25 protein-coding genes and 1 pseudogene (1 of these 26 running past the window's edge) are annotated in these 57,671 nt (G+C 68.3%); 15 read left to right on the top strand and 11 right to left on the bottom strand.

Annotated elements, in window-relative coordinates:
- Positions 1 to 613, bottom strand: the beginning of a protein-coding gene (ccoN, locus tag ACIP21_RS22585) for a cytochrome-c oxidase, cbb3-type subunit I (protein WP_400692321.1). The gene continues 812 nt to the left of window position 1, outside the view; 613 of the gene's 1,425 nt are visible here — the first part of the coding sequence; it begins with the start codon at positions 611 to 613; the stop codon falls past the left edge of the window.
- 51 nt (positions 614 to 664) lie between these two features.
- Between ccoN and ACIP21_RS22580 the strand changes: the two genes are divergently transcribed.
- Positions 665 to 1,357: an alpha/beta family hydrolase gene (locus ACIP21_RS22580; protein WP_400692318.1), complete on the top strand. Its 693-nt coding sequence runs from the start codon at positions 665 to 667 to the stop codon at positions 1,355 to 1,357.
- Between the two features lie 51 nt (positions 1,358 to 1,408).
- Here ACIP21_RS22580 and ACIP21_RS22575 read toward each other — a convergent pair whose 3' ends face one another.
- A complete protein-coding gene (locus ACIP21_RS22575; RefSeq protein ID WP_013973489.1) occupies positions 1,409 to 1,693 on the bottom strand; it encodes a pyrimidine/purine nucleoside phosphorylase in 285 nt (94 codons plus the stop codon).
- Positions 1,694 to 1,766: 73 nt separating this feature from the next.
- Positions 1,767 to 2,318 carry an exonuclease domain-containing protein gene (locus ACIP21_RS22570; protein ID WP_400692315.1) on the bottom strand — a complete coding sequence of 184 codons (552 nt, stop codon included), beginning with the start codon at positions 2,316 to 2,318 and terminating at the stop codon, positions 1,767 to 1,769.
- 162 nt (positions 2,319 to 2,480) lie between these two features.
- Here ACIP21_RS22570 and ACIP21_RS22565 point away from each other — a divergent pair, with 162 nt between their 5' ends.
- Together ACIP21_RS22565 and ACIP21_RS22560 are read left to right on the top strand one after the other, a co-directional pair.
- Positions 2,481 to 3,281 (top strand): substrate-binding periplasmic protein, encoded by an 801-nt coding sequence (locus ACIP21_RS22565; protein ID WP_400692312.1) that lies wholly within the window; start codon positions 2,481 to 2,483, stop codon positions 3,279 to 3,281.
- A gap of 62 nt (positions 3,282 to 3,343) precedes the next feature.
- Positions 3,344 to 4,357 carry a GNAT family N-acetyltransferase gene (locus ACIP21_RS22560; RefSeq protein ID WP_400692309.1) on the top strand — a complete coding sequence of 338 codons (1,014 nt, stop codon included), beginning with the start codon at positions 3,344 to 3,346 and terminating at the stop codon, positions 4,355 to 4,357.
- A gap of 101 nt (positions 4,358 to 4,458) precedes the next feature.
- Here ACIP21_RS22560 and ACIP21_RS22555 read toward each other — a convergent pair whose 3' ends face one another.
- Positions 4,459 to 4,989 carry an RNA polymerase factor sigma-70 gene (locus ACIP21_RS22555; protein WP_400692306.1) on the bottom strand — a complete coding sequence of 177 codons (531 nt, stop codon included), beginning with the start codon at positions 4,987 to 4,989 and terminating at the stop codon, positions 4,459 to 4,461.
- A 306-nt stretch (positions 4,990 to 5,295) separates the two neighbouring features.
- Between ACIP21_RS22555 and ACIP21_RS22550 the strand changes: the two genes are divergently transcribed.
- Positions 5,296 to 18,237: a non-ribosomal peptide synthetase gene (locus tag ACIP21_RS22550; protein ID WP_400692304.1), complete on the top strand. Its 12,942-nt coding sequence runs from the start codon at positions 5,296 to 5,298 to the stop codon at positions 18,235 to 18,237.
- Between the two features lie 106 nt (positions 18,238 to 18,343).
- Here the strand turns inward: ACIP21_RS22550 and dsbG are convergent, their stop codons facing one another.
- The 3 genes from dsbG to dsbD are packed head-to-tail and all read right to left on the bottom strand — an operon-like array spanning position 18,344 to position 21,661.
- Complete coding sequence (dsbG, locus tag ACIP21_RS22545; protein ID WP_400692303.1) at positions 18,344 to 19,102, bottom strand: thiol:disulfide interchange protein DsbG; 759 nt, start codon at positions 19,100 to 19,102, stop codon at positions 18,344 to 18,346.
- A 1-nt stretch (position 19,103) separates the two neighbouring features.
- Positions 19,104 to 19,940: a prolipoprotein diacylglyceryl transferase family protein gene (locus ACIP21_RS22540; protein ID WP_400692300.1), complete on the bottom strand. Its 837-nt coding sequence runs from the start codon at positions 19,938 to 19,940 to the stop codon at positions 19,104 to 19,106.
- Entirely contained in the window at positions 19,940 to 21,661 is a 1,722-nt protein-coding gene (dsbD, locus tag ACIP21_RS22535; protein ID WP_400692297.1) for a protein-disulfide reductase DsbD, read from the bottom strand. The genes ACIP21_RS22540 and dsbD overlap by 1 nt, the downstream gene beginning before the upstream one ends.
- Positions 21,662 to 22,253: 592 nt before the next feature.
- Between dsbD and ACIP21_RS22530 the strand changes: the two genes are divergently transcribed.
- The 8 genes from ACIP21_RS22530 to ACIP21_RS22495 all read left to right on the top strand — a co-directional run bounded on the left by ACIP21_RS22530 (position 22,254) and on the right by ACIP21_RS22495 (position 32,185).
- The gene (locus ACIP21_RS22530; protein WP_400692294.1) at positions 22,254 to 25,085 is read left to right on the top strand and encodes a xanthine dehydrogenase family protein molybdopterin-binding subunit; all 2,832 of its coding nucleotides are present in this window, start codon (positions 22,254 to 22,256) and stop codon (positions 25,083 to 25,085) included.
- A complete protein-coding gene (locus ACIP21_RS22525; RefSeq protein WP_400692291.1) occupies positions 25,078 to 25,614 on the top strand; it encodes a (2Fe-2S)-binding protein in 537 nt (178 codons plus the stop codon). Before ACIP21_RS22530 ends, ACIP21_RS22525 begins: the two co-directional genes overlap by 8 nt.
- A gap of 2 nt (positions 25,615 to 25,616) precedes the next feature.
- Positions 25,617 to 26,825, top strand: coding sequence for a cytochrome c (locus tag ACIP21_RS22520; RefSeq protein ID WP_400692288.1), 1,209 nt, complete (start codon positions 25,617 to 25,619; stop codon positions 26,823 to 26,825).
- A gap of 3 nt (positions 26,826 to 26,828) precedes the next feature.
- Positions 26,829 to 27,800, top strand: a complete 972-nt coding sequence (locus ACIP21_RS22515; RefSeq protein ID WP_400692286.1) for an XdhC family protein — start codon at positions 26,829 to 26,831, stop codon at positions 27,798 to 27,800.
- Positions 27,797 to 28,363 carry an NTP transferase domain-containing protein gene (locus ACIP21_RS22510; RefSeq protein WP_400692283.1) on the top strand — a complete coding sequence of 189 codons (567 nt, stop codon included), beginning with the start codon at positions 27,797 to 27,799 and terminating at the stop codon, positions 28,361 to 28,363. Before ACIP21_RS22515 ends, ACIP21_RS22510 begins: the two co-directional genes overlap by 4 nt.
- Positions 28,364 to 28,546: 183 nt before the next feature.
- Positions 28,547 to 29,230, top strand: a complete 684-nt coding sequence (locus ACIP21_RS22505) for a response regulator (protein ID WP_400692280.1) — start codon at positions 28,547 to 28,549, stop codon at positions 29,228 to 29,230.
- Complete coding sequence (locus tag ACIP21_RS22500; RefSeq protein WP_400692278.1) at positions 29,227 to 30,549, top strand: ATP-binding protein; 1,323 nt, start codon at positions 29,227 to 29,229, stop codon at positions 30,547 to 30,549. Before ACIP21_RS22505 ends, ACIP21_RS22500 begins: the two co-directional genes overlap by 4 nt.
- Positions 30,550 to 30,793: 244 nt before the next feature.
- The gene (locus ACIP21_RS22495; RefSeq protein ID WP_400692275.1) at positions 30,794 to 32,185 is read left to right on the top strand and encodes an aspartate aminotransferase family protein; all 1,392 of its coding nucleotides are present in this window, start codon (positions 30,794 to 30,796) and stop codon (positions 32,183 to 32,185) included.
- Positions 32,186 to 32,257: 72 nt separating this feature from the next.
- Here ACIP21_RS22495 and ACIP21_RS22490 read toward each other — a convergent pair whose 3' ends face one another.
- Both ACIP21_RS22490 and ACIP21_RS22485 read right to left on the bottom strand, forming a co-directional pair.
- Positions 32,258 to 33,223, bottom strand: a complete 966-nt coding sequence (locus tag ACIP21_RS22490; RefSeq protein ID WP_400692272.1) for a siderophore-interacting protein — start codon at positions 33,221 to 33,223, stop codon at positions 32,258 to 32,260.
- Between the two features lie 69 nt (positions 33,224 to 33,292).
- Positions 33,293 to 34,423: a cupin-like domain-containing protein gene (locus tag ACIP21_RS22485; RefSeq protein ID WP_400692269.1), complete on the bottom strand. Its 1,131-nt coding sequence runs from the start codon at positions 34,421 to 34,423 to the stop codon at positions 33,293 to 33,295.
- Positions 34,424 to 34,586: 163 nt separating this feature from the next.
- On the opposite strand from ACIP21_RS22485, the pseudogene ACIP21_RS22480 reads away from it, so the two are divergent.
- The 3 genes and pseudogenes from ACIP21_RS22480 to ACIP21_RS22470 all read left to right on the top strand — a co-directional run.
- Positions 34,587 to 44,786, top strand: a pseudogene (locus ACIP21_RS22480) (amino acid adenylation domain-containing protein); the annotation flags it as partial.
- The gene (locus ACIP21_RS22475; RefSeq protein ID WP_400692266.1) at positions 44,783 to 47,866 is read left to right on the top strand and encodes an AMP-binding protein; all 3,084 of its coding nucleotides are present in this window, start codon (positions 44,783 to 44,785) and stop codon (positions 47,864 to 47,866) included. The pseudogene ACIP21_RS22480 and the gene ACIP21_RS22475, both read left to right, overlap by 4 nt.
- Positions 47,867 to 48,087: 221 nt before the next feature.
- Positions 48,088 to 50,607, top strand: a complete 2,520-nt coding sequence (locus ACIP21_RS22470) for a TonB-dependent siderophore receptor (RefSeq protein ID WP_400692263.1) — start codon at positions 48,088 to 48,090, stop codon at positions 50,605 to 50,607.
- A gap of 387 nt (positions 50,608 to 50,994) precedes the next feature.
- Here ACIP21_RS22470 and ACIP21_RS22465 read toward each other — a convergent pair whose 3' ends face one another.
- Positions 50,995 to 51,951 carry an alpha/beta hydrolase gene (locus ACIP21_RS22465; RefSeq protein WP_400692260.1) on the bottom strand — a complete coding sequence of 319 codons (957 nt, stop codon included), beginning with the start codon at positions 51,949 to 51,951 and terminating at the stop codon, positions 50,995 to 50,997.
- 62 nt (positions 51,952 to 52,013) lie between these two features.
- Positions 52,014 to 57,671: amino acid adenylation domain-containing protein (locus ACIP21_RS22460; RefSeq protein ID WP_400692257.1), on the bottom strand; the 5,658-nt coding region annotated here is incomplete at its 5' end.

Here is a 57,671-nt window from a genome sequence, read left to right as displayed (position 1 = left end):
ACCACCACTGGACCATGGCGTCGGTGGCGCCGGCGTACACCGAGTACGACTTGGTCAGGCTGACCGGCAGCTCCAGGTTGTTGACGATGTGCAGCAGTGCCACGGTGAGGATGAAGGCGCCAAAGAACCAGTTGCCCACGTAGATGTGCCGGGTGGTGCGTTTCATCAGCGTGCCGAAGAACACGATGGCGTAGCTGACCCAGACGATGGTGATCAGGATGTCGATCGGCCATTCCAGCTCGGCGTATTCCTTGGAGCTGGTGTAGCCCAGCGGCAGGCTGATGGCCGCCAGCACGATCACCAGTTGCCACCCCCAGAAGCTGAACGCGGCCAGCCTGGGCGCGAACAGGGTGGTCTGGCAGGTGCGTTGCACCGAATAATAGGAGGTGGCGAACAGCGCACAGCCGCCGAAGGCGAAGATCACCGCATTGGTATGCAGGGGTCGCAGGCGGCCGAAGCTGGTCCATGGGAGGTCGAAGTTGAGGGAAGGCCAGGCGAGCTGGGCGGCGATGAAGACGCCGAGCCCCATCCCGACGATTCCCCACACCACCGTCATGATGGCGAATTGGCGGACCACCTTGTAGTTGTAGGCGGTACTGCTGGTTGTGTTCATGTATGGGTTCCCATCCACGGTTATTTTGGCAGGCTGTAAAGCGAGGCAAGCATGAAAGACGGGCAATGTGCCGGTATTGACGGGGATCAATGGGCGAAGATCGGGAATGTCCCAGGCTTGCGCTGCGATCCTGCGCAAAAGGGGGGGGAGGGCGGCGCGTCTGCATGCCTGATCCTGGCCCACGGCGCGGGGGCGCCGATGGACAGCGATTTCATGAACGAGATGGCGCAAAGGCTGGCGGCGCTTGGGGTCGGGGTGGTGCGCTTCGAGTTCCCCTACATGGCCGAGCGGCGCAATGGCGGCGGCAAGCGGCCGCCCAATCCGCAGCAGGTGCTGCTCGAATGCTGGCGCGAGGTGTACCGCCAGGTGCGACCTTTGGTCACGGGCCGCCTGGCGATCGGCGGCAAGTCGATGGGCGGCCGCATGGCCAGTTTGCTGGCCGATGAGCTGGGGGCGGATGCGCTGGTGTGCCTGGGGTATCCGTTCTATGCCGTGGGCAAGCCGGAGAAACCACGGGTAGAGCACTTGGCCGGTTTGCACACGCGCACGTTGATCGTGCAGGGCGAGCGCGATGCGCTGGGCAATCGTGAGGCAGTGGTGGGGTATGCGCTGTCACCGGCAATCGAGGTGAGCTGGCTTGTGGCGGGGGATCATGACCTGAAGCCGCTGAAGGCTTCGGGGTTCAGCCATGAACAACATCTGCAGGCTGCGGCTGAAAAGGTGGCGGGTTTCCTGAAAGGTTAGTGCTGGATTCTTCGCGGGCTTGCCCGCGAAGAGGCCGGTGCAGGCGATCGCTTAGTCGCGATACTCGCACAGGTAGGCGGTATCGACCTTCACCTGCAGCTGGAACTTGCTGTCCGCCGGCACATTGAACTTGTCGCCGGCGTTGAAGGTTTCCCAGTTGTCGCTACCCGGCAGCTTCACGGTCAGGGCGCCGGACACCACGTGCATGATCTCGCGCTTGGCGGTGCCGAACTCGTATTCGCCCGGGGCCATCACGCCCACGGTGGCAGGGCCTTCCTCGCCGGCGAAGGCGATCGACTTGACGGTGCCGTTGAAGTACTCGTTGACCTGGAACATGGGCGACTCCTGAAAAGGGGGATGAAAAAGGGCTGGCCAGTATGCCCAAGCCCATTCGCCCCGTCATCTGCTTTCAGGTGCCGTTCGCAGGCAGGCTCAAGGGCAGCAGGCGTGCGGTATTGCGGGCATCTTCCAGGGCCCGGTGCTGCTGCCCGCAAAAATGCATGCCGGCCAGTTGCAGGGCACCGTTGAGCCCGGTCGGACGCTGCAGGTGGCGGGCCTTGGCGAAGCGCTGCTTGAGGTTGATGTGCGGCAGCTGGCGCAACAGGCTGTCGACCGCGTGCTGCTGCCACTCCTGCAGCAGTTGCTGGCGGTCGTAGTCACCCCAGCTGACCCAGGCCTGCAACTGCCCGCGGTGATGCCCCAGCCAGCGCTCGAAACGCTCCCACACCTCGGCAAACCCGGCGGCGCTGTCGACACTGGCCTGGCTGATGTGCGTCAGTTCGCGACAGAACGGCGTCAGCTGCGGCCGCCGACGCGGCCGCACGAAGCGCTGGAAGTGGTCCACCTCGCGGCCTTCCCGGGTCACCAGGCTGGCGCCGATTTCAATGATTTCCATCTCCGTGACCGGCCAGCCACCGTCATCGGTGGTGGCTTCCAGGTCGATCACCAACCAGTGGCCCATACCAGGCTCCCTCGTCATGCCTGCCAAGCAGCGTAGCCAATGTGCGGCCACACGGCATCCCCTGGCAGTTTGCCGTCACTTTGGCATAACCAGCGGTTGTGCCCTGGCGGGAAAACGCCTAGCTTAGGCGCATCCAGGAATGAACCGTGATGAGCGTCCGTCTTGACTCCAGCGCCCGGCCTTAAGGCCTTGTCCACCCTGTTGATGCTGGCTGCGGCAGGGCTGGCGGTGCCAGCGTGGGCCGGCGGGCCTGTCGAGGTGAAGATCGGTGCCGCGCATTTCCCGCCCTATACCGTGCGCCCCGAGCAGGGTGCCGACACCGGCCTGCTGCCGCAACTGGTCGAGGCGCTGAACCGCCAGCAGGCGGACTACCGCTTCGTTCTGGTGCCCACGTCCATCCAGCGGCGTTTCGGCGATTTCCAGCAGGGTCGCACCGACATGGCGATCTTCGAGAACCCCGAATGGGGCTGGCAGCAGATCCCCCACCAGACCGTCGACATGGGCCTGGAGGATGCCGAAGTGTTCGTCGCCAGCAAGGTGCCCGGCCGCGACCAGCAGTACTTCGACGACCTGCGCGGCAAGCGCCTGGCGCTGTTCAACGGCTATCACTACGCCTTTGCCCACTTCAATTCCGACCCCGGTTACCTGCGCGATACGTTCAAGGCGACGCTGACCTATTCCCACGACAGCAACCTGCTGATGGTCCAGTACGGCCGCGCCGACATCGCCCTGGTGACGCGTTCGTACCTGAGCGATTTCCTGCGGCGCAACCGCGAAAGCGACAAGCAGCTGTTCGCTTCGCAGCGCGTCGACCAGGTCTACCACCACTACGCGTTGCTGCGCCCCGGCGCGCCCGTCAATGATCGCCAGTTCGCGGCACTGTTGCGCGGCCTGCGTGAGAGTGGCGAGCTGACGCGCATCTTCGCGCCTTATCAGATCACCGTCGCCGCGCCCAAAGACTAAATTCCCTGGCCGGAGCGACGTTTTCAGGTGTGAGCCTTTTCTTTTCTCCGTGAGCCAAGACCATGCCGTTCGATGCCGCTTCGCAGCCCCTGTCATTGCCACGTTGGCGTAGCCTCAGCGCCGATGAGGGCGACTGCTGGTTGAACCTGACCCTTGAAAACCGGCCATTGATCCAGGCGCGCCTGGAGCCAGGCGAAACCCTGGCCGTGCATGTTCGGGAATGCTGCCCGGAGCACCCCCGGCAGGCCCTCTGGGCCGCCTGTTACTGGCTGCTGTCACGCGACCCGTCGCGCCAGCGCCTGACGCTGCACCTGCCCCAGTCGGTGCCCGAAGCGCTGGCCAGCGGCTTGCTGCTGGCCACGGACGAGCCCGGTGTGTACCTGTGCGAGCGCACCCTGTTCTGGCAGCTGCCGCAGCCGTGGCTCGGCGTCTGCGCCCAGAGCGTCTACCCGCAGCAGATGCAGATCAGCAATGGCAAGCGCCACCCGCGCCGGGCGCCCAAGCCCCGCGGCGAGGTGTATCGCCGTTTCGATGCGCGCCTGGGCAGCTGGGTATCGTTGCGCACGCTGGAGATCGACCAGGACCTGGAGCGCTTCAACCGCTGGCAGAACAACCCCCGGGTGGAAAAATTCTGGCAGGAGGGCGGTTCGCTGGAACAACACCGCGAGTACCTGGCCAAGCAGGCGGCCGACCCGCACACCCTGACCCTGATCGGCTGCTTCGATGATCAGCCGTTCGCCTACTTCGAGGCCTACTGGGCCAAGGAAGACCGCATCGCGCCGTTCTACCCGGCCGACGACTACGACCGGGGCGTGCACATGCTGGTGGGGGAGGAGGCGCACCGCGGGCCGCACAAGGTGGCCAGCTGGCTGTCGGCGCTGGTCCACTACCTGTTCCTCGACGACCCGCGCACCCAGCGGGTGGTGGCCGAGCCGCGTGCCGACAACGGCAAGATGATCGGCTACATGCACGACCAGTGCTTCCACTGCGACAAGGAATTCGATTTCCCGCACAAGCGCGCGGCCTTGATGATTCTGGGGCGGGAGCGCTTCTTCGAGCGCTGCAAGCTGGTCTGAATCGTGGCGCCTGCTTCGCGGGTAAACCCGCTCCCACAGTTCAGGCTCTGCGCAATCGCTGTGGGAGCGGGTTTACCCGCGAAGCAGGCGCCGCCGATGTATCAGGCTTGCCGGTTGGCGGTCTTGCGGCAATGCACCAGGGCATCACGGATCATGAAGTTGACCAGGGTCGGCGATACCCCCAGTTCCTTGGCGATGTCCTTCTGCGGCACGCCGTGCAGGCGGTACATCTCGAAGGCGTAGCGGGTGCGCTGGGGCAACTCGTTCAGCGCCTCGGCGATGTGCTCCAGGGCGGCCAGGTTGATGTGCATGGCCTCGGGCGATGCATTGGGGATCACCACATTCAGGCCTTCTTCCTCGCTGCCGGAATATTTCAGCTCCATCGCCTGCTTGCGGTAATGGTCGATGGCCAGATTGCGCACGATCTGGAACAGGTAGCTGAGTTGGGCCTTGAACGACGAGGTGATCTGCGGGGCGGCGCTGAGTCGGAAAAACGCGTCCTGCACCACATCCTCGGCGCGCGAGCGGCAGCCGGTGATACGTGCCGCGATCTTGACCAGGATGCTGCGATTGTCGACGAATGCCTGCAAAAGTGGTGAATCGCACTTACTTGTGGATAGTTGTTCCGCCATGGAAATCACCTTGTCTCGAACGGGAAAGGGAGCGCCCCCTCCGGGGCAAGCTTCCTGCGACGTGCGACAAACTATTCGCAATGATAATGATTGTCAAATACGGAAGTTAATGAGTTTCCATTAGTTTCAGTTCTAAGCCGCCAGGCGTGATGCAGATCACCTTTCACTCGTAACCAGGCGCCGCTGCAGCGGTAATTTCTTGCCTGGCCCATCCGTTCCCCTCTGTACATCCGGCCGCCGCATGCTGCCCGCCGACCCGCGCGGGGCAGCCGGCCCGACCCAACCAGACACTGGCAGGAACACCCCATGACGGACGCCTTCGAACTCCCGCTCTCGCTGGTCCAGGCCCTGGCGCAACGTGCCGCCCGGACCCCGGACCGCATCGCCCTGCGCTTTCTGGCCGATGCCCCCGGCGAGCAGGCCGTGCTCAGCTACCGGGACCTGGACGCGCGGGCGCGCACCATCGCCGCAGCCCTGCAGGCCCGCGCCGGGTTCGGCGAGCGTGCCGTGCTGCTGTTCCCCAGCGGCCCTGACTATGTGGCGGCCTTCTTCGGGTGCCTGTATGCCGGCATCATCGCCGTGCCGGCCTACCCGCCGGAATCCTCGCGGCATCACCATCAGGAGCGCCTGCTGTCGATCATCGACGACGCCGAGCCGCGCCTGTTGTTGACCGTGGCCGCGCTGCACGAAACCCTGCAAGGCCTGGATGCGCTGTCTGCCGCCAACGCCCCCGAACTGCTGGCCGTGGACAGCCTGGACCCGGCGCTGGCCGCGCACTGGCAGGCGCCGGTGCTCAAGGGCGAGGACATCGCCTTCCTGCAGTACACCTCCGGCTCCACCGCGCTGCCCAAGGGCGTGCAGGTCAGCCACGGCAACCTGGTGGCCAACGAGCAGTTGATCCGCGGCGGCTTCGGCATCGACCTCAACCCCGACGACGTGATCGTCAGCTGGCTGCCGCTGTACCACGACATGGGCCTGATCGGCGGCCTGCTGCAACCGATCTTCAGCGGCGTGCCCTGCGTACTGATGTCGCCGGGCTACTTCCTCGCCCGCCCACTGCGCTGGTTGCAGGCGATCAGCGAGTACGGCGGCACCATCAGTGGTGGCCCGGACTTCGCCTACCGCCTGTGCAGCGAGCGGGTCAGCGAGGCGGCCCTGGCCGGCCTCGACCTGAGCCGCTGGCGCGTGGCCTACTCCGGCTCCGAGCCGATCCGCCAGGACAGCCTCGACAGCTTCGCCGGCAAGTTCGCCGCCTGCGGCTTCCAGCCCGGCAGTTTCTTCGCCAGCTACGGCCTGGCCGAAGCCACCCTGTTCGTCAGCGGCAGCCGCCGTGGCCAGGGCATCGGCGCGCTGGAGCTGGACGCCGAAGCCTTCGCTGCCAACCGCGCCGAACCTGGCAAGGGCAGCGTGCTGATGAGCTGCGGCTACCCGCAGCCAGGGCATGCGGTGCGCATCGTCGAGCCCCAGCGCCTCGAAGAGCTCCCCGACAACCAGGTCGGCGAGATCTGGGCCGGCGGCCCGAGCATCGCCCTGGGCTACTGGCGCAACCCCGAAGCCAGCGCGCGTACCTTCGTCGAGATGGACGGCCAGACCTGGCTGCGTACCGGCGACCTCGGCTTCCTGCGTGACGGCGAGGTGTTCGTCACCGGGCGCCTCAAGGACATGCTCATCGTACGTGGCCAGAACCTCTACCCACAGGACCTGGAAAAGACCCTGGAACGCGAGGTCGAAGGGCTGCGCAAAGGCCGCGTGGCGGTGTTCGCCGTCGACGACCAGGGCGAAGAGGGCATCGGCGTGGCGGTGGAGATCAGCCGCAATGTGCAGAAGGCGGTCAAGCCCCAGGACCTGATCAAGACCCTGCGCCAGGTCATCGCCGATGCCTGCCGCCAGGCGCCGGCGGCGGTCCTGCTGCTCAACCCCGGCGCACTGCCGAAAACCTCCAGCGGCAAGCTGCAGCGTTCGGCCTGCCGCCAGCGCATGCACGATGGCAGCCTGGACTGCTACGCGCGCTTCCCGATGGCCGCCGAGCAGGCCGAGGCCATTGCCACGGCTGATGAGCTTCAGGCACGTATCGCCGGTATCTGGCGCGGGGTCCTCAAGGTCGAGGCGGTCGCCGCCGACGACCACTTCCTGCTGCTGGGCGGCAACTCCATCGCCGCCACCCAGGCCACCGCACGCCTGGCTGATGAACTGGGCATCGCGCTGAGCCTGCGTACCCTGTTCGAAGCCCCTGAGCTGGCCGACTACAGCGCCGCCGTGGCGGCCATCCTCGCCGCGGGCGGTGCCCAGGCCCAGGCCATCGCGACCCAGAGCCGTGCCCAGGCCTTGCCGCAGTCGCTGGCGCAGAACCGCCTGTGGCTGCTGTGGCAGCTGGAACCACAGTCTGCGGCCTACAACATCCCCGCCGGCCTGCACCTGCGTGGTGAGCTGGACCCCGCTGCGCTGGAGGCGGCCTTCCAGGCGCTGGTGGCGCGTCACGAATCGCTGCGCACGCTGTTCAGCGAGGAGGGCGGCCAGGCCTTGCAGCGCGTGCTGCCACAGCAGCCGTTCAACCTGCAGCGCCTGGACCTCGAAGGCCTGGGCGCCGATGCGCTGGCCGCGCGCCGCGAACACGAGGCGCAGCAGCCCTTCGACCTGACCCAGGGCCCGCTGCTGCGGGTAACCCTGGTGCGCCTGGACGACGAAGACCACCAGCTGTGGGTGACCCTGCACCATATCGTCGCCGACGGCTGGTCGCTGAACATCCTCCTCGACGAGTTCGCCAGGCTGTACGCCGTCCATTGCCAGGGCCTGGAGGCCAAGCTGGCGCCGTTGACCCTGGGTTACGCCGACTACGGCAGCTGGCAGCGGCAATGGCTGGCCGAAGGCGAAAGCGCGCGTCAGCTGGATTACTGGAAGGCCGCACTGGGCGATGAACTGCCGGTGCTCGACCTGCACCCGGACCAGCCGCGCACCAGCCAGCAACAGAACCGCGCCGCCCGCTACAGCGTCAAGGTGCCGGCCAGGCTGGCCGAAGCCCTCGATGGCCTGGCCCGGGAGCAGCAGGCCAGCCTGTTCATGGTCCTGCTGGCCGCCTGGCAAGGCCTGCTGCACCGCTACACCGGCCAGGGCGACATCCGCGTCGGCGTGCCCAACGCCAACCGCCCGCGCCAGGAAACCCAGGGCATGGTCGGCTTCTTCATCAACACCCAGGTGCTGCGCGCCCAGCTCGACGGGCGCCTGCCGTTCGCGCAGTTGCTGGCCCAGGTGCGCCAGGCCACCCTCGATGCCCAGGCCAACCAGGACCTGCCGTTCGAGCAGTTGCTCGAAGCGCTGCCCGAGGCCCGCGAGCAGGGCCTGTTCCAGGTCATGTTCAACCACCAGCAGCGCGACCTGTCGGCCCTGCGCCGCCTGCCGGGCCTGCTCGCCGAAGAGCTGCCGTGGCACAGCCGCGAAGCCAAGTTCGACCTGCAGCTGCACAGCGAGCAAGACCACCAGGGCCGCCTGAGCCTGGCCTTCGACTACGCCGCCGAGCGCTTCGAGGCCGCCACCGTCAAGCGCCTGGCCCAGCACCTGCTGGCGCTGCTCGAACAAGTCAGCGCCCAGCCGCAGCTGGCCCTGGGCGAGGTGCAACTGCTCGACGCCCCAGGCCGCGAGCAGCTTCTGGCCTGGGGCCAGGCCCCGGCCGATGCCCCACCGCGGCTGCTGGTCGAGCAGCTCAACGAACAGGCGCGCCTGACCCCGCAACGTACCGCCCTGGTGTGGGAGGGCGGCCGCCTCGACTACGCCGAGCTGCACCAGCAGGCCAACCGCCTGGCCCATTACCTGCGCGACAAGGGCGTCGGCCCCGACACCTGCGTGGCCATCGCCATCGAGCGTTCGCCGCAATTGCTGGTCGGCCTGCTGGCCATTCTCAAGGCCGGCGGCGCCTACGTGCCGCTGGACGTGGACTACCCGGCCGAGCGCCTGGCCTACATGCTGGGCGACTGCCAGGCCAACCTGCTGCTCAGCCACAGCAGCCTGCTCGGCACGCTGCCGCAGGTCGACGGGGTCAGCGCCATCGCCCTCGACCAGTTGCACCTGGACAGCTGGCCAAGCCACGCGCCGGGCCTGCACCTGCACGGCGACAACCTGGCCTACGTGATCTACACCTCCGGTTCCACCGGCCAGCCCAAAGGCGTCGGCAACACCCACGCGGCCCTGGCCGAGCGCCTGCAGTGGATGCAGGCGACCTACGCGCTGGACGAGCGCGACGTGCTGATGCAGAAGGCACCGATCAGCTTCGATGTCTCGGTGTGGGAATGCTTCTGGCCGCTGATGACCGGCTGCCAGCTGGTGCTGGCCGGCCCTGGCGAGCACCGCGACCCGCAGCGAATCGCCGCGCTGGTGCAGCAGCATGGGGTGACCACGCTGCACTTCGTGCCGCCGCTGCTGCAGGTGTTCGTGCAGGAGCCCCAGGCCGCCGCCTGCAGCAGCCTGCGCCGGCTGTTCTCGGGCGGCGAGGCGCTGCCTGCAGCCTTGCGCGACCGCGTGCTGCAACTGCTGCCGCAGGTGCAGCTGCACAACCGCTACGGCCCGACCGAAACCGCCATCAACGTCACCCACTGGCACTGCCAGGCCGAGGATGGCCCGCGCTCGCCGATTGGCCGCCCGCTGGGCAACGTGCTCTGCCGCGTGCTGGACGAGGAACTCGAACTGGCGGCGCCCGGCGTGCCGGGCGAGCTGTACCTTGGCGGCGCGGGCCTGGCCCGTGGCTACCTGGGGCGTCCAGGCCTGACTGCCGAGCGCTTCGTGCCCCAGGCCGATGGCGACGGCACGCGCCTGTACCGCAGTGGCGACCGCGCCCGCTGGCAGGTGCAAGCACAAGCCCTGGAATACCTGGGCCGCCTCGACCAACAGGTGAAGGTGCGTGGCTTCCGGGTCGAGCCGGAGGAAGTACAGGCCTGCCTGCTCGCCCAGCCCGGTGTCGAACAGGCGCTGGTACTGATCCACAAGGACGCCGTCGGCGCGCAACTGGTTGGCTACTACAGCGGTACGGCGGCGGCCGAAACCCTGCTGGCTGCGCTGTCGGCGCAATTGCCGGCGTACATGGTCCCGGCCCAGCTGATCGCCCTGGCGCACCTGCCGCTGGGCCCGAGCGGCAAGGTCGACCGCAAGGCCTTGCCGGCCCCGGTCTGGCAGCAGCGTGAACACGTCGAGCCGCAGACCGCGCTGCAACAGCAGGTCGCCGCCATCTGGCGCGAGGTGCTGAACCTGCCGCGCATCGGCCTGCACGATGATTTCTTCGCCCTCGGCGGCCACTCGCTGCTGGCCACCCAGATCGTCTCGCGCACCCGCCAGGCCTGCGATGTCGAGCTGCCGCTGAAAGTGCTGTTCGACGCCAGTGAACTGGGCGCGTTCTGCGCGTGCATCGCCGATCTGCGCCAGGCCGGCGCGCGCAACCAGCAAGGCGAGATCGCCCGCGTCGACCGCCGCCAGGCCGTGCCGCTGTCGTATTCCCAGCAGCGCATGTGGTTCCTCTGGCAGATGGAACCGGACAGCCCCGCCTACAACGTCGGCGGCATGGCGCGCCTGCGCGGCACCCTGCATGTGGACGCGTTCGAACGCGCCCTGCAGGCGTTGATCGTGCGCCACGAAACCCTGCGCACCACCTTCCCCAGCATCGATGGCGTGGCCTACCAGTGCGTGGCCGACGACAGCAACCTGCAGCTGCACTGGCAGGACTTCACCGCCTTGCCCGCCGATGCCCGCCAGCAGCGCCTGCAGCAGTTGGCCGACGACCAGGCGCACCAGCCGTTCGACCTGGAACGCGGCCCGCTGCTGCGCGCCTGCCTGGCCAAGACCGAGGACCGCGAGCACTTCTTCGTGCTGACCCTGCACCACATCGTCACCGAAGGCTGGGCTATGGACATCTTCGCCCGAGAACTGGGCGAGCTCTACGAAGCCTTCGTCGATGAGCGCGAGTCGCCGCTGGCACCGCTGCCGGTGCAGTACCTGGACTACAGCGTGTGGCAACGACAATGGCTCGAGGGCGGCGAGGGCGCCCGCCAGCTGGCCTACTGGAAGGCCCGCCTGGGCGACGAGCACCCGGTGCTGGCGCTGCCCGCCGATCGCCCACGCCCGGCGGTGCAGAGCCACCGTGGCGAATTGTTCCGCTTCGACCTGGACCCGGCCCTGGTCGCCCGCGTGCACGCCTTCAACAGCCAGCGCGGCCTGACCCTGTTCATGACCATGACCGCCACCCTGGCCGCCTTGCTGCACCGCTACAGCGGCCAGCGCGACCTGCGCATCGGCGCACCGGTGGCCAACCGCATCCGCCCGGAAAGCGAAGGGCTGATCGGCGCCTTCCTCAACACCCAGGTGCTGCGCTGCGAACTGGACGGGCAGATGACTGCCGCTGCGTTGCTCGAACAGGTGCGCCAGGCCGCCATCGAAGGCCAGTCGCACCAGGACCTGCCCTTCGACCAGCTGGTCGAAGCCCTGCAACCGCCGCGCAGCAGCGCCTACAACCCGCTGTTCCAGGTGATGTGCAACGTGCAGCGCTGGGCCTTCCAGCAAAGCCGCACGTTGGCCGGCATGCAGGTGGATTACCTGGTCAACGACGCCAGCGCCACCAAGTTCGACCTGTACCTGGAGGTCACTGACCTCGACGGCCGCCTGGGCTGCTGCCTGACCTACAGCCGCGACCTGTTCGACGAGCCGCGCATCGCCCGCATGGCCGAACACTGGCAGCAGTTGCTGGTCGGCCTGCTCGACAACCCCGAGCAGCGCCTGTGCGAGCTGCCGATGCTGCTCGATGCCGAGCAGCAGGTGCTGATCGGCCAGTTGCAGGGCGAGCACGATTTCGCCCTCGACCAGACCCTCCACGGCCTGTTCGCCGCCCAGGCCGCACGCACGCCGGGCGCCGGGGCGCTGACCTTCGCCGGCCAGCACATGAGCTACGCCGAGCTCGACCAGCAGGCCAACCGCCTGGCCCGCGCCCTGCGCGAGCGTGGCGTCGGCCCGCAGGTGCGGGTGGGCCTGGCGCTGGAGCGCTCGCTGGAGATGGTGGTCGGCCTGCTGGCCATCCTCAAGGCCGGTGGCGCCTATGTGCCGCTCGACCCGGAATACCCGCTCGAGCGCCTGCACTACATGATCGAGGACAGCCGCATCGGCCTGCTGCTGAGCCAGCGCGCCTTGCTCGAGACCCTCGGCGAACTGCCGGCAGGCGTGGCGCGCTGGTGCCTGGAGGACGACGCCGCGAGCCTGTCGGCCTACAGCGATGCGCCGCTGGACAACCTCAACCTGGCGCAGCACTCGGCCTACGTGATCTACACCTCCGGCTCCACCGGCAAGCCCAAGGGCGTGGTGGTCAGCCACGGTGAAATCGCCATGCACTGCCAGGCGGTGATCGAGGCCTTCGGCATGCGCAGCGACGACTGCGAGCTGCACTTCTACTCGATAAACTTCGACGCCGCCAGCGAACGCCTGCTGACGCCGCTGCTGTGCGGCGCCCGCGTGGTGCTGCGGGCCCAGGGCCAGTGGGGCGCCGAGGAAATCTGCCAGCTGCTGCGCGAGCAGCAGGTGAGCATCCTCGGCTTTACCCCGAGCTACGGCAGCCAGCTGGCCCAGTACCTGGCCGGGCAGGGCGAGCAGCTGCCGGTGCGCCTGGTGATCACCGGCGGCGAGGCGCTGACCGGCGAGCACCTGCAGCGCATCCGCCAGGCCTTCGCCCCGCAGCAGTTCTTCAACGCCTACGGCCCGACCGAAACCGTGGTCATGCCGCTGGCCTGCCTGGCGCCCGAGGTGCTGCCCGCCGATGCCGGCAGCGTGCCGATCGGCCGGGTGATCGGTGCCCGCACCGCGTATATCCTCGACGATGACCTGGCGCTGCTGCCGCAAGGCGGCATCGGTGAGCTTTACGTCGGCGGCGACGGCCTGGCCCAGAGCTACCACGACCGCCCGGGGCTGAGCGCCGAGCGCTTCGTCGCCGACCCGTTCAGCCAGGCCGGCGGGCGCCTGTACCGCACCGGCGACCTGGTGCGCCTGCGCGCGGACGGGTTGGTGGAATACGTCGGCCGTGCCGACCAGCAGGTGAAGATCCGCGGTTTCCGTATCGAACTGGGCGAGATCGAAAGCCGCCTGCAGGACCACGCCGACGTCGACGAGGCCGTGGTCCTGGCCCTCGACCTGCCGGGTGGCAAGCAACTCGTGGGTTACCTGGTGTGCAAGCAGGCCAGTGGCGACAGCGAGGCCCAGGCCCGCTTGCGCGAAGCGGTCAAGGCCGACGCCCGCCAGCAGTTGCCGGACTACATGGTGCCGGCCCACCTGGTGCTGCTCGACAGCCTGCCGCTGATGGGCAACGGCAAGCTTGACCGCCGTGCGCTGCCCGCGCCGGACCTGGAGCAGGCGCGCCAGCATTACCAGGCCCCGGCCAATGAACTGGAGCAGCAACTGGCGCAGGTCTGGCGCGAGGTGCTGAACGTCTCCCGGGTCGGCGTGCAGGACAACTTCTTCGAACTGGGCGGCGACTCGATCCTGTCGATCCAGGTGGTCAGCCGCGCGCGCCAGCTGGGCCTGCAGTTCACCCCGCGTGACCTGTTCCAGCACCAGACCATCCAGACCCTGGCGGCGGTTGTCAGCCGCAGCGCCGCGCCGAGCACCATCGAGCAAGGCCCGCGCGTGGGCCGCAGCGGCCTGACGCCGATCCAGCACTGGTTCTTCGAGAGTGACGTGGTACAACCGCAGCACTGGAACCAGGCAGTGTTGCTGGAGGCGCGCCAAGCGCTGGACGACGCCACCCTGGAGCAGGCCCTGGCCGCGTTGCTGAGCCACCACGACAGCCTGCGCCTGCGCTTCAGCCAAGGGCAGGCCGCGTTCGCGCCGGTGACCTCCGAGCAACTGCTGTGGACCGCCACGGTCGCCGACTTCGACGACTGCCAGGCGCTGTACACCGACCTGCAGCGCAGCCTCGACCTCGAGCAGGGCCCGCTGCTGCGCGCCTTGCTGGTCAGCGACGGGCAGGGCGCCCAGCGCCTGCTGCTGGCGATCCACCACCTGGTGGTCGACGGCGTGTCCTGGCGCGTGCTGCTGGAAGACTTGCAGGCGCTGTACCGTGGCCAGCCGCTGGTCGCCAAGACCCACGCCATGGCCGACTGGGCCGCGCGCCTGGCCAGCTACGCCGGCAGCGATTCGCTGCGTGACGAGCTGGGCTGGTGGCAAGGCCAGCTGGGTGACGTGCGCCACGAACTGCCGTGCGACCACCCCCAGGGCGGCAACCTGCACCTGCACGCCCGGACCCTGGCCATCGGCCTCGATGTGGCGCAGACCCGGCAGTTGCTGCAACAGGCGCCGGCGGCCTACCACACCCAGGTCAACGACCTGCTGCTGACCGCCCTGGCGCGCACCCTGTGCCGCTGGAGCGGTGACCAGGAAGTGCTGGTGCAGCTCGAGGGCCATGGCCGCGACGGGCTGTTCGAGGACATGGACCTGACCCGCAGCGTCGGCTGGTTCACCAATGCCTACCCGCTGCGCCTCAACCCGCAGGCCGGGGACGACGATGCCGCCCGTGCGGCGTCCATCAAGTGCATCAAGGAGCAGCTGCGCCAGGTGCCGCACAAGGGCCAGGGCTACGGCGTGCTGCGCTACCTCGCCGACCAGGCCGTGCGCGAAAGCATGGCGGCGCTGCCGCAGGCGCGCATCACCTTCAACTACCTGGGCCAGTTCGACCAGCAATTCGACGAAGCCGCGCTGTTCCAGCCACTGGATGCCCCGGCGGGGCTGGCCCACGACCTCGATGCGCCGCTGCCTAACTGGCTCAGCGTCGATGGCCAGGTGTATGGCGGCGCCTTGCAGCTGCGCTGGACCTTCAGCCGCGAACGCTTCGACGAGCAGACCATCGCCCAGCTGGCCGAAACCTATCGCCAGGAGCTGCTGGCGCTGGTCGAGCACTGCCTGGCCGACGGCAACGGCAGCTTCACGCCATCGGACTTCCCGCTGGCGCACCTGAGCCAGGCGCAGATCGACGCGCTGCCGGTGCCGGCCGCGCAGATCGAGGATGTCTACCCGCTGACGCCGATGCAGGAGGGCATGCTGCTGCACACCCTGCTGGAGCCGGGCACCGGCCTGTACTACATGCAGGACCGCTACCGCATCAACAGCGCCCTCGACCCCGAGCGCTTCGCCCAGGCCTGGCAGGCCGTGGTGGCGCGCCACGAAGCGCTGCGCGCCTCGTTCAGCTGGAACGCCGGCGAGAGCATGCTGCAGATCATCCACAAGCCGGGCAACACGCCGGTGGACTACCAGGACTGGCGCGCGCTCGACGCCCAGGCCCAGGAAGCGCGCCTGCAAGCCCTGCACAAGCAGGAGCGCGAAGCCGGCTTTGCCCTGCTGCAAGAAGCACCGTTCCACCTGCGCCTGGTCCGCGTCGCCGACGCGCGCTACTGGTTCATGATGAGCAACCACCACATTCTCATCGATGCCTGGTGCCGCTCGCTGCTGATGAACGACTTCTTCGAGATCTACCAGGCCCTCGGCGAAGGCCGCCAGGCCCAGCTGCCGGTGCCGCCGCGCTACCGCGACTACATCGGCTGGCTGCAACGCCAGGACCTCGACGAGGCGCGCGGCTGGTGGCAGGCCAACCTGGCCGGTTTCGAACGCGCCACGGCGCTCCCCAGCGACCGCCCGCTGCGCCACGACCACGCCGGTGACGGCATGGTGGTCGGCGACTGCTACACCCGCCTCGAGGTCAGCGACGGCGTGCGCCTGCGCGAGCTGGCCCAGGCTCACCAGCTGACCATCAACACCTTCGCCCAGGCGGCCTGGGCCCTGGTGCTGGCGCGCTACAGCGGCGACCGCGACGTGGCCTTCGGCGTCACCGTGGCCGGGCGCCCGGTGAGCCTGCCGCAGATGCAGCGCACCGTCGGCCTGTTCATCAACAGCATCGCCCTGCGCGTGCAACTGCCCGAACCTGGCCAGCGCCGCAGCGTGCGGCAGTGGCTGCAAGGCCTGCTGGAACGCAACATGGAGCTGCGCGAATACGAGTACCTGCCGCTGGTGGCGATCCAGGAGTGCAGCGAACTGCCCAAGGGCCAGCCGCTGTTCAACAGCCTGTTCGTGTTCGAGAACGCGCCGGTGGAAACCGCGGTGCTCGACCATGCCCAGCACCTCAATGCCACCTCCGACTCGGGCCGTACCCACACCAACTTCCCGCTGACGGCGGTGTGCTACCCGGGCGACGACCTGGGCCTGCACCTGTCGTTCGACCAGCGCTACTTCGACTACCCGACCGTCGAGCGCCTGCTGGCCGAGTTCAAGCGCCTGCTGCTGGCACTGGTGCAGGGCTTCGAGGGCGAGGTCAGCGCACTGCCGCTGCTGGGAGAGGACGAACAACGCTTCCTGCTCGAGGACTGCAACCGCAGCCAACGGGCCTACCCGCTGGAGCAGAGCTACGTCGCCCTGTTCGAGGCGCAGGTTGCGGCGCACCCCGAGCGCACCGTGGCCCGCTGCCTGGAGGCGTCCTATGACTACGCCGGGCTGAACCTGGCGGCCAACCGCCTGGGCCATGCCCTGGTCGGCGCTGGCGTGGCGGTCGATCAACCGGTGGCGCTGCTGGCCGAACGTGGCCTGCCGCTGCTGGGCATGATCGTCGGCAGCTTCAAGGCCGGCGCCGGCTACCTGCCGCTGGACCCCGGGCTGCCGTCGGCGCGGCTGCAACGCATCGTCGAACTCAGCCGCACGCCGGTGCTGGTCTGCAGTGCGGCCTGTGCCGGGCAGGCGCGCCAGCTGCTGGATGAACTGGCGGGCGTGGCGCGGCCGCAACTGCTGGTGTGGGAAGACATCCAGGCCAGCCAAGTCGCCAGCCACAACCCGGGCATCCACAGCGGGCCGGACAACCTCGCCTACGTGATCTACACCTCCGGTTCCACCGGCCTGCCCAAGGGCGTGATGGTCGAGCAGCGCGGCATGCTCAACAACCAGCTGAGCAAGGTGCCGTACCTGGCCTTGAGCGAACATGACGTGATTGCCCAGACGGCTTCGCAAAGCTTCGACATTTCGGTCTGGCAGTTCCTCGCCGCGCCGCTGTTCGGGGCCAGGGTCGAGATCGTGCCGAACGCCATCGCCCATGACCCGCAGGGCTTGCTGGCCCATGTGCAGGCCACCGCCATCAGCGTGCTGGAAAGCGTGCCATCGCTGATCCAGGGCATGCTGGCCAACGATCACCAGGCCCTCGACGGCCTGCGCTGGATGCTGCCGACCGGTGAAGCCATGCCGCCGGAACTGGCTGCGCAGTGGTTGCAGCGTTACCCGGCTATCGGCCTGGTCAACGCCTATGGGCCGGCGGAGTGTTCGGACGACGTGGCGTTCTTCCGGGTCGATGCCGACTCCACCCGTGGCAGCTACTTGCCGATCGGCACGCCGACCGACAACAACCGGCTGTTCCTCTACGGCGAGGACCAGGCCCTGGTGCCGCTGGGCGCGGTGGGTGAGCTGTGCGTCGCCGGCACCGGCGTCGGTCGTGGTTATGTCGGCGACCCGGTGCGCACCGCCCTGGCGTTCATCCCGCATCCGCACGGGGCGCCGGGCGAGCGCCTGTACCGCACCGGCGATTTGGCGCGGCAGCGCCCGGACGGGGTGCTCGAATACGTCGGGCGCATCGACCATCAGGTGAAGATCCGCGGCTACCGCATCGAACTGGGCGAGATCGAGGCACGCCTTCACGAGCAGGCCGAAATCCGTGATGCGGCGGTGGGCGTGCAGGAGGGCGCCAACGGCAAGCACCTGGTCGGCTACCTGGTGGCACACCAGGGCATCACGGCCGATGCCGCGCTGCTGGAGCAGGTCAAGCAACGCCTGCGCGCCGAGCTGCCGGAGTACATGGTGCCGCTGCACTGGGGCTGGTTCGCCAGCCTGCCGCACAACGCCAACGGCAAGCTCGACCGCAAGGCGCTGCCGGCCATCGAGATCGGCGGGCAGCACAGCCAGGCCTACCTGGCGCCGCGTGATGAGCTGGAGGAGACGTTGGCCAGCATCTGGGCCGATGTGCTCAAGGCCGAGCGGGTTGGGGTGCACGACAACTTCTTCGAGCTGGGCGGGCATTCGCTGCTGGCCACGCAGATCGCCTCGCGGGTGCAGAAGCAACTGCAACTGAACGTGCCGCTGCGGGCGATGTTCGAGTGCAGCACGGTGGAGGAACTGGCCGAGTATGTGCGCGGGTTGCAGGGCAGTGTGCTGGATGACGACAAGGTTGACCGGCTCAGTGACCTGATGGCCGAGCTCGAAGGGCTTTGATGTGATGGGCTAGCCTGCACCGGCCTCTTCGCGGGTAAACCCGCTCCCACAGGGACCTGTGGGAGCGGGTTTACCCGCGAAGAGGCCGGCACAGGCAGCCCGGGCGTCAGCGCTTGCCGAGAATCTTGCCCAGCAACTCCGGCCGCGGCGCACCTTGCTGGCTCTGCAGGTTGCCTTGCTCATCCTGATAGAAGATCGCCGGCGTCGCCTGCAGCCCCATCTCCTCCATCAGCGCCATGTTCGCGGCCAGCTTCTGCTGTACCGCCTCCGGCACCTTCTCCAGCGGCTTCAGGCTGCTCGCCTTGCCGGCCTGCTCATGCTCGTGCAACGCCTTGGCCGGGTCCTTGGCCGCCAGCAGCGCTGCCGACTTGCCCGGGCTGTCCTCACGGATGATGCCAACCATGATATGGCGCAGCTGCACCTTGCCCGATTCCACCCAAGGCCGCGCCTGCTCCCAGAACATGTTGCAGTACGGGCAGTTCGGGTCGCTGAACAGGTATACCTTGCGCGGCGCGCTGTCCTTGCCGTCGGCGATCCACGCGGTCTTTTCCATCTTCGCCCAGATTTCCTTGCTCATCGGCGCGTACACCAGTTTTTGCAGGGGCTCGGCGCTGAGGTCCTTGCCCTGTTCGTCGAACAGGCTGCCGACCAGCACATGCTTGCCGTCCGCGGTCAGGTACAGGGCCAGGGCGTTGTTCTGGTACTCGGCGGCATAGCCGCGCAGGCCGTCGGGCGCGTCGAAGCTGCCCTTGATCACGGCGCCCTTGGCTTGCAGTTGCTGCACCGCCTTGGGCAGCTCTTCGGCCTGCACCAGCGGGGCGGCCAGCAGGGCCAGGGACAGGGGCAGCAGGGCAGTCAGTCGCATGTCAGTTTCCTTGTGCGGCAGGGGCGGGAGCGGCGGCCCGTTCGAAAGGTTCCAGGGCATGGTGCAGGCTGGCCCGCGACAGTTCGCCGAGGTGGCTGCCGATCAAGCGGCCGTCGGCGTCGTAGAACAGCGTGGTGGGCAGCGCCATCGAGCCGACCCGCTGGGCCAGCACGCCGGTGCCGTCGAACAGCACATGGGTCAGGCTCAGCCCGGTGGTGGCGAGAAAGGTGCTGACGTTTTCCGGCGTTTCGCCCTGGTTGACGAACAGGAAGGTCACGTGGGGGTATTCGCCCTGGGCCTGTTGCAGCACCGGCATTTCGCGGCGGCAGGGTGGGCACCAGGTGGCCCAGATGTTGATCACCAGTGGCTTGCCGCGGTAGCTGTGCAGCTCGACCGACTGCCCGGCGGCCGTGCGCAGGGCGAGTTCCGGCAGCGCCGTGCCTTTGCTGTACAGGTGGCTGCCCAGGCTGGCCAGGCCCCAGAACAGCGCGCCGCTGAACAGCGCCCAGCCCAGCGGGCGGCGCAATCCGGGCTGGCGCCAGCCCTGCCAGAGCGTGGCGATGACGATGCCGGCCAGGCCCGACCAGAGCAGGAAGCCGCCGTCGCGGATGTCGATGATCTGCAGCGGTTCATCGCGGTACATCGGCCAGTAGGCCAGCACGAAGCCCGCGCGGGCGCACAGCAGGCCGACCAGGAACAGGTTGAACAGCGCCGACTCCGGGCTCTGGCCACCGCGTCGAGCAGCCCACCAGCCGACCAGGCAGGCGATGCCCAGGGCGGCAAGCATCAGCAGGTGATTGAGGGCCATGGTCAATGGCCCGAGGGTGACCGTCAGCATCAGCCTTGGCTCCGGGTCTGGGTCCAGTGTTGCAGGAACGCGGCCGCATCCACCTCGCCGGTGATGCGCCGCGCGCGGCGTTCCTCGCCCTCCGGGCCGAGCCAGACGATGCTCGGCGGGCCGGGCACCTGGTAGCGCTGCAGCAGGGCGCGGCTGGCCGGCGAGTCGGCGGTCACGTCCAGGCGCAGCAGGTGCACGCCGGCCAGGCTGGCTTGCACGTCGGGGCGGGTGAACACCTGTTTTTCCATGACCTTGCACGACACGCACCAGTCGGCGTAGTAGTCGACCATCACCCACTGGCCACGGGCCTTGGCGGCGTCCAGCTCGCGTTGCAGGGCTTCAGGGCTGCTGACGGTGACGAAGTGCGGGTCGGCCTGCTGGGCGACGGCGGGGCTGCTGCTGCCGGCGAATGGCCGCAGCGGTTGCCACAGGTCATCGCCGCCGGCCGCAGCGCCGACCAGCAGCAGGCCGCCCCACAGCGCGCCGAGCAGCGGCACCGCGCGCAGCGCCGGCACGCGCTGCAGGGCCGGCCAGGTGGCCCAGCCCAGGGCGATCAGCCAGGCGCCGCTCAGGGCCAGCAGCAGCGGGGCGTTCAGCAGGCTGCGCACGGTATAGAGGGCCATGGCCAGGAAGACGAAGCCGAACACGCCTTTGACCCGGTTCATCCACGCGCCGGGGCGCGGCAGGTAGCGGTTGCCCAGGGTCACCAGCAACAGCAGCGGCACGCCCATGCCCAGGCCGAGGCTGAACAGCACCAGCGCGCCCTGCAGCACATCGCCGCTCTGCGCGATGTACAGCAGCGCCCCGGCCAACGGCGCGGTCATGCACGGGCCCAGCAGCAGGCCGGACAGCGCGCCGAGCAGGGCGGCACCATACAGGTTGCCGCCACGGGTGCCTTGCCCGGCGCGGTCCAGGCGATCGCGCAGGGCGGCGGGCAGTTGCAGTTCGAAGGCGCCGAACATCGGCAGGGCCAGCAGGATGAACAGCACCGCCAGGCTGCCCAGCAGCCAGGGTTGCTGCAACCAGGCCTGCAGGCTGGCGCCGAGCAGTGCGGCGACCACGCCCAGCGCTGCGTACACCAGCGCCATGCTCAGCACGTAGGTGCCGGCCAGCACCCAGCCACGGCGGGCGCTGGCGCCATTGCCCAGCACCAATCCCGCGAGGATCGGCAGCATCGGCAGCGTGCAGGGTGTGAAGGCCAGCAGCAGGCCCAGGCCGAAGAAGGCCAGCAGGCTCCAGGCCAGGCTGGCGCTTTGCAGGTCGCTGGCGAGCGCCTGGTCGCTGGCCTGTTGGTTACCGGCGGCGGCGACCGGCGTGCTGCCGCCCAGGTCGATGGCAGTGGTCTGGGGTGGGTAGCACAGCCCGGCATCGGCGCAGCCCTGCCAACCGAGGCGCAGCTGGCCCTGGGCATTGGCCGGGACCAGCAGTTCGAGCTGTTCGCGGTACACCGTACTGTCGCCGAAGAACTCGTCGTGGTGGTTCAGGCCCGGGGGCAGTTGCGGCTGCTGGTCGGCGGCCAGGCCGTCGAACTTCAGGCGCTTCTGGTACAGGTAGTAGCCCGGCTTGATCTGGAAGTACAGGCGCATCCGGCCGTCGGCCTGGCGGTCGTGGGTGAGCACGAAGGCCTGGTTGACGGGCAGGAAGTCGGGCTTGGCGTCGAACGGGTTGGCCTGCAACGGGCCGGCCAGGAGGAACGTCAGGAAGAGCAGGAAAATGCGCATGTCTTCGCCTTGGCAGTACGGGAATGGTGGCCATGCTGGCTGGGAACGATTAACCCAAGGTTAACCGTTGTTTGGGTTCTGTGGGGCTGTGTCGGGGCAGACAGGTATCCGCCTCAAGATCTCTGTGGCCTGTGAGATCGAGCGCCGCCCGCGCGGCGCTTCGCGGGTGAACCCGCTCCCACATTTGTTGCAACGTGCCGAACCTGTCAGGCCATGGTCGCCTGCCTTGGTGCATGCCTTGAGGCAGGTGGGGCGGCATCAATGCCCACCGCGATATCCCGTCATGCCAACAAGGCTGACAACCATGCCCTCACAGACATGGCCACGTTGCAACAAATGTGGGAGCGGGTTTACCCGCGAAGCGCCGCGCGGGCGGCGCTCGATCTCACAGGCCCCACAATACTCAAGGCATGCACCTGCCCGCCCAGCGCAAATCCCTCGACACACCGCGACATATTGTCGGCTTGACTTTGCTTATACCCATTCCCTTGCTGTAAAGTTGACGCGTAAGTCAGATTTTCCTGACTCGCGGTACAACCCCCGCACAAGAATTAGAAAATGGGCAGAACCCCCTCTGCCCAGAGGATCAAGCATGTCCAACCGTGATATTTCCCGGCGCGCCTTCCTGCAAGGCGGCCTGATCGCTGGTGTCGGCGTGACCATGGCGCCGCTCGGCAGCCAGGCGTTCGCCGCGCTGATGGAGGACCGCGTCACCACCTCGCCGCAGAAGTGGATGAACCATGACGGCAAGGCGCGGTTCCGTAACGACGCGTTGTCCAAGGTCTGTGGCAACAAGGTCTTCGCCCGCGACATCCGCGCCAAGGACATGCCCGGCTGGCCCACCCGGCAGGGCCATGCGCTGCTGCTCAAGGCGACCAAGGTCGACCGCCTGTATGCCGGCCATGACCTCAGCCTGCTCGGCGCCGAGCTGCAGCCGGACCGCATCGTCACCGCCGCCGACCTGGAACAGGACGGCATCGCCTGGCCCGAGGCCCATTCGCCCGACCCGCTGCTGCCGCCCGGCAAGGTGCCGATGTTCATCGGCCACCCGGTGGCGATCCTGATCTGGCACGACTTCGAGCGCTTCCGCCAGGCCAAGCGCAAGCTGCAGTTCAACGACCAGGCGATCCAGTACGGCGCCCAGGCCCCGTTGTACCAGCGCGACCCCTACGGCAGCTTCCGCTTCGTGCGCGTGGGCGGTGCCACGCCGTTCGATGACGATGAATTCTCCAGCCTGAAGAATTCCATGCTGTTCCCCACCATCCTCAACCGCAAGCCGGTGTGGTCGAAACAACCCAACCAGCACGGCGACCTGACCGAGCAGGGCCTGTTCTACGCCAAGCGCATGGCCGAACAACTGGACAACCCGCCCGAGGACTGGCTGGTCTTCGACGAGCGCTACAAGACGCCGTCGATCGAGCCGGCTGCCCTGGAGCCGGACAACGGCAACGGCTGGTACGACCCGGCGACAGGCACCCTGCATTTCGTGGTGGCGACCCAGTGCCCGTTCGAAGTGGCGCAGGAATGCGTGCACATGATCAAGCCGTCGCGTTTCGCCCTGAACACCCTCAACATGCACCCGGGCTACACCGTGGGCTACGGCTCCAAAGACAACAACATCTTCGTCTTCTACGCCGCCGTGGCCGCGCTGTACGGCGCCGGTGTGCCGATCCGCCTGGCCAACGACCGCTACGAGCAGTTCCAGAGCGGCATCAAGCGCCACGCCTTCGAAATCCGCTACCAGCTGGCGGTGGACAAGAAGGACAACAGCTTCCGGATCTTCCGCGCCGACCTCAGCTGCGACGGTGGCGGGCGTATCAACTACAGCCCGTCGGTGGCAGCGGTGGGGGCCACCGCTGCGCAATCGATCTACTACATGCCGCAGAACGATCTGTCGGTGACCGCCTACTACTCGCGCGGCGTCGAGGCCGGCTCCATGCGCGGCTACGGCACCCTGCAGACCATGGCCGCCACCGAGATGATGGTCGACGAGATCGCCGGCCGCCTGGGCGTCGATGCCATCGACCTGCGCCGCGCCAACGCGCTGAAGTCGGGCATGAAGAACACCCAGGGCGCGGTCCCGGCCGGTGCCCTGCGCCTCTACGAGATCCTCGACAAGGCCGCCGTGCATGACCTCTGGCGAAACCGCGATGCGCACAAGCAGCAGATGGACGCCAAGGACCCGGACCACTGGTACGGCGTCGGCTTCGCCATCTGCCAGAAGGACTTCGGCACCGGCTCCGAAGCGCCCATGGCCAGCATCGAGTTCAGCCGCGACGGGCGCATCAGCCTGCGCCACATCGGCACCGAGCTGGGTACCGGCATGTCCACCTCCCAGGCCCTGGTGGTCAGCGATTTCCTCGGCCGCTCGGCCGACGAGGTCAAGACCGCCGTCACCGAATGGCCGGAACTGGGCCTGACCACCAGCGGCAACCCGTACCTGATCAGCCAGGCCGAGCAGGACGCCGCGCTGCGCAACCCACGCTGGGTCGGCAAGCTGGCCTCGCCGTCATCGGCGACCAACTCGGCGTTCTACTTCAGCCACGCCACCCGCGAAGCGGCGCGGGCACTGTTCAATCACGGCCTGTGGCCGGCGGCCATGGCCATCTGGAGCCAAGGCCCGCACGGTGGCCAGGCCAACCCGCTGGTGGTCCGCCGGGAAAACGCGGTGTGGGTCAACGGCGAGCTGACCGGCAACGGCCTGGCACCGATCCCGTTCGCCCAGCTGGCGCAGAAGGCCCACGACATGGGCCTGGTCACCGGCGTCAGCGTGCACGCGTTCAACCGCTGGAGCTGGGCCGAGGCCGACTTCGTCATCGACGGCGTGCGCGAGCGCTTCCCGCTCGATGCCGTGGCGGTGAAGTACGGCGACGGCGCGGTCAACGCCAAGAAGGCGCAGATGAGCAGCCACGGCTACCACCTGCTCGACCGGCAGAACGCCGCCTACCCGGACACCCAGCTGAACAACGCCATGGTCACCTATTACAGCCCGGTGGCGACCCTGGTCGAAATCAAGGTCAACAAGGGCACCCATGAAGTGCAGGTGCTCAACCACCACAGCTGGGTCGAGTGCGGCCGGGTGCTGGTGCCGGAGCTGGTCAAGGGCCAGCTGGAGGGCGGTATCGCCATGGGGATCGGCCATGCGCTGACCGAGGAAATGCCGCTGCACGAAGGCGGGCCCGGGGAGGGCGACTGGAACTTCAACCGCTACCGCCTGCCCCATGCGCGCGACGTGGCGGTATGGACGCAGACCAGCGAGATCCTCCCGCCGTTGTCACCGACCGACCCGTCCAAGGGCATCGCCGAAGTGGTGATGATCCCGGTGGTCGGTGCCATCGGCAACGCCGTGGCGCATGCCATCGGCAAGCGCGTGCGCGATCTCCCCCTCACCCCAGCCCGTATCAAGGAGGCCCTCAATGGCTAACCGTCCACTGCACCTGACCCTCAACGGTCAACCGGTCGGCCCGGTCGAGGTCCCCGACGACCTGGCGATGCTCGACTACCTGCACGAACACCAGAACCTCACCGGTTCGCGCCTGGGCTGCGGCCAGGGCATCTGCCACGCCTGCGTGGTGATCGTCGACAACCCCGACGGCACCTGCGAGGAAGTGCGTACCTGCATCACCGGCGCCCATTACTTCGAGGGCAAGCAGGTCCGCACCATCGAAGGCCACGCCAGGCAGGACGAGGCCGGCAACCTGACGCTGAACCCGATCCAGCAGAAGTTCGTCGACCTGTTCGCCTTCCAGTGCAGCTACTGCGCCCCGGGCTTCGTCAACGCCGCCACGGTGCTGGTGGAAACCGCCCAGCGCCAGCCGTTGAAAAAGAGCGAAGTGGAGGAGCGCATCGAGGCCAGCCTCGGCCACCACATCTGCCGCTGCACCGGTTACGTGCGTTACTACGACGCCACCCGCGCGGTGCTCAATGACCTCGGCCTGGTCAAGGAGGGTTGAGCATGGGCTTCGTTCGTAGCGCACTCGCGCTGGCCCTCGGCCTTGCCGCCACTTCCCTGGCCCTGGCCGATGAAGCCCTGGTCAAGCGCGGCGAATACCTCGCCCGCGCGGCCGACTGCATGGCCTGCCACACCGCCGAAGGCGGCGCGCCATACGCCGGCGGCCTGCCGATCCATTCGCCGTTCGGCACCATCTACGGCAGCAACATCACTCCGGACAAGCAATACGGCATCGGCAACTACAGCGCCGACGAGTTCTTCGCCGCGGTCACCGAGGGCAAGCGCAAGGACGGCGCCAACCTTTACCCGGCCATGCCGTACACCTCGTACCACCTGATCAAGCGCGAGGACTCGGATGCGATCCTCGCCTACCTGATGACCGTGCCGCCGATCAATCGGCCGGCCCCTGAGACTGCGCTGAGCTTCCCGTTCAACGTGCGCCTGGGCCTCACCGGCTGGAACATGCTTTATGGCAAGAGCGTGCAGTTGCAGCCGACCGAAGGCAAAAGCCCGGCCTGGCAGCGCGGGCAGTACCTGGTCGAGGTCATGGGCCACTGCGGCGAGTGCCACACCCCGCGCAACCCCATCGGCGCCCTGCAGCAGGACCTGCGCCTGAGCGGCGGCCTGCTCGGCGGCTACCTGGCGCCGAGCCTGCTGGCCCAGGACCTGGCCGAGCGCGGCTGGACCCAGCCGGACCTGACCACCTTCCTCAAGCACGGCATCAGTGCCCAGGGCAGCATGTTCAACGAGATGTACCCGGTGGTGCACCACAGCACCCAGCACCTGCAAGACGCTGACCTTTCGGCCATGGCCACCTACCTGCTGGGCGACCAGCCACCGCCGGCCAAGGCCATCGAGGCGGTTGCCCTGGAGCAGATGAGCGCCAGCGCCAAGCGCGGCCAGCAGCAGTACCTCAATGTCTGCGCGGGGTGCCACGGGGTCGACGGCGAGGGCAAGCCGCACATCGCCGTGGCCATGCGCGGCAACACGGTGCTGCGCCAGGCCGATTCGCGCAACCTGGTCAAGGCCATCCGCGACGGCATCCGCGAGCAGCAGTTCACCGGCTTCGAGCGCATGCAGCCGATGCCGGGATTCGCCGACAAGCTCGACGACCAGCAAGTGACGGACATGGTCAACTACCTGCGTCAGGCCTGGGGTGGATTGCCCGGCGACCTGAGCGTGCAGCAGCTCGCCGAGCTGAAGGCGGAGTAAACCGTGCAGCATCTCGATCTCCAGGTGGTCAGCCAGGCCTTGCAGTGGTCGTGCAGCGGCCAGCGCGTGTGGTTGTGCACGGTGCTCGCCACCTACGGTTCGGCGCCTCGCGCGCCGGGCTCGCTGTTGGCGGTGAACGCCAGCGGCCAGTGGCTGGGTTCGCTGTCGGGCGGCTGCGTGGAGGATGACTTCCTCGAACGCGTGGCCCTCGGCCATTTCCCCGAGCCGGTGGCCATCGTGCGCTATGGCGATGGCAGCGACCAGCGCTCGGGCATCCGTCTGCCCTGTGGCGGCGTGCTTGAGGTGCTGGTGGAGAACCTGGCGGCCGAGTGCGCGGTGCAGGCGCACCTGCGTGAGCTGGAGGGCGCACTGCGCGGACAGCGCCGGCTGCTGCGCGAGGTGCGCCTGCCTGAAGGCACGCGCCAGCTGGCCGTCGACCCGCTCCAGGGGCCGCGCGTCGAGCGTCAGGGCGACTGCGTGCGCTTGCGCGTCGGCGCCGCCCAGCGCCTGCTGCTGGCCGGCTATTCCAGCGTCGCGCACTTCTGCGCCGAATTCGGCAAGGGCATGGGCTTCGAGGTCATTCTCTGCGACCCGCGTGACGAGGTGCTCGAAGGCGTGGTGCTGGACGGTGTCGAGGTGCGTCGCGAGCTGCCGTCGGAATTCATCGCCAAGGGTGGTTGCCATGCCGACACGGCGGTGGTTGCATTGACCCACGATCCGAAAATCGATGACCTGGCCATGCTCGAGGCAGTGCGCACCGAAGCTTTCTATATAGGCGTGATGGGTTCGAAGGCCACCTCCGACAAGCGCCGTGAACGCCTGCAGCGAATTGGCGGCCTGGGCGGCGACGAGCTGGCGCGTATCCATGCGCCGATCGGCCTCAACCTGGGCAGCAAGACCCCGGCCGAGATCGCCCTGGCGGTGCTGGCCGATATCCTGCGCCTGCGCAACGGCATCGGGCGGGCCGCGTTGTGAGCGTGGTGGCGCTGGTGCTGGCCGCCGGGCGCGGCACGCGGTTCGGTTCCGACAAGCGCCGGGCGACCCTGGCCGATGGCCGCAGCCTGCTGGCGCACAGCGTGGCGCGGGCGCGGGCGGTGTTCGGCGATGTGCGCGTGGTGCTGCGCACGGGGGAGCGGGCCGAGGATTTTGGCCTGGCGGACGACTGCCGGGTCATCGTCAGCCCGGAGGCGGCGTCGGGCATGGGCCACAGCCTGGCGGCCGGGGCTGGGTCGCTGCTCGACAGCCCGGCGCAGGCCGTGGCGATCCTGCTCGGCGACATGCCCTGGATCGCCTCGGCGACTTTGCAGCAGTTGAGCGAAGCGGCCGGGGTGTCGACCATTGTCTTGCCACGGCATGCGGGGCAGCAGGGGCACCCGGTACTGTTCGGGCGCGACTTCTGGCCGGCGTTGGCGCGCTTGAGCGGGGATGAAGGAGCGCGCTCGGTGGTGCAGGCGCATCGGGGTTGCTGTGTGGTGGTCGAGGTGGAGGATGCAGGCGTCCTGCAGGATGTGGATGAACCGCAAGGATTGAGCGGCTGACGCGGTCTTGGGGATTTTGCGCTGGTGCGAGGAACCCGGGGGCGCTGCGCGCCCCTTTCGCGACGCAAGGCCGCTCCTACAGAGGGCCGCGCAAGCCTGTCCACCCTTGCCCAGAGGGTCCATAATCCCCCCTTAATCCGCCCAAGGTGCAATACCCTCCACACCACCCCGGGGACTTCCACCATGCACGTTCTGCTCTGCGAGGACGACGACCTGATCGCCAGCGGTATCTGCGCCGGCCTCACCGCCCAGGGCCTGACCGTCGACCGCGTGGCCAACGCCGCCAGCGCCCGGGCCTTGCTCCAGGCCGCGCAGTTCGACGTGATGATCCTCGACCTCGGCCTGCCCGACGAAGACGGCCTCAAGCTGCTGCGCCGCCTGCGCCAGCAGGGTGTGGACCTGCCGGTGCTGGTGCTCACCGCGCGCGATGCGGTCACCGACCGGGTCGACGGCCTGCAGGCCGGCGCCGACGACTACCTGCTCAAGCCCTTCGACCTGCGCGAACTGGCCGCGCGCCTGCACACGCTGTTGCGCCGGGTGGCGGGGCGGGCGGTCAACGTGATCGAGCACGGCCCGCTGCGCTACGACCCGAGCAGTTGCGAGGCGAGCCTGGCCGGCAAAGCGGTGGACCTGTCGCGCCGCGAACAGGCGCTGCTCCAGGCGCTGTTGCAGAACCCCGGGCGGGTGTTGTCCAGCGAGCAGCTCAAGGACTGCGTGTACGGCTTCAGCGACGAAGTCGAGAGCAACGCCCTGAACGTCCACATCCACCACCTGCGGCGCAAGCTCGGCAACGGCATCGTCGAGACCGTGCGCGGCCTGGGTTACCGGCTCGGCCCGGCGCAGGCGCCCGAGGACGCCGCATCATGAGCCTGCGGGTGCGCCTGAGCCTGATCCTCGGCAGTGCCTTCGTCATCATCTGGGTGCTGGCCGCCGCCTGGATGCTGCGCGACCTGCGCCAGCAGATGATGTTTTCCCTCGACCAGCGCCTGGTGGCCTCGGCGCGCATGGTCGCCGGGCTGATCGACCAGCTGCCGCAGCCGCTCGCCGCCAAGGGCGAAAGCGCGCACTTCGCCGCCGACCAACTGAGCGTGCCCGACGGCATGGCCTGCCAGGTGACCTCGCTGCGCGGCGAGATCCTCGCCAGCAACCACAAGCACGACGGCGCCATGGACGACCAGCGCAGCGGCTTCCGTGACCAGACCATCGACGGCGCGCGATGGCGCACATTCACCTTCAGCCACGATGACGTGCGTATCACCACGGCCGACCGGCACATGGAGCGCGAGGCGCTCAACCAGTCGATCCTGCTGGCCGCCTCGGCGCCGGTGCTGATGGCCCTGCTCGGCAGCCTCGGGCTGGTGTGGATCGGCCTGGGCAAGGGCCTGGAGCCGCTCAACCGCATGCGCGATGCCCTGCGCCGGCGGCGCGCCGACAGCGTCGAGCCGTTGCAGGTGGCAGGCCTGCCCAGCGAGCTGCAGCCTTTGCTGGATACCCAGAACCAGCTGTTCCTGCGCATCGCCCAGACCCTGGAGCGCGAGCGCCGCCTGACCGATGACGCGGCCCACGAACTGCGCAGCCCGCTGACCGCGATCAAGACCCACCTGCAGGTGGCGCGCATGACCGACGGCGCCGTGCGCGAACAGGCGCTGGAGCATGCCGAGCAGGGCACCGACCGCATGCACCGGACCCTCGAGCAACTGCTGATGCTGGCCCGGGTCGAGGGCAGCCTGTCGTTCGACGACGGCGTGCAGTGCAGCGCCGAGCAGGTCGCCCGCCAGGCGGTGCAGGATGCCGGCGGCGGTGACAACCGACGGATCGTCCTGCGTCTGCCGGAGGACGCCACGCGCATCTACCTGGGCATGCCGGCGCCGCTGGCCGTGGCGGCCCTGCGCAACCTGCTCGACAATGCCTTGCGCCATGGCGGCGGTACCGAGGTGGAGCTGCAGGTGCAGATGGCCGACGGGCAGGTTGGGTTCATGGTGCGTGACCACGGGCCGGGGATTGCCGAGGGCGACCTGCAGCACTTGACCGAACGCTTCTGGCGCAACAGCCAGAGCGCCGGCTGCGGGCTGGGGCTGGCGATCGTCCAGGCGATCGTGCAGCGCTGTGCCGGCAACCTCAAGTTCGACAGCCGCAGCGATGGGCTGCGGGTGCTGTTGCAGGTGCCGGCGCGTTCGGCCGGTTGATCTGCATCAGCTGTGCCGGCCCTTTCGCGGCGGTTCGACGCCTCGATAAACCCGCTCCCACAGGGACTTCATTGCCTCAGGCCCAGTGCAATACCTGTGGGAGCGGGTTTATCGAGGCGTCGAACCGCCGCGAAGAGGCCGGTACAGGTTGAAGTAAAATCCCGTAACAACTGCTAAATCCTCCCCGCACTCAAGCGTTTCCCAAGCGATATCTGCCCATTCGCTTGCTTGCGAGGATTCACCCATGTCCACCGCTTCCAGCCTTGCCCAGGTGCTGCCGGCCAACGCGCCGCAACCGCTCTACGAATTCACCGACTCCCCGCTGCTGCAACGCCAGCAGCAACAGGAATCCAACGCCCGCAGCTACCCCCGGCGCATCCCGCTGGCGCTCAAGCGCGCCCGTGGCATCCATGTCGAGGACGTCGAAGGCCGTCAGTTCATCGACTGCCTGGCCGGTGCCGGCACCCTGGCCCTGGGCCACAACCACCCGGTGGTGATCGAGGCGATCCAGCGCGTGCTGGCCGACGAGCTGCCGCTGCACACCCTGGACCTGACCACGCCGGTCAAGGACCGCTTCGTCCAGGACCTGTTCGGCATCCTGCCCGAGGCCCTGCGCCGTGAGGCCAAGGTGCAGTTCTGCGGCCCGACCGGCACCGACGCGGTGGAAGCCGCGCTCAAGCTGGTGCGTGGCGCCACCGGGCGCAGCACCGTGCTGGCCTTCCAGGGTGCCTATCACGGCATGAGCCAGGGCGCCCTGAGCCTGATGGGCAGCCATGGCCCCAAGCAGCCGCTGGGCGCGCTGCTGAGCAATGGCGTGCAGTTCATGCCGTACCCTTACGATTACCGCTGCCCGTTCGGCCTGGGCGGTGAAGCGGGGGTCAAGGCCAACCTGCACTACCTGGAAAACCTGCTGCTCGACCCGGAAAGCGGTGTGCCGCTGCCGGCTGCGGTGATCCTCGAGGTGGTGCAGGGCGAGGGCGGGGTGATCCCGGCCGACATCGAATGGCTCAAGGGCGTGCGGCGCATCACCGAGCAGGCCGGCGTGGCGCTGATCGTCGACGAGATCCAGAGTGGCTTCGCCCGCACCGGGCGGATGTTCGCCTTCGAGCATGCGGGCATCGTGCCGGACGTGGTCACCCTGTCCAAGGCCATCGGTGGCAGTCTGCCGCTGGCGGTGGTGGTCTACCGCGACTGGCTGGACACCTGGAAGCCGGGTGCCCATGCCGGGACGTTCCGCGGCAACCAGATGGCCATGGCTGCAGGTTCGGCAGTGATCAACTACCTGGTGGAGCATCGCCTGGCCGAGCACGCCGAGGCCATGGGGCAGCGCCTGCGCGGGCACCTGCAGCGGTTGCAGCAGGATTATCCGCAGTTGGGCGACATCCGCGGGCGTGGGCTGATGCTCGGGGTCGAGCTGGTCGATCCGCAAGGTGCGCGCGATGCGCAGGGCCACCCGCTGGCCAACCGCGAGCTGGCGCCGAAGATGCAGCGTGAGTGCCTCAAGCGCGGGCTGATCCTGGAGCTCGGCGGGCGCCATGGTGCGGTGGTGCGCTTCCTGCCACCGTTGATCATCAGCGCGCAGCAGATCGATGAAGTGGCGCAGCGCTTTGCCGAGGCGGTGGCGGCGGCCGTGTGAAGCCCGGGGGCCGCTTTGCGGCCCATTCGCGGGCTTGCCCCGCGAATGGGGTGCAAAGCACCCCCAGAATCTTCAGCCAAATGTACGGCCGGCCCGCCAATACCCCATCAAGGTCAAACACTCCCGCGGCAACCCACGCTCCTTGATCAGGTGCCGGCGGATCTCCATCACCGTCGCCGATTCCCCCGCCACCCAGGCATGGAAGGCGCTGCTGGCGCTACTGGCCTTCTCCCACAGTATGCGTTTCTCGATATCCACCTTCTCCAGCCGTACACCCGGCGCGGCATGCCCCTGCGGCAGGCTGGCCAGCTCCCGCACGGCATGCAGCATGCCCTGGCCCTGGTCACTGTGCAGCAGGTTGCGCGGCAACCAGTGCAGGCGAGTGGCGGGGCTGTGGCGCAAGGCCAGGCAATCGGCCTCCAGCGGCACTTCGATGAACACTTCCACGGCCAGTTCCGGCTGGGTATCGGCCAGTTGCTCGAGAATGCCGGCAATGGCCGGCAAGGCCGTTTCATCGCCTACCAGCAGGACGCTGCGCACGTCCCGGGGCGGTTTCCATTCATAGCCACCGGTGTCGCCGCCATGGGCCAGGTTCGGCGCGACCATCTGCAGGCGGTCGCCCACCTGGGCCTGGGTGGCCCAGGCCGAAGCCGGGCCGTTGACGCCATGCAGGACGAAGTCGACGTCCACCTCCAGCGCCTCGCGGCGCAGGGCGCGGATGGTGTAGGTGCGCATGGGCGGGCGCTGCGCTGCCGGCAAGGCAGAATGCGCGGCTTTCCAGTGCTCGCCCTTGGGCAGTGTCGGCAGCGAGCCGTCCGGGGCGGGGAAGAACAGCTTGACCCGCTGGTCCGGCGCTTCGGTGGTCATGTCGGCCACGTCCGGGCCGGTGAAGACCAGGCGAGTCAGGGAGGGGGAAAGGGCGATGCGGCGTTTGAGCTGCAGGTCGAACAGGCGGTAGGCGCTGGCGGTCGACGGGCTGCAGACCAGGCGGCGCAGGCCTTGCTGGAGCGCCTGGGTGATACGGGCGGGGGTGGACATGGAAGGGTCCTCTTTGCAGGGCGGCTTTCCCGGTAGACGAGCTGCCACCCGTGCAAATTAGCGCTCCGCCTACCAGCCGCGCCCGGAGTTGACCCAGAAGTTCACCGACAGCGACGTCGACACCGACTCCACCTGGTGGAACCAGCCCTCGGGCAGGAACAGCAGGTCACCGGCCTCCAGCAGCACGCGCAGGAAGGTCACCTGGCGCGCCTCGGGGAAGCGCTGGTAGTCCGGTGCATCCGGGTTGAAGTCGCAGCCATCCAGGCCACCCTTGGGCGAGGTCGACCAGGTACCCAGCGCCGGCCGGTAGTGCGGCGCGGCGAGGATGAACGACTTGTGCCCCCAGACCTGGGCGAACAGGTTGTCGGCATCGTCGCGGTGCAGCGGCGTGAGGGTGCCCTTGGGGCCGATCCAGATGCGCGGGGCGATGTACAGCGAACGTTCGAAGTACGGCGGGTACTGGATCAGTTCGAGCAACTGCGCCGGCACGATGTTGTTGCCCATGTAGGCCGGCGGCTCGTCGCCCTTGTTGCGCGGCGGCGGGTTGTCCAGCGAATTGATGAAGTCGGCCATGGAGGTGGAGCGGAAGTCGCGCTCGGTGGAGAAGGTCTTTTTCACATAGTCGCCGTGGCGGGTGATGCCCTGCAGCTCGGCGAAGTGCTCCAGCGAAGCCTGGCGCTCCATGTTGAACAGCTTCCAGTCGCGCAGGGCGTCGCTGATCACCACCGGCGTGCCGTAGGGCAGGAAGTCGCGCTTGAAGCGTTCGACATCCAGCTCGGTGGCAGGGATGCGTTGCACCTCGGTGACCTGCGGGCGGCTTGCCGACACATGCTCGCTGTAGCGCGGCGGGGTGACGTGACGCTGGTTCATGTCGCTCTTCTGGGCCGCGCCGCCCTTGCGCGCCTGGTCGATGATCTGCGGCAGCAGGGTGGCCAGGCCCAGGTTGCCGCCGATCTTCAGACGGCCGCTGGCGAACAGCTCCTCGACATTGGCATTGCCGCCCATGATGCCGAGCAGGTCCGCCTGGCTGACCTCGATGGTCACCTCGGGCGCGTCATGCCGCCCGGGTTCGACGCGTGGCGGAGTGCCGGCCTCGCACCAGTAGGCCAGTTGCGGGCCGAAGACGAACTGGAACGTGCCGGCGACGCCGACAGCGCCGGCATTGGCGAACAGCTTGCCCAGCAAGGGTTGCAGATCCACGGCAGAGCCTCTTTTTGTAAGGGGTGAATGTCAGAAGAAAACGAAGGGGCCGGGGTGGAATTTAGCGCGCCGGGCCGACGGTTAATTTTTTCCGGGTTGCATCCGTTTCGTAGGGATAGCCGGGCACTGCCCGTGGCACCTCACTCGTACGGAAAGCAAGCTGATGAATCCCGAAAAGTCCCTGCAACTGGCCCGCCGTTTCATCGAATTGCCGCTGGACAAGCGCCGCCTGTTCCTTGAAACCCTGGCCCGGGAAGGCATCGACTTTTCCCAGTTCCCGATCCCTGCCGGGGTGGCGGCCGACGACCGCCTGGCGCCGTCCTACGCCCAGCAGCGCATGTGGGTGCTGTGGCAGCTGGATCCGCAGGGCGGCGCCTACAACCTGCCGGGCGCGGTAAGGCTCAAGGGCGCCCTGGACGAGGCAGCCCTGCAACAGGCCTTCGCCTGCCTGCTGGCGCGCCATCAGAGCCTGGCCTGCGTGTTCCAGCCCCAGGCCGACGAGCGCCTGCTTCAGGTGCATCGCCCGGCCGCGCCGGACATCCAGCGCCTGGACCTGCGTGCCCTCGACGCGCCAGCCCGCGAGGCGCGGGTACAGGCCGAGGTCGAGGCGCAATCGTTGCAGCCGTTCGACCTGGAGCACGGCCCGCTGCTGCGCATTCGTCTGCTGCAACTGGCCGAACAGGAGCACGTGCTGCTGCTGACCCTGCACCATATCGTCTCCGACGGTTGGTCGATGAACGTGCTGATCGACGAGTTCAGCCGCTGCTACGACGCCTTCGCCGGCGGCGCGCAACCGCAGCTGCCAGCGCTGCCGATCCAGTACGTTGATTACGCCCTGTGGCAGCGACGCTGGCTCGAAGCCGGCGAGCTGGAGCGCCAGCTGGCATACTGGCAGGCCACCCTGGGCGAGGAGCAGCCGGTGCTGGAGTTGCCGCTGGATCACCCGCGCCCGGCCACCCCCAGCTTCCAGGGCAGCCGCCAGGAACTGCAGCTGGACACCGAACTGGCCCAGCAACTGCGCAGCTTCGCCGCCGGCCACAACCTGACATTGTTCATGGTGTTGCTCGGCGCCTTCGGTGTGCTGTTGCAGCGCTACACCGGCCAGGCCGACCTGCGCATCGGCAGCCCGGTGGCCAATCGCAACCGGGCCGAGGTCGAAGGCCTGATCGGCCTGTTCGTCAACACCCAGGTGCTGCGCCTGCAACCGGATGCCCAGAGCGACGCGCTGGCGTACCTGCAGGCCGTGCGGCACACCGTGCTGGGCGCCCAGGCTCACCAGGACCTGCCGTTCGAGCGCCTGGTCGATGCACTCAAGGTGGAGCGCAACCTCAGCCACGCACCGCTGTTCCAGGTGATGTACAACCACCAGCCGCAGGTCGCCGACCTGGCGGCGGTAACCCTGGCCTCGGGCCTGGAGCTGTCTGCGCTGGAGTGGCGCAGCCGCACCACCCAGTTCGACCTCAGCCTCGACACCTACGAGCAGGGCGGTGTGCTGCGTGCCGCTTTCACCTATGCCAGCGACCTGTTCGACGCCGCCACCATCGCGCGCCTGGCCGAACACTGGCTGACCTTGCTGCGTGGCCTGGTCACCCAGCCCGAGCGCCCGCTGTGGCAACTGCCGATGCTCGATGCAGCGACTCGCCATACCGTGCTGGACGGCTGGAACGCCACGGCCACCGACTACCCGCTCGAACAGACCGTGCAACAGCAGTTCGAGGCCCAGGTGCAGCGCACCCCGCAGGCCACGGCGCTGCTGTTCGACGATATCAGCCTGAGCTATGCCGAGCTGGACGCCCGGGCCAATCGCCTGGCCCATTACCTGATCGGCCAAGGCGTGGGCTCCGACAGCCTGGTCGGCGTCGCCGCCATGCGCAGCGTCGAGATGGTCGTCGCCCTGTTGGCCATCCTCAAGGCCGGCGGCGCCTATGTGCCACTGGACCCGGAATACCCTGAGGAACGCCTGGCCTACATGATCGAGGACAGCGGCATCCGCCTGCTGCTGACCCAGCAAGCACTGCTCGCCTGCCTGCCACTGCCGGCCGGCGTGCAGTGCCTGGCGCTCGACAGCCTCGACCTCGAACACCTGCCCGCCACCTCGCCCGGGGTAGTCGCTGCGCCGTCCCAACTGGCCTACGTCATCTACACCTCCGGCTCCACCGGCCGCCCCAAGGGCGCCGGCAACAGCCACCAGGCCCTGACCAACCGCCTGTGCTGGATGCAGCAGGCGTACCGCATCGGTGCTGACGACACGGTGCTGCAGAAGACCCCGTTCAGCTTCGACGTGTCGGTGTGGGAGTTCTTCTGGCCACTGATCACCGGTGCTCGCCTGGCGGTGGCGGCGCCGGGCGAGCACCGCGACCCGCAGCGCCTGATCGCCACCATCGAGCGCTACCAGGTCAGCACGCTGCATTTCGTGCCGTCGATGCTCCAGGCCTTCATCCATGAGCCGGGCGTCGAGGCCTGCCGAAGCCTGCAGCGTATCGTCTGCAGTGGCGAAGCGCTGCCTGTGGACGCCCAGCGCCAGGTGTTCGCCCGCTTGCCGGCGGCTGGCCTGTACAACCTCTATGGCCCGACCGAGGCGGCCATCGACGTCACCCACTGGACCTGCGTGGAAGAGGGTCGGGACAGCGTGCCGATCGGCCAGCCGATCGCCAACATCCGCACCTACGTGCTCGACGCAGGCCTGGAGCCGGTGGCGCCGGGTGTGTCTGGCGAGCTGTACCTCGGCGGTATCGGCCTGGCCCGTGGCTACCACCGCCGCCCGGGGCTGACCGCCGAGCGCTTCGTCGCCGACCCGTTCGGCGCCGGCGAGCGCCTGTACCGCACTGGCGACCGGGTGCGCCAGCGTACCGACGGGGTGATCGAATACCTCGGGCGCTTCGACCACCAGGTGAAGATCCGTGGCCTGCGCATCGAACTGGGCGAGATCGAGGCGCGCCTGGCCGAGCACAGGATGGTGCGCGAGGCCGTGGTGCTGGCGCTGGACGGCCGTCAGCTGGTGGCCTACCTGGTGCTCAACGCCGAGCCCGAAGGCTGGCGCGCACAGCTCAAGGACTGGCTGCTGCAGACCCTGCCCGAGTTCATGGTGCCCAGCCACCTGACAAGCCTGGCCAGCCTGCCGCTGACCCCCAACGGCAAGCTCGACCGCAAGGCCCTGCCGCAGCCCGAGGCCAGCGCCCAGGGCGCTTATGTCGCCCCGCAGAGCGAGGCCGAGCGCATCCTCGCGCAAGTCTGGTGCGAGGTGCTGGGGGCCGGGCAGGTCGGCCTGGATGACAACTTTTTCGAGCTGGGAGGCGACTCGATCATCGCCATCCAGGCCGTCAGCCGGGCCCGCCAGGCCGGGCTGGCGCTGAGCCCACGCGACCTGTTCCAGCACCAGACCCTGCGCGCCCTGGCCCAGGCGGCACGTACCACCGCCAGTGTGCAGATCGACCAGCGCCCGGCCGAGGGCGAGGCGCGCCTGACTCCGGTGCAGTTGCAGTTCTTCGACACGCCGATACCGGTGCGCGCGCATTGGAACCAGGCGCTGCTGTTGATCCCCCGTGAGCCATTGCAGGTCGCTCAACTGGAGCAGGCCCTGGCCCAGGTGCTGGCCCAGCACGATGCCCTGCGCCTGCGTTTCACCGAGGCTGACGGCCAGTGGCAGCAAGCCCATGCGCCGGTCGACCAGGCCAGCGCGCTGCTGTGGCAGCGCGAGGCCAGCGGCCCGCAAGCCCTGGCGGCACTCTGCGACGAAGCGCAGCGCAGCCTGCAACTGGCGCAAGGCCCGCTGCTGCGTGCGGTGCTGGTGAGCATGGCCGATGGCAGCCAGCGCCTGTTGCTGGTGATCCACCACTTGGTGGTCGACGGCGTGTCCTGGCGCATCCTGCTTGAAGACCTGCAGCACGCCTGCCTCGGCCAGCCGCTGCCGGCCCGTACCAGCAGCTACCAGGCCTGGGCCGAGCGGCTGGCCGGGCATGCCGAAGCGTGCACCGGACAGCTCGAGCACTGGCTGGCCCAGGGCGCTACGGCCGAGCTGCCACGCGACCGCGCCGTCGAGCACACCCGCGTGGCCGACGAGCGCAAGGTCCGTGTCAGTTTCGAGCCGGCCTTCACCCAGGCCCTGCTGCAACAGGCGCCAGGCGCCTACCGCAGCCAGGTCAACGACCTGCTGCTGGCCGCCCTGTCACGCGCCTTGTGCAACTGGAGCGGGCACCAGCAGGTGCTGGTGCAGCTCGAAGGCCATGGCCGCGAGGAGCTGTTCGACGACATCGACCTGACCCGCACCGTCGGCTGGTTCACCAGCATGTACCCGGTCGCCCTGCGCCCGCAGTCCGAGCCCGGTGCCTGCATCGCCGCAGTCAAGGAGCAACTGCGCGGCGTGCCGGCCCGTGGCCTGGGCTACAGCGTGCTGCGCTACCTGGGTACGCCGGTGCAGCGCGAGCAGTTGGCAGGCCTGGCGCAGCCGCGGGTGACCTTCAATTACCTGGGGCAGTTCGACAGCCAGTTCGACGCCGGCGCCTTGTGGCAGCCGGACCCGCAAGGGGCCGGGCAGGGCCAGGACGGCGAGGCGCCGCTGGCCAACTGGCTGAGCGTGGAAGGGCAGGTCTACCAGGGTGAACTGGGCATCAGCTTCGGCTTCAGCCAGTCGATGTATGACACCGCCACCATCGACGCGCTCGCCGCCGATTTCGCCGCTCAACTGCGTGCGCTGGTCGCCCATTGCCTGCAACCAGGCATCGCCAGCGCCACGCCATCGGACTTCCCGCTCAGCGGCCTCGACCGCGACGGCCTCGTGGCTCTGCCGGTCGCGCTCGGCCAGGTCGAAGACATCCTGCCGCTGTCGCCGCTGCAACAAGGGCTGCTGTTCCATTGCCTGCACGCCGCCGAGGCAGGGGACTACATCAACCAGCTGCGTCTGGACATCGACGCGCTGGAGCCACAGCGCTTCATCGCCGCCTGGCAAGGCGCCGTCGACGCCCACCCTGGCCTGCGCGCCAGCTTCCACTGGCCGGCCGCTGCCGAGCAACCGGTACAAGTGATTTACCGCCAGTTGCCGGTACCGTGCGAGCAACTCGACTGGCGTGACCAGGCCGGTGTGGATGCCCGCCTGCAAGCACTGGCCGAACAGCAGCGCCTGGCCCTGTCTGCCACCGACCGCGCGCCGTTGCTGAGCCTGGCCCTGGTGCGCCTGGGCGAGCAGCGCTGGCACCTGGTCTACACCCATCACCACCTGCTGCTCGATGGCTGGAGCCATGCCCAGCTGCTCGGCGAGGTGTTGCAGCGCTACCGTGGCCAGGCCCCACACCCGGCAGCCACGCACCCACGCGACTACCTGGCCTGGCTGGGCACCCGCGACCGCCAGCAGGACCAGGCGTTCTGGCAGGCGCAACTGGCCGGGTTGCAGGAGCCGACCCTGCTTGCCAGCAAGCGCCGTGGCGCCGACAGCCACGGCCACGGCCTGCATCATCAGCGCCTCGGTGCCGAGGCATCGGCACAGGTCAAGGCTGCAGCGCGGGCGCGCAAGGTCACCGTCAACACCCTGGTGCAGGCCGCCTGGCTGCTGTTGCTGCAACGCCACTGCCGCCAGGATGCGGTGTGCGTCGGCGCTTCGGTTTCCGGGCGGCCTGCGCAGCTGCCGGGCATCGAGGCGCAGCTGGGGCTGTTCATCAACACCGTGCCGGTGGTCGCCGCGCCGCGCCAGGACCAGCGCCTGGACGACTGGCTGCAACAACTGCAGGCCGGCAACCTGGCGATCCGCGAACACGAGTACACGCCGTTGGCGGACATCCAGCGCTGGGCAGGGCGCGCCGGCGAGGGGCTGTTCGACACCCTGCTGGCGTTCGAGAACTACCCGGTGGCCGAAGTGCTGCAGGGTGCGGGCGAGGGGCCACGGTTCGGCACGCCGGTCAGCCACGAGCAGCCGCACTATGCCCTGACCCTGTCGGTCGGCCTGGGCGAGGCGCTGCAGGTGGATTACCGCTTCCGCAACGACGCGTTCGCTGCTGCCGACGTGCAGCGCCTGGCCGCGCAGTTCGGCCAGTTGCTGCTGGCCATCGCCGCCGACGGCAACCCCTGCCTGGGTGACCTGGGCCTGCTCGATGCCGTCACCCGCCAGCGTTGCCAGCAGCAGTGGCAGGCGCTGGAGGCCAGCGTGCCGGCCCTGGCCGTGCACCAGCTGATCGAAGCCCAGGCGGCGCGCAACCCGGGCGCCACCGCCCTGGTTGCCGAAGAGGGCTCGCTGGATTACGGCCAGCTAAACGGCCTGGCCAACGCCTGGGCGCAGCAGCTGATCGCCAGGGGCGCCGGCCCCGACACCCTGGTCGGGCTGTGCAGCGAACGCGGCCTGGCCATGGTGGTCGGCCTGCTGGCGATCCTCAAGGCCGGCGCCGGCTACGTGCCCCTCGACCCGCAGTACCCGCGCCAGCGCCTGCAGGAGATCCTCGACGACAGCGCGCTCACCCTGGTGCTCGGCACCCGCGCGGCGGCGCAGCCCTTGCAGCTCGAGGGCGCGGCCGAATGGCTGTGGCTGGACGAGGCACCGGCACCACTGGCGGCCAACCCCGCGCCGCGCGCCGGTGCCGACAACCTGCTGGCGCTGATCTACACCTCTGGCTCCACCGGTCGGCCCAAGGGTGTGGCGCTGACCCACGGCGCCATCGCCGCGCACCTGGCGACCATGGTCGCCGAGTACCAGGTCACGCCTGCGGACCGCTTCGTGCACTTTGCCTCGATCAACTTCGACTGGGGCACCGAGCAGTGGCTGTTGCCGCTGAGCCAGGGCGCCTGCTGCATCCTGCGCGGCGACGAGATCTGGACTGCGGCCCAGGCCTTCGAGGTGATCGAGCGCGAACGCGCCAGCGTGGTCTACTTCCCCACCCAGTACGCCTGCCAGCTAGCGGCCTGGGCACGCCAGGAAGGCCGCCAGCTACCGGTGCGCTGCCTGAACGTGGCCGGCGAGGCACTGCCGCGTGAAGGTTTCGAGCAGATCCAGGCGCAGTTGCGCCCACAGCGCATGGTCAATGGCTATGGCCCGACCGAGACCGTGATCACGCCGCTGCTGTGGCAGGCCGACGCGCACACCCGCATCGACACCGGCTACGCGCCGATCGGCACCCCGGTGCGCGGGCGCAGCGCCTACCTGCTGGACCCAGCACTGCAACTGCTGGATGCCGGCAGTGCCGGTGAGCTGTACATCGGCGGGCCATGCCTGGCGCGCGGCTACTTCGGCCAGGCGGCCCTCACCGCCGAGCGGTTCGTACCGGACCCGTTCGACCCGGCCGGCGGTGGGCGCCTGTACCGCAGTGGCGACCTGGTGCGTCAGCAGGCCAACGGCGAACTGGAGTTCCTCGGCCGCCTCGATCACCAGGTGAAGATCCGCGGTTTCCGCGTCGAGCCGGGGGAAGTCGAGGCGGTGCTGCTGGCCCGTGCCGATGTGCGCGAGGCAGTGGTGATGCCGCGCGGGCAGGGCGCCGACCTGCACCTGGCAGCCTGGCTGGTACCGGCCGAGGGTGGCGAGGGCAATGCTCACTTGCGCCAGCGTATCCTCGACGACCTGCGCGCCAGCCTGCCGGCCTACATGGTGCCGTCGCGCCTGCAACTGCTCGAGCGCCTGCCGCTGAACCCCAACGGCAAGGTCGACCGCAAGGCCCTGCCACTGATCGAGGACGACGCGGCGGTGGCCTTCAGGGCGCCGCAGGGTGAGCTGGAAAACCAGGTCGCCGCAGCCTGGGCCGAGGTGCTGGGCCTGGCCGAAGTCAGCCGCTTCGAACACTTCTTCGAAGCCGGTGGCCACTCCCTGCTGGCCACCCAGGTGGTAGCACGGCTGAACCGCGACGGCCATGCCGGCATTGGCGTGCGTGACCTGTTCAGCCACCCGCGGCTGTGCGACTTCGCCGCGCGCCTGGGCCAGTTGCAACCTGATGCGGCCCAGGGGCCACAGCTGCGTGCCCTGGGTGCCAAGCGCGAAGCGCCGCTGTCTCTGGCCCAGCGCCGGCTGTGGATCGCCGAGCAGTTCGCCCAGGGCAGCGGCGCCTATGGCATGCCGCTGGGCCTGCGTCTGGAGGGTCCGCTGCGGCCCGATTGCCTGCAGCAGGCATTGCAGGCGCTGGTACAGCGCCACGAAGTACTGCGCAGTGCGGTGGATTGCGATGACGACGGCGAGCCGCTGCTGCTGATCCAAGCCGAGGTGGTCATCGACCTGCCGTTCGATGACCTGAGCACGCTGGGTGCAGCCGACCAGCAACTGCGAGTGCTCGAAGCGCAGGCGGCCAACGTGCGCGAGCCGGTGGCCCTGGACCAGGCGCCGATGCTGCGCTCTCGCCTGCTGCGGCTGTCCGGCGAGGCCCATGTGCTGCTGCTTAACATGCACCACATCATCTCCGACGGTTGGTCGATGGCGCTGATGGTCAACGAGCTGATCGCCAGCTACAGCGCCTTCGCCCAGGGCCAGGCACCGGCCCTGGCAGCTTTGCCGTTGCAGTACTCGGACTACGCCGTGTGGCAGGCTGAGCGCGAACGCGCGGGGTTGCTGCAGGCTCCGGCGCAATGGTGGCGCGACACCCTGCATGGCAGCAGCGGGCGGCTGGCCTTGCCCACCGACCTGCCGCGCCCGGCGCAGGCGTCCCAGGCCGGCGAGAACCTCGGCTTCGACCTGCCCCAGGCCACGGTCGAGGCGGTGCGCGAACGCGCCGCGCAGTTGGGCGTGACGCCCTACATGCTGTTGCTGGCGGCGTTCCAGCTGCTGATGCACCGCGCCAGCGGCCAGCACGACCTGCTGCTCGGCGCCGACGTCGCCGGGCGCGAGCACCCGGACCTGGAAGCGCTGATCGGCTTCTTCGTCAACGTGCTGCCGCTGCGCTCGCAGCTGGACGAGCAACTGGGCTTCGCCGGCTGGCTAGCGCGCACGCGCGCCACCCTGCTCGATGCCAGCGAGCACCAGGCGCTGCCGTTCGACCTGATCGTCGAAGCCGCCGGTGCGCCGCGCCACCCGGGGATGAACCCGCTGGTGCAGGTGCTGTTCGTGATGAACGACATGCCGGTGGCCCATGACGACCTGGCTGGCCTGCAGGTGCAGGTGCTGCCCCAGGCGGGCGGCTATTCGAAATTCGACATGGCGCTGTTCATCGACCCGGTCGGGGCCGGATGGCGCGTCACCTGGCAGTACGCCACGGCGTTGTTCAAGGCCGAACGGATCCAGGCCCTGCTGCGAGGCTGGCTGGACATCCTCGATCAGGTGCTGGGCAACCCACACATTCCACTCAGAGAGATCACTATGTCGGTTCACAGCGAAATCGTGGCGGCGCCGCCCGCTGCGGGTGGGCACCCCAAGAAGGACAAGCTGGGCAGTTTCCTCAAGCGCGGCGCTGCGGCGCCAGCCCCCAGCCAGGTACGTGAGGCGGCGATGGTGCCTGGTCAGGCATTCCCACTGCTGGTCGAGCCGGTGGACGCTGGCCTGAGCCTGATCGACTGGGTGGTGCGCAACCGCGCTGAGGTCGAGCGCAAGCTGGTGACCCACGGCGGCATCCTGTTCCGTGGCTTCGGCCTGAAGACCCCGCAGGATTTCGAGGCCTTCGCCGAGGCGGTGCAGCCAGGGCTGTACGGCCAGTACGGCGACCTGCCGAAGAAGGAGGGCGGCAAGAACACCTACCGCTCCACACCGTACCCGGAGCAGAAGATGATCCTGTTCCACAACGAAAGCGCCCACCAGGACCGCTGGCCGCGCAAGCAGCTGTTTTTCTGCGAGCTGCCGTCGCCGGTCGGCGGCGCCACCCCGGTGGTCGACTGCCGGCTGATGTACCAGCGCCTGCCGGCAGCGCTGCGCCAGCGCTTCGAGGACAAGGGCCTGCTATACGTGCGCACCTTCACCGACAAGCTCGACGTGTCGTGGCAGCACTTCTTCAAGACCGAGTCGCGCATCGACGTCGAGCGCCGTTGCCAGGCGGCCGGCATCCAGTGGCGCTGGCTGGACAACGACGAACTGCAGATCCGCACGCCATGCCCGGCGGTGATCGAGCACCCGGTCAGCGGCGAGAAGAGCTTCTTCAACCAGGTGCAGTTGCACCACGTGTTCTGCCTGGACGACGACGTGCGTGAGGACCTGCTGGCCATGTACGGCCTGGAGCGCATGCCGCGGCAGGTGTACTACGGCGACGGCAGCCCGATCGAGGACGCCGACATGGCGCTGATCGGCGAGCTCTACGAAGCCTGCGCGGTGCGTTTCGACTGGCAGGCCGGTGACGTGATCCTGCTCGACAATATGCTCGCCGCCCACGCCCGCGACCCGTTCCAGGGGCCGCGCAAGATCGTCGTCGCCATGGGCGACATGATGGACCGCGCCACCCTCGAAACCCTCACCGCCGACCGCACAGGAGCGCACGCATGAACATGACCGTCGAATCGAGCGGCCTGCCGCTGTTGCCAATGCAGGCCCAGGCCTTGCCCGAAGGGCCGGCGCGCTGGTGCGAGGTGGCCGGTTTCATCACCCTGCAACTGCCTGCCACGCCAGCCGACGCGTCGTTGCAGGCCGCCCTGGGGCAGTGGCAGGCGCAGCATGACGCGCTGCGCTTGCGGGTTGGCAGTGCCGCAGGCTATCGCGGCCTGCGCCAGTTCTTCGCGGCCGACGCTGGCAACATTCCGCTGACCCGACTGCACGTGGGCGATCAGGCGGGTCATGTCGCCTGGCTTGAACAGGTGGTGCAGGTGCAGGCCGATGCGCCGGTGGCACTGCTGCTGCTCGAGCAGGCCGATGGCGGCTGCCAGCTGGTGCTCGGCGTGCTCGCGGCGCTGGCCGACCAGGCTGGCCTGGCGCTGCTGGCATCGAGCCTGGCGGCCGCTTGCGCCGGCCAGCTGACGCCTGCCGAGGAGGGCGATTTCGAACAGTACGTGCAGTGGCGCAACGAGGTGCTGGTGGACGAGGACGCCGCCACTGCGCGCGCCTACTGGAGCGCACTGAACGCCCGCCCGGCCAGCGCCCAGCAGTTGCCCGGCCGCGCGCCGCAGGCTGGCCTGCAGGGTGAGCGCGCCCAGGCGGTGACGGCACTGGACCCGGTGCTGTTGCAGCGCCTGGCCGGCGTCGGCGTGCCACAGGAAATCGTGCTCCAGGCGGCCTGGTGGCTGTTGTTGGCGCGTCTCGACGGCCAGCCTTGCCAGGTGCTGAACTGGTGGCACGACAGCCGCCGCGACTACGACTACTTCGCCGAGAGCGTTGGCGTCTACCAGAAGCAGCTGCCCCTGGTGATCGACTATCAGCCTGAATTGCCGCTGCGCGCCTGGTTGCAGGCGCTGGAAACCCAGCTGGAACAGCACGCCACCTGGCAGGAGTACTTCAGCCCCGAGTCTGCCCCGGCTCTGCAACCCGCTGCGATCGCCTTCCGCACGGCACGCGCGCGCCCGGTGATGGCGGCCGGCTGGCAGGTCGTCGGTCTGCAAGCGCCGCAACACGATGCCGAGCTACTCCTGCAGGTCGACACCGATCCGGCTGCAGCGCAGGTGCAATTGCATCACTGGACCGGTGTGCACAGCCCGGCGCTGGCTCGGCTGCTGCTGGAGCAGTACGTCACGTTGCTGGGGAGCATCGCCCAGGCGCCGGACGCCACGCTGGCCAGCCTGGCGCTGGTCGGTGAGCAACAGCGCCAGTTGTTGCTCGCCGGCAATGCCCAAGGGGCCGTGGTGCCGGCTGCCGAGCTGTTGCCCACCCGTGTCGCCCGCTGGGTGCGCGAGCGGCCTCAGGCACTGGCGATCATCGATGACGGCCAGGCCTGGACCTGGCAGCAGCTCGATGCGCTGGCCGGTGCCCTGGCCGGCCAGTTGCAGGCCCGCGGCGTGAGCGCCGATAGCGTGGTCGGCCTGGCGCTGCCGCGCTCGGCCCACTGGCTGGCCGCGGTGCTGGCCTGCTGGAAATGCGCAGCCGCCTACCTGCCCATGGACCCGGCCTGGCCGCTGGCGCGGCGTGAACAGGTCGGTCGCCTGGCCGGCGTGCAGGTGCAGATCGACAGCCCGTTGATTGCCGAGGCCCAAGCAGCCCCGCAGCCGTTCGAGGCCTGTGTTCTGCAAGCCGAAACTGCTGCCTACGTGCTGTTCACCTCGGGTTCGACCGGCGAGCCCAAGGGCGTGGTGATCGAGCATGGCCAGCTGGCCGGCTACCTAGAAGCCGCCGAGTACGCCCTGGACCTGGGCGCCTGCAAGCACTTCGCCTTCAGCGCCACGGTGGCCGCCGACCTGGGCCACACCAGCCTGTTCGGCGCCGTCCAGGTCGGTGCCACGCTGCATGTCGCCAGCGACGCGGTGATGCAGGACCCGGTGGCCTTTGCTGCCTTCATTCGTACGCAAGGCATCGATTGCCTGAAGATCGTGCCCTCGCACCTGGCCGCGCTGCTCGACTGCGCCGAGGCCTGCCTGCCCGCCACGCTGGTGCTCGGCGGCGAAGCGCCAAGCGCGCAGTTGCTCGAACGCATTGCACGGTTGGCGCCGCAGGCGCGGGTGTTCAATCACTATGGCCCGACCGAGGCCACGGTGGGGGTGCTGGTCCAGCGTCTGCGCGCAGGTGAGCCATCGGCGAGCCTGGGCCAGGTATTGGCCGGCAACCGAATCTATCTGCTGACCGCGGAACGTCGCCTGGCGGCAGTGGGCGAGCTGGCTGAGGTCTACCTGGGCGGGCGCCAGCTGTGCCGGGGTTACCTGGGTGGCGATGCCGGCGAGTCGCGCTTCATCGACAACCCGCTGAAACCCGGCGAGCGCCTGTATCGCACCGGCGACCTGGCGCGTTACCAGGCCGATGGCAGCGTGCTGCTGCAAGGCCGCCAGGATCATCAGGTGAAGATCCGCGGGTTCCGCATCGAGCTGGCCGAGGTGGAAGCCCGCCTGCTGGAAATCGCCGGTATCGGCCAGGGCGCGGTGGTCACCGTCGAAACCCAGCCGGGGCAGCTTGAACTGTTGGCCTGCTACACCGGCCAGGGCCTCGACGAGGCCAGCGTGCGAGCGCGTCTGGCCGAATGCCTGCCGGCGGCGATGGTCCCGGCGCAAGTGCGGCGCCTGCCGAGCCTGCCGCTGCTGGCCAACGGCAAGCTCGACCGACGCGCCCTGGCGCAGTTGCCGACGCACAGCGAGCAGGCCAGTGCCGGCGATGAACCGCAGGATGCTTTGCAAACCTTGCTCGCCCAGCGCATGGCGAAGCTGCTGGGGCATGAACGCATCGGCATTCACACCGACTTCTTCGCCGCAGGCGGCCATTCGTTGCTGATCATCAAGCTGGTGGCGGGCCTGCGCAAGTTGCTCAACTGCGAGGTGGCGCCGGCAGTGGTGTTCGAACACCCTACCGTGGCCGGGCTGGCCGAGGCGTTGCAGGCGGCGGAGGCGAGCAAGGGACAGTTGCTGAAGATCGCCCAGGCGCGCCTCCAACTGGAGCGCATGAGCCCGGAGGAAAAGGCGCAGATGCTGGCCAGGGCCAACAACGCCACGGTCTGACGCTTCATCCAATGGGGGGCCGCTTTGCGGCCTTTTTTTTGTCCGTGAAAGCGTAAATGAAAAAAGTTATCAGTTTTTTTCACGTTCGTGCGTCTCACTAAATGACCACCCGGAGCAGGTGATCGAAGCCACGTTGTCCCGAAAGAAAACGGCCCCCAGAGGTCGTCACCCAAATACTTACAGAACAGTTGGAGTCAGTTGCGCACATGAAGTCGAAACGCATGCGAAACAAGGGGGGCGCCTTGGCCGCCGGGCCGGCGAAGTGGAGCCTGAAGGCTTCGGCACTGGTGCTGAGCCTGGCCATGGCCCAGGCCTATGCCAAACCGGTCGCCGTGGACATTCCGGCGCAATCGCTGGACCAGGCACTGGTCGAACTCGGCCAGCAGACCGGTTTGCAGATGCTGTACTCGCCTGACCTGGTCAGCGGCAAGCGCGCACCCAAGGTCAGCGGCACCATGGAGCCGGACCAGGCGCTGACGCAACTGCTGAGCGGTGCCGGGCTGACGTTCCGCATCGAAAACGACGCGGTCACCCTGATCAGCACCGGCAGTACCGAAGCCAGCCCCGGTGCGCTGGTCATCGGCGAAACCACCATCATGGGCCAGGGCATGGGCCAGGCCACCGAGAACACCGGTTCCTACACCCCGGGCCTGACCAGCGTCGGCTCCAAGAGCCCGACTTCGCTGAAGGAAACCCCGCAGTCGGTGTCGGTGATCACCCGCCAGGTCATCGAAGACCGCCAGTTCACCGACATCAACGATGCGATGAAGGCCGTGCCGGGCGTAACCTCGCAGAGCAACACCTACCGCATCCAGGACTTCTATTCGCGCGGTTTCGCGATCCAGAACATCCAGCTCGACGGTGCCGCGCCGATGGCCCTGGGCACCACCGCCGGCAGCTTCTACTCGTCGAACGTCTATGACCTCGCCGAATTCGACCATGTCGAGGTACTGCGCGGTTCCAGTGCCCTGTTCGGTGGCACCGGTGACCCGGGCGGCATCATCAACCTGGTGCGCAAGCGCCCGCTGGACCACTACCAGCTCAAGTTCAGCGCCTCGGCTGGCAGCTGGGACAACTACCGCTCCGAGCTCGACGTGACCGGCCCGCTGGGCTTCGACGGCAAACTGCGTGGACGCGCGGTGGTGGCCTACCAGGACCGCCAGTACTTCGTCGACAACCGTGCCACCGATAAGCCGTTCTTCTACGGCGTGCTTGAAGCCGATGTCACCGATGACACCATGCTCACCGCCGGCCTGCGCTTCAACAAGGTCCACGAAACGGGCACCGCTTCGGCCCTGCCACGCTACAGCAATGGCGCCGACCTGGGCCTGCCGCGCCATACCGGGCTGTCGACCACCTGGGCGTATGCGGATGGCTTTTCCCGCGAGTACTTCGCCAAGGTCGACCACCGTCTGAACGACGACTGGAAGCTCAACCTCAGCTACACCAACATCTATGACACCATCGTCACCAACAACGCCACCACGCTGGGTTCGGTCAACCCGGTTACCGGAACCGGCGTGACCCGCTACGGCACCTACGTCACCCAATGGAGCGAGCAGAACCTGTGGGACGCCAACCTGTCCGGTGACTTCAGCATATTCGGCCTCGATCATCGCCTGGTGGTCGGTGCGGACTACCAGGAAATCGACAGCCGCTGGCGTGGCACCGGCCGTTTCACCACCGCCGGTGGCACGGTCAACGTGTTCGACCCGAACTCCACGCCATGGGATGATCCAGGCGCACGGCCAATCCTCAGCCGTGACTACAGCCCCAACAGCCAGACCCAGTACGGCCTGTACTCGAGCCTGCGCCTGCAACTGGCCGAGCCGCTGCATGTGATTCTGGGTGCCCGAGTGCAGCGCTACAAATTCGATCAGACCTACCAGACTGCCAACTCGACGGGTACAACCTGGACCCAGCAATCGCGCGTCGACATGCGTGAACCGACCAAGGTCACTCCGTTCGGCGGCATTGTCTACGACCTGACCGACGAGTGGGCGGCCTATGCCAGCTACGCCGAAATCTTCAAGCCGCAGCAGAACCTGCTGGCCGGCCCGCCGACGTCCGGCAGTACCCTCGACCCGATGACCGGCAAGACCTACGAAACCGGGATCAAGGGCGAACTGTTCGGCGGCGCGGTCAACACCAGTATCGCCCTGTACTACACCAAGCGTGAGCACCAGGCGGTTCAGGATGCCAACTACACGTCGAGTTCGGTGCTGTTCGGTGGCAGCTGCTGCTACCTCAACGGTGGCGAGACCGTCAGCAAGGGCATCGACATGGAAATCTCCGGCGAGATCTTGCCGGACTGGATGATGATGGCCAGCTATACCCTGAACATCAACAAGAACCGCGACACCGGCACTGCGCTGAGCACCATCACGCCCAAACACATGGCGAAGCTGTTCACCACCTACCGCCTGCCAGGCGCGCTCAACGACTTCCGTATCGGCGGCGGCGTCGACATCCAGAGTGCGACCAAGGTCAGCGGCACTGCGGCGACCTACGACAGCCTTGGCAACGTGGTGCAGTCGAACGTGCCGTTCGAGTACCAGCAGAGTGGCTACGCGATCTACAATGCGATGGTCGACTACCGCATCGACGAGCACTGGAACCTGACCCTCAATGGCAACAACCTCTTCGACAAGAAGTACTACCAGACCGTCGGTACCTCGACCTATGGCAACTCCTATGGCGACCCGCGCAACTTCATGCTGACGGTTCGCGCGACGTACTGACAGCTGAACGCGTAACCAGGAAACCGGGGCTTGCCCCGGTTTTTTCTTGGGCGCCGTTTGCGTTCCTCAGCCCTCTGGCGAAGTCTTGCTGCCTATAGCTGAAGATTTTTCCTACTCAAAATTCCTACCCTTCATTACCTCAGCACAGCATCCGAAAATGCGCAGGATGCTGCGGTGATGAGGCTGATGTATGTCGAGGTGGAGCGTGCGTGCCCAGGTGCCGACCCAGTGCAGCGAGGCGATGGCTGCTTCGGCGATGGCATCGACGGCCTCACTGCCCAGGTCGAGTTGGGCATCAAAACCGCCGTGTTCGCCCCCGTACTTTCGCCTCCCTCAACAAAGCCCGGAGCCGTATCAAGGCGTCGTATGGGTAAATGATCGCCTGCTTTACAATATCTGATCCTTGCGGCGTAACACTTCTTCCAGCCACCGCCCGACCGCCCCATAGACCTCGGCCGTGGCTCCGGTGATCCCCGACATGCGCAGGAAGTCATGGGTCAATCCCCCCTCGACCCGCACCGTGGTCGGTGTCCCGCTCCCTTCGAGCCTGCCGGCATACTCCAGCCCTTCATCGAACAGCGGATCGAACTGCGCCAGGTTGACGTAGGCCGGTGCCATGGTCGGCAGCGCCGGATGCAGCAGCGGCGAGGCGCGCCAGTCGGTGCCGGCCTGGTAATGGGCGTAGAACCAGTCCAGCGTTTCGCTTTCCAGCAGGTAGCCTTCGCCATAACGCTGGTGCGCGTCGCGCCGGGTGTTGGCTTCGGCCACGGGGTAGAACAGCAGTTGGGCCTTAGGTGGCATGGCCTGGGCCTGCCCGGCGGCATCGATCGCCAGCACCGTGGCCAGGGTCGCGCCGGCGCTGTCACCGGCCAGCACCAGGGCGCTGTCGGCCAGGCCCAGGTCGGCGGCGTGGCGTTGCAGCCAGTCGAGGGCGTCCTGGCTGTCGTGCACGGCGGCGGGGAACGGGTGCTCCGGCGCCAGCCGGTACTCCGGGGCGAACACCGTGTAGTCGCCCAGCGATGCCAGGCGGCGGCATACGCAGTCGTGGGAGTCGAGGCTGCCGACCACGTAGCCGCCACCATGCAGGTAGAACAGCGTGGCCGTGGGCGTGATGCCCGGGCGGCGGTAGAGGCGCGCGGGTTGTTGCGTGCCGTCGCGACGGGTGAAGTGCAGCTCGTGCACTTCGATGTCGGCGGGCGGGTCGGCATCGAGCAGGCGCGAGGCGTTCTCGAATTCGGCGCGTGCCTGGGCGACGCTCAGTTGGTGCATGGGTTGGTTCTTGCCAGTCAGGCGGCCGAACTCGGCCAGTTCCAGGAACGCTTCCAGATCGCAATCCAGGGCCATTCGGGTATTCCTTGTCGATCGGTTGAGAAGGGCCCGACCGCGCAGGGCGGCCGGGCAGGGGCTCAGACGGTTTGCGTGGCGGCGCTTTGCAGGCGCTGGCGCAGGGCGTCGAGCAGGGCGGTGTGGCCGACGATGCTGTAGTGGTCCGCTGCCAGGCGCTGTGTGCTGCGCACCGGGCGGCCAGCCTCGAAACCTTTCACCAGGGCAGGGTCGACGCCCTCGGCCCACCAGCAGTCCAGGTGTGCGGCCACCGATGGCATGGCCTGCAGTTGCAGCGACAGGGCCTTGAGGGTCATGGCCACGGCAAAGGTCCGCGCCAGTTCCTCGCTGGACGGCAGGCCATCGGCGTCGATGCCGGCCAGGCCCTGTTCGATCAGCGCCTGCAATACGGTGCTGTCTGCACTGGCGGCTGCCGACAGCAGCGGCAGGCTGCTGGCCGGGCGGCCGCTGACCACCGCGAGGAAGGCGCGCAGGTCGCCGCCGCAGTCCTCGTCGATTACCCCGACGGATTCACCCGGCAGGTAGCTGTCGACCAGGCCGAGCAGTTCCACTGCCTGGCCCTGGCTTTCCAGCTCGCAGGCGACCAGCAGCGCCAGGGTGCCGCCAAGCGACCAGCCGAGCAGGCGATACGGCCCGTGCGGCTGCTTCTGGCGGATGTACTGGGCGTAGTCGATGGCCATCGCTTCGAGGGATTCGTCCTGCCACTGGCGGTCGAGCAGCATGCGGTTCTGCAGGCCGTAGACCGTGCACACGCCGTCCAGGCGCTGGGCCAGCGGGCGGTAGTCGAACACCGTGCCGAAGCCTGCGTGCAGGCAGAACAGCGGCGCCTGGCGCTCGACCTTGCGGTTGAGCAGCAGCAGCGGGTCGAGGGCGGTCGCCTGCTGTTCCGGCAGCGGGCACAGCTCGGCGATGGTTGGCCGGGCGATAAGGTCGCGCAGCTTCAGGTTCAGGCCCAGCTCGGGCTGGTTGCGCAGGCGCGACAGCACCTTGAGCACGCCCAGCGAGTCGCCGCCGAGCTCGAAGAAGTGGTCGCTCACGCCCACCTGCTCCAGGCCCAGCACCTCGGCCCAGATTGCCGCCAGGGCCCGCTGGCGGTCGTCCGCCGGAGCCTGGTAGTGGCGCTCGACCTGGCCCGGTTCGGGCAGCGCGCGGCGGTCGACCTTGCCGTTGGGGGTCAACGGCAAGGCATCGAGCAGCATCAGATGGGCCGGCACCATGTAGTCCGGCAGCACCTGGCGCAGGTGCTCCAGCATCGGCGTCACGGCCTGTTCGCCGTCACCGCGCACCACGTAGCCGACCAGCTGCTTGCCGGTGGCACCGTCGCGGGCGATGACCACGGCGTCGAGCACGCCGGGGATATCGCGCAGACGCGCTTCGATCTCGCCCAGCTCGATGCGGAAGCCGCGGATCTTCACCTGGTTGTCCAGGCGGCCGAGGTAATCGAACACCCCGTCGGCGCGCTGGCGCACCAGGTCGCCGGTACGGTACAGGCGCCCGCCATCGGCGCTGAACGGGTCGGCGACGAAGCGCTCGGCGCTCAGCCCCGGGCGGCGGTGGTAACCGCGCGCCAGGCCCTCGCCGCCGATGTACAGCTCACCGGCCAGGCCCACCGGCAGCGGGTTGAGGCAGTCGTCCAGCACATGCAGGGTGCGGTTGCCCACGGCCACGCCGATTGGCGCATACACCGCCTCGCAGCGGGCACTGAGCGGCGCCTTCCACAGCAGCGGGGTGACCACGGTCTCGGTGGGGCCGTAGCCGTTGGTGAGGTACTGCGGCTTGAGCACCTGCTTGACCAGCTCGAAGTTGGCGTCGGCCACCGCGTCGCCACCGAAACAGTAGATGCGCACCGGTGGCGGGGTGGGCTGGCTCTGGCCGTATTCGGCCAGCTGTTGCAGGTAGGCCGGCGGGAAGCAGGCGATGCCGATGGCTTCGGCGTGCAGCACGTCCCAGGTTTCCTGCGGGGTCCACAGGGTGTTGCCGCGGATCACCAGCTGGCCGCCGCTGATCAGGGTCGACAGCCAGCGCTCCTGGGCGCCGTCGAAGGCGAACGACATGAACAGCAGCTCGCGGGTCGCCGGGGTCATCTCGTAGCGCTCGATGATCGCTTGGCAGTGCATGCGCAGCGGGCCACGGGCCACGGCCACGCCCTTGGGGTTACCGGTGGAACCGGAGGTGTAGATCATGTAGCTGAGCTGGTCGTCCAGCGCGGCGCGTGCGGGCGCATGGTCGTGCAGTGACAGGGTGCAGCGGTCGAGGTCCAGGCGCCGGGCCGGGTCGACGCCCAGGCGCTCGCCGATGGCGCTGTCGGTCAGCAGCAGGGCCATGTCGGCGTCGCCGATGATCCATTGCAGGCGTTCGGCCGGGTAGTCGATGTCCAGCGGCACATAGGTGGCGCCGGCCTTCATCGCTGCGTAGAACGCGACGATGGTGCGCACCGAGCGATCCAGGGCGATGCCGATCCGGTCTTCGCGGCCGATGCCGCGCTCGATCAGGGTCCAGGCCAGGCGATTGGCCTGCTGTTCCAGTTGCGCGTAGGTCAGCTGTTCACCGTCGCAGCGCAGCGCGACCTGCTGCGGGCGCTCGTTGGCGTGGCGGGCGATCAGCGCGGTCAGGTCCGGTTGCCCAGGCGCAGTGGTTTGCACGGTTTGAGGGGCCAGATCGGCCAGTAGGCCGAGGGTGCCGACGGCGGCTTCGGGGTGGCTCAGCAAACGTTCGAGCAGGGCTTCGAAGTGCGTGCGGATGCCCTCGACCTGGGACGCGTCGAAGTGGTCCAGGCGGTATAGGAACTCGATGCGCAGGCGCGTGTTGAGGTGCACCGCCAGGTCCATCGGGTAGTTGGTGACATCGCGCAGCTGCGCCTCGCCGAAACGCAGGCCGGCGGCGCCGGCCGATTGCAGACGCTCGTCGATGGGGTAGTTCTCGAACACGATGATGCTGTCGAACAGCCCCTGGCCGTTGCTGTCGGCCCAGCGCTGGATGTCCACCAGCGGCGTGTGCTCGTGGTCGCGCACCTCGACGTTGAAGGCCTGCAGCTGTTGCAGCCAGTCCTGCACGGGTTGGGCCGGGTGCGGGGTCTGGATGATCGGCAGGGTGTTGATGAACAGCCCCAGCAGGCTGTCGGCACCCGGCAGGCTGGGCGGGCGGCCGGATACGGTGGAACCGAAGCACACGGTCTGCTGGCCGGTGTAGCGCTGCAACAGCAGCAGCCAGGCGGCCTGCACCAGGGTATTGGGGGTGACGCGCAGGCGCTGGGCCTGCTCGCGCAGCCAGCTGGTGCGTTGCTCGTCCCAGTGCAGGTAGAGCGCAGCGTGGCCTTCCTCGCCGGCCGCAGCGCGGTGGCCGGCGGCACCGGCGAGCTGGGTCGGGCCTTGCAGCTCGGCCAGGCGTGGGCGCCAGAAGGCTTCGCCGTGCTGTTGAGCGGGGGCCTGCAACCAGCGGATGTAATCGCTGTAGCGGCCGCTGCGGGCCGGCAGCGGCTGGCCGGCGTAGCACTGGAACAGCTCGCCGAGCAGGCGCGACTGGCTCCAGCCGTCCATGAGGATGTGGTGGCTGGTGAGGATCAGCTGGTGGCGATCCTCGCCCAGGTGCACCAGCAGCAGGCGCAGCAGCGGCGGGGCGAGCAGGTCGAACGGGCGACGGCGCTCGGCTTCGGCGGCCGTGGCCAGGCGCGCGGCGTCCACTGCCTGGCCGCGCCAGTCCTGTTCGCGGGCGTCGAGCTGGCCATGGCGCAGCACCACCTGCAAGGGCTCGCTCAGTTGCGGAGCTTGCCAGAAGGCGCTGCGCAGCATCTCGTGGCGCTGCACCAGCTGGCCCCAGGCGGCGATGAAGCGTGGCGCATCCAGGCCTTCGACCTCGACGCTGGTCTGGTTGATGTAGAAGTCCGCGCTGCCGGCATCCTGGGTGTGGAACAGCATGCCCTGCTGCACGGTGGACAGCGGGTAGAGGTCCTCGACCTGATCGCAGGGGAACGGCAACAGGTCGAGCTGGGCCTGGGTCAGGTGCGCCAGCGGCACGTCCGACGGGGTCAGGGCGCGGCGCACGCCCTGGCCGCACAGGGCGACCACCTGGCGCAGTTCATCGGCGTAGTCGTCGGCCAGTTGCTGCAGCTGCCCGGCATCGAACATCAACTGGCTGAAGCTCCAGTTCAGGCGCAGCTCGCCGTCGTACACCTGGCCATTGAGCGCCAGCCAGTTCTGCAGCGGCGCGTCGGGACTGTGCTCGCGGCCCTTGTCCGCCGGGATCGGGTGGAACAGGGCGTCGGCATCGTCGTTGCCGCTGGCGAACTGGCCGAGGTAGTTGAAGGTGATGCGCGGCGCCGGCAGCGCGGCCAGGGCCTCGCGCATGGTGGGGCTGGCATGGCTGCGCAGGGCGCCGAAGAAGGCACCTTTGGCCGGCAGGGCGCGCAGTTGCTCCTTGGTCAGCATGATCGCCTCGGCCAGCGAGCCACCGGCGCTGATGCGCGCCGGATACAGGCTGGTCAGCCAGCCGACGCTGCGGGTCAGGTCGGCTTCGACCTCGGCGATGGCTTCGCGGCCATGGCCTTCCAGTTCCACCAGGTGGTCGCGGGCGCCGGTCCAGCGTTGCAGTACCCGGGCCAGGGCCGCCAGCAAAAGGTCGTTGACCTGGGTCCGGTAGGCGGCCGGGCAGTCCTGCAGCAGGCGCGCGGTGGTGGCAGCGTCCAGGTGGGTGGCGACGCTGAGGCTGTCGCGCAGGCGCAGCGGTGCCTGGGCATCGACGGCGGGCAGGTCGCAGTGGATGCCGGTGCCCTGTTGCAGCCAGAAGCGCGCTTCTTCCTCGCCGGCCGCGCTCTGGGCGTGGGCTTGCAGGCGCAGGGCCCACTCCTGGATCGACAGGCTGCGCGGTGGCAGTTCGCCGGCCTGGGTGAAGGCGCCGTGCAGGTCTTCCAGCAGGATGCGCCAGGACACGCCGTCGACCGCCAGGTGGTGGACGATCAGCAACAGCCGCTCCTCACCCTCGACCACGCCGTGCACGGCTCGCAGCAATGGGCCGTGAGCGAGGTCGAGGCTACCTTGGGCGCGGTCGCACAGGGCTTGCCAGCTTTCGCCCTGGCTGGCATCGAATGTCCACAGCAGGTCGCTGTCGGCGGCGAATTCGGCGAAGTGTGCCTGCCATTCACCTTGCACCTGGGTAAAGCGCAGGCGCAGGGCGTCATGGGCGGCCACCAGGCTGTCGAGTGCCTGGCGCAGGCGTGCGGCGTCCAGCGGCTGGCGGGCACTGAGCATCACCGACTGGTTCCAGCGCTGCGCCTCGGGCACGGCCTGGGCGAAGAACTGGCGTTGCATCGGCAGCAGCAGGGTGCTGCCGCTGGCCGGTTGCTGGGAGGCCTGCGCCTTTTCCGCTTCGAGCCGGGTGACCTGGGCCAGGGTGCGCACGGTCTGGTGGCTGAACAGGTCCTTGGGGGTGAAGTGCAGGCCGTCGCGGCGTGCCTGGGTGACCAGCTGGATGGACACGATGGAGTCGCCGCCCAGCTCGAAGAAGTTGTCGTCGATGCCCACCTGCTCACGCTTGAGCACCCGCTGCCAGACCTGCACCAGGCGCGCCTGCAAAGGGTCTTCGGCGGCGCTGTAGCTAGCCTGGGCCGCGGCCACGCCGGGCGCTGGCAGGGCCTTGCGGTCGAGCTTGCCGTTGGGGCTCAGCGGCATGGCGTCGAGGAACAACCAGTGGTTGGGCACCATGTAGTCGGGCAGGTGGGCCAGCAA

Source organism: Pseudomonas sp. NPDC089401, assembly GCF_044749485.1.
Lineage (GTDB): Bacteria > Pseudomonadota > Gammaproteobacteria > Pseudomonadales > Pseudomonadaceae > Aquipseudomonas.
The sequence above is the reverse complement of the archived record's forward strand: the minus strand, read 5'-3'. Positions and strand labels throughout refer to the sequence as shown.

Bases quoted from the DNA above. Each gene is read 5' to 3' on its own strand.
- ACIP21_RS22580 (WP_400692318.1), top strand. From the start codon at position 665: ATGAAAGACGGGCAATGTGCCGGTATTGACGGGGATCAATGGGCGAAG.
- ACIP21_RS22575 (WP_013973489.1), bottom strand. From the start codon at position 1,693: ATGTTCCAGGTCAACGAGTACTTCAACGGCACCGTCAAGTCGATCGCC.
- ACIP21_RS22570 (WP_400692315.1), bottom strand. From the start codon at position 2,318: ATGGGCCACTGGTTGGTGATCGACCTGGAAGCCACCACCGATGACGGT.
- ACIP21_RS22560 (WP_400692309.1), top strand. From the start codon at position 3,344: ATGCCGTTCGATGCCGCTTCGCAGCCCCTGTCATTGCCACGTTGGCGT.
- ACIP21_RS22555 (WP_400692306.1), bottom strand. From the start codon at position 4,989: ATGGCGGAACAACTATCCACAAGTAAGTGCGATTCACCACTTTTGCAG.
- ACIP21_RS22550 (WP_400692304.1), top strand. From the start codon at position 5,296: ATGACGGACGCCTTCGAACTCCCGCTCTCGCTGGTCCAGGCCCTGGCG.
- dsbG (WP_400692303.1), bottom strand. From the start codon at position 19,102: ATGCGACTGACTGCCCTGCTGCCCCTGTCCCTGGCCCTGCTGGCCGCC.
- ACIP21_RS22540 (WP_400692300.1), bottom strand. From the start codon at position 19,940: ATGCTGACGGTCACCCTCGGGCCATTGACCATGGCCCTCAATCACCTG.
- dsbD (WP_400692297.1), bottom strand. From the start codon at position 21,661: ATGCGCATTTTCCTGCTCTTCCTGACGTTCCTCCTGGCCGGCCCGTTG.
- ACIP21_RS22530 (WP_400692294.1), top strand. From the start codon at position 22,254: ATGTCCAACCGTGATATTTCCCGGCGCGCCTTCCTGCAAGGCGGCCTG.
- ACIP21_RS22525 (WP_400692291.1), top strand. From the start codon at position 25,078: ATGGCTAACCGTCCACTGCACCTGACCCTCAACGGTCAACCGGTCGGC.
- ACIP21_RS22520 (WP_400692288.1), top strand. From the start codon at position 25,617: ATGGGCTTCGTTCGTAGCGCACTCGCGCTGGCCCTCGGCCTTGCCGCC.
- ACIP21_RS22505 (WP_400692280.1), top strand. From the start codon at position 28,547: ATGCACGTTCTGCTCTGCGAGGACGACGACCTGATCGCCAGCGGTATC.
- ACIP21_RS22500 (WP_400692278.1), top strand. From the start codon at position 29,227: ATGAGCCTGCGGGTGCGCCTGAGCCTGATCCTCGGCAGTGCCTTCGTC.
- ACIP21_RS22495 (WP_400692275.1), top strand. From the start codon at position 30,794: ATGTCCACCGCTTCCAGCCTTGCCCAGGTGCTGCCGGCCAACGCGCCG.
- ACIP21_RS22490 (WP_400692272.1), bottom strand. From the start codon at position 33,223: ATGTCCACCCCCGCCCGTATCACCCAGGCGCTCCAGCAAGGCCTGCGC.
- ACIP21_RS22475 (WP_400692266.1), top strand. From the start codon at position 44,783: ATGAACATGACCGTCGAATCGAGCGGCCTGCCGCTGTTGCCAATGCAG.
- ACIP21_RS22470 (WP_400692263.1), top strand. From the start codon at position 48,088: ATGCGAAACAAGGGGGGCGCCTTGGCCGCCGGGCCGGCGAAGTGGAGC.
- ACIP21_RS22465 (WP_400692260.1), bottom strand. From the start codon at position 51,951: ATGGCCCTGGATTGCGATCTGGAAGCGTTCCTGGAACTGGCCGAGTTC.